Genomic DNA, 55,037 nt, shown 5'->3' on the forward strand with positions numbered 1-55,037 from the left:
CGGCTGAACTGCGGCAGCAACTGGCCAATGACGGGATCACCATCACCAATGCCGGTGACCGGCTGATCGTGACCGTACCCAATGACATTACATTTGCCACTGACAGTTCGACGGTCAATCCGGCCTTGCGCGCCGACCTTGTGCGCGTGGGGCAGAACCTGACCCGGTATCCCAATTCCAGTGTGCAGGTCATCGGGCATACCGACAGCGATGGTGAGGCATCCTACAATCAGGGCCTCTCGGAACGCCGCGCGCAATCGGTCGCTGATATTTTGCTGGCCAATGGCGTGAACAGCGGCCGTATCTCGACGATTGGTCTGGGCGAAAGCCGTCCTGCTGCCTCGAACTTGACGCCCGAGGGCAAGGCGCGCAACCGCCGGGTCGATATCGAGATCATCCCCAACGGCCGCGCTTGATCCTAACGGTCCTGCACACTGACTGCGCGTCAACCGGGCTTTGGCGCGCAGCATTCTCGGGCTAACTATGAGGAAACACCCCAACGGAGTTTCTTCATGTCCGAACCGATCCTGCTCAGCCTGTCCGGCTCATTGCGCCAAAGTGCCACCAACCGCAAATTGCTGCGCGAAGCGGCGCGGTTGTTCGATCCCGGCACACATATCGAGGCGGAACTGAACCTGCCCTTGTATGATGGCGATCTGGAAGAGGGCGAGGGCATACCCGAAGCAGTGCAGCTTTTGTCCGACCAGATTGCGCAGGCCCACGCGGTAATCATCTCGACCCCGGAGTACAACAAGGGCCCGTCCGGAGTGCTGAAGAACGCGCTGGACTGGGTTAGCCGCACCAGCGGTAGGCCTTGGGCTGACAAACCGGTGGCCGTAATGTCCGCCGCAGCGGGTCGCGCCGGGGGAGAGCGGGCGCAGATGGTGTTGCGCAGCTATATGGTCCCATTCCAACCACGCATTCTGCAAGGTCCCGAAGTGCATCTGGCCAGCAGTTCCAACGAGTTCGATGAACAAGGCAGGCTGGTGAGCGATCGCTATGAAAGCACCTTGCAGACCCTGATGCAAAAACTGCGGGCCGAGGCGGGGTTCTGACCCTGCACACGGCTTGTTCGCAGCGGATGTCTTACCTAGTCTGACCCTATGGCAGAAGACAATCAGACCGATGTTCTTGATCCGGCGCGGGCCTGTGCCTTGCAGGTGGCGTTGGGTCAAGAAGCATCGATCGCGGCCGGGTCACCTTTGCCGCCGTTCTTTCATCAACTCTATTTCTGGTCGCCGCAGCCACCCGCGCGTCTGGGCCGCGACGGACATCCAAAAGTTGGGGGTCTGATCCCCGATCTGGGCCTGCCCCGTCGGATGTGGGCCGGAGGGCGGTTGACTTTTCACGCGCCGCTGATCGCTGGCACACAGGCTGAACGCCGTTCGAGCTGCGAAAGCTCAGCGATGAAAACCGGGCGCAGCGGGCCGCTTGGCTTTGTCACCCTGCGGCACGAAATCTGGCAGGGCGACGCGCTGTGTCTGACCGAATGGCAGGATTTGGTTTATCGTTCAGACCCGTCTCCGTCCGAGGTTAAGCCCACGCCTCCGACAGCGCGGACAGATGAAACCGATGCAAAAGACGTGCCCTTCGATTCCACATTGCTGTTCCGCTACTCCGCGCTCACCTTCAACGGGCACCGAATCCACTACGATCTGGACTATGCGCGCGAGGTAGAAGGATATGGCGGGCTGGTCGTGCACGGCCCTTTGCTGGCGCAACTGCTGATGCTCTTTGCGCAAGACTTGCTAGGTCCGCTGGAGCAATTTGCGTTTCGGGCATCATCGCCCCTAATGCACTTTGAAGCGGCGACACTGTGCCGGAACGGGACATCCCTGTGGGTGCGCGGCCCGGATGGTCGCCAATGCATGAGCGCCGACGCGCTGCCCCGTTCAAAGTGAGGCCTCGGGTCGGAAATCCTCAGGGATCGTGTCGCGGTCGTCCAGCACCAGATCAGCCATGACCTCGGCCACTTTGGGGGCCATTCCAAAGCCGATCTTGAACCCTCCGTTCGCGATGAACTGACCCGTGTGAAGGGGGTGAGCGCCCAGCATCGGCGCGCGGCTCTTGCTGCGCGGGCGCACCCCGGCCCAACGCTCGATGACTTCGGCTCCGTGCAGCACTGGCACCGCCTGCATGGCGCGGTCCAGAAGGTCGTCCAGCGCGGTGTCGGTGCTGGTTGGGTCGTCATAGTCGCGTTCCGAGGTCGAGCCGATGGCCAGCGTGCCGTCTGCGTGCGGCACAAAATGGATCGCGTCCGCGAACAGTTGCGGAACCTCTCCGGCATCAAAACGCAGCAAGGCAGCCTGACCTTTGACACCGTTGCCAACCGTCTTGCCGAACGCGGCGCTGAGTTCTTGTAGCCCGGCCAATCCGGTCGCATGGATGACCTGCCCTCTGTCTGGTGCGTCGGTCACTACCTCGACGCCCATCACGGCCAGCGCAGACACCAATGCGGCGCAGGCGCGGCGGGGGTGCATCCGGGCGCTCAGCGTGTCGTGGATCACGAATCCAGTCGGGCTGGGCGGGGACCATGCGCCGAGGTCCGAAGTTTTAACCACACGCCAATCGGCTCGACCTTGCCAAAGCTCTGCAGCCGTGGTCGCGCGGGCATGGGCCAGGTCCAGCGTGCGGTCGTCTGCAATGGGCTGCAGGCGACCCAAACGGGCATAGCCCGGTGAGACGCCTCCGGTCGCCTCGACCTGGGTCCAGAACGGTTGTGCCATGATCAGACTGTCGAATTGAAAGGCTTTCTTGGCGTTCCAGTTCTCGGGCACATGCGGGGCGAGCGCGCCGACCAGGCCTCCGCTGGACCCGGAACCGGGGCCGAAGGGATCGACCACCTGCACCTTTGCCCCGCGTCGCGCGCAGGTCCAGGCGATGGACAGGCCAAAGATGCCCGCGCCGCGCACCGTCACATCGACCATTGCCAAACCCCTTTTCCTTGTTCAGTGTCGCGCCGCTTAGCTACAGGATTTCCCGATGGCAGACCAGCATGCCGAACTGACCTGGAGAGAGGGTCAGATCCCCGTCTCGGATCGCTTTGACGACCCCTATTTCTCGCTCCAGAACGGGCTGGAGGAGACGCGGCATGTGTTTCTTGCGGGTAACGACCTGCCCGCACGGTTCGAGCCGGGGTTTCGCATTGCCGAGCTGGGGTTCGGAACCGGCCTGAATATGCTGACCGTCTGGTCCGAATGGGAAAAGGCAGGGCTGACTGAACCACTGACCTTCACCAGTTTCGAAGCCTTTCCGATGGCGCGCGAGGATATGTCTCGCGCTTTGGCGGCATTTCCGGAACTGATGCCTTGGACGGAACGATTTCTGGCCGAATGGCAGGGTGGTGCCTGCGATCTGGGAACGCTGCGGCTGGAAGTGATCGAAGGCGATGCCCGGCACACGCTGCCTGCCTGGTGGGGCCAAGCAGATGCCTGGTTTCTGGACGGGTTCTCGCCCGCCAAAAACCCCGAGCTGTGGGGCGCGGACCTGATGCAGCATGTGGCTGATCACACCGCACCGGGCGGAACAGCGGCCACCTATACGGCCGCCGGGTTTGTGCGCCGTGGGCTGGAAGACGCCGGTTTCTCGGTCACCCGCGCACCGGGTTATGGCCGCAAGCGCCATATGACCCGGGCTGTCAAACTATGAGCCAGCAAAACAACAGCCGCGCCGGGATTGCGCTGATGATCGCGGCCACGGTGGTGTTCGCAATGCAAGACGGCATCTCGCGTCATCTTGCCGGAACCTACAACACTTACATGGTGGTGATGGTCCGCTACTGGTTTTTTGCGGCATTTGTGATTGCGCTAGCCCTACGCGCGCCCGGAGGCATTGCGGCGACGGCCAGTACCAGCCAGCTTGGCTTGCAAATCCTACGCGGCGTGCTGCTGGCCGGAGAGGTCTGCGTCGCCGTTTACGCCTTTACCATCCTCGGTCTGATCGAAAGCCAAGCCGTATTTATCTGTTACCCTCTATTGGTCGCCGCGCTCAGCGGTCCGGTTCTGGGCGAGCAGGTCGGTTGGCGGCGGTGGATGGCAATCGGAGTGGGCTGCGTCGGGGTTCTGATCATCCTTCAGCCGGGCATGGGCGTGTTCAACCCTTTGGCCGTGATCCCCTTGATTTCGGCCCTGATGTTCGCCGTTTACGCCCTGTTGACCCGCTATGCCGCCCACCGCGACAGCACGGCGACCAGCTTTTTCTGGACTGGCATCGCCGGGGCCGCCGCCATGACCGTTGTTGGCGTGTGGTTCTGGGAGCCGATGGTGGGCGGCGATTGGCTGTGGATGGGCCTGCTGTGCCTCAGCGGTGTTCTGGGGCATTGGCTGCTGATCAAATGCTATGAGATGGCCGAGGCGAGCGCCGTGCAACCCTTCGCCTATTTCCACTTGATGTGGAGCGCGATCCTGGGGATCTCGGTCTTTGGCGAAACGCTGCGGCCCGCAGTGGTGATCGGGGCCGCATTGGTCATCGCTGCAGGCTTGTTCACCCTATGGCGCGAACGCCGCCAGGGTTGAGCCCGTCAGCTCTTGCGAGAAGGGCACCGGCAAGGCGGGTTTACCCAGACGGGCGCGATAAACGGGCAGGCTTTCGGTCACGCGCATCACATAATTGCGGGTCTCGCTGAACGGAATGGTTTCGATCCAGTCGACCATGTCGATCTCACCCCGGCGCGGATCGCCATAGCGGTCCATCCACGAGATCGGCCTGCGCGGTCCGGCGTTGTAGCCTGCGGACATCATGACCACGTTGCCGTTGAAATCTGCCGCGAGGCTGGACAGGTAGTTTGCACCCAGCTTGGCGTTATACTGCCAGTCCGATGTCAGCTTGCCCGTCTTGTGGCCGCCGAGGATGCCCATGTTCCTGGCCACCAGCTTGGCCGTCGCGGGCATCACCTGCATCAGGCCACGGGCACCGGCCCCGCTGACCACAACAGGGTCAAACTCACTTTCACGACGGGCGATGGCCAATGTCATCTCTTGCGCCATTGGCAGGCCCAGGTCGGCCACCGGATGCACCGGGTAATAGGCCGCGGGAAGGACAACGCCGGTCTTTGCCGCCCGTTTGGCAATCATGACGGCCAGATGCGGCTCTTTCAATTCGATGACCAGATCGCCCAGCTGATTGGCTTGGGTTTCGTCCATGCCCTCGACCAGATGAGTCAGAAAGCGTTCGGACAGATTGTCTTCGCCCGCCCGCAGCAGCAACAGCCCGGCCTCAAGCACGCTCGAGTCCGCAAATCGGGCTTGTTTCCAATGCGGCGCGCGCCGGGGATTTGCCAGTTCGCTGTCGAAGGGCCGCCCGATCCGTTCGGCAGCCAAAAGCCCATAGAAAGAGGTCTGATAGTCGGCCCCGGCGGAATATGCCTCGTATGCTTTGTCCGCATCCCCTTTCGCGGCATAGGCCCGACCCAGCCAATATCCACCGCGTCCTTTCGAGATGGGCGATTGCACCGCGTCCGAGAAATTCTGAAAATGCCGCACTGCTGTCGCCGGATCGTTCATCTTTCGCAGTGCCAGAAACCCGGCCAGCCACTCCAGATCGGCATAACCATAGCCCATCTCGGGCGTCATATGATGGTTTGCGGCGATTCTGTAAGCCTTTGAGGCGCTGCCATTGCGCATCTCAAGCCGAGCTAGCCGACGCCGACCCTCGGCCCATTTGTCCGGCTCTCCCAAAGCGTCCGGCCCGGTCGAGCGCGCCAGCATCAGGTCAATCGCGCTGTCGTCCAGTTCCTTCTTGTCGCGCCAGACAAACCTGTCAAAGGCCAATCCCGGCGAATTCGCCAGCGATTTTGGCACCGCCGCGACTTTGCCATCTACACCGGGTTGGCGTTTTTGCAGCGCTATGCGTGCCTCGGCCAGTTTACGTTGATCCGTGCTAACCAGCGGCAACATCTGCCCCGCGCTGACCAGATGCCGATCCCACAGCATTCGATCCAGCCGCGCTGTGTGGTGAGGTTTCAGGACCTTGCCGAAGTTTTCCAAATAGGTCTTCTGCAGGCCCGACCCCATCGGCATCGTGCGCCAGGCAGTCACGATATCCGCCTCGGCATCGCCATGACGCCCCTGTGCCTTTAGAGCAACGGCGTAGTTGAGTGCCCCTTCGGCGGTTTGCGGCGGCACGTTCGCATAGAATTTCACCACCCGGTTGGGATCAGTGCCGGTGAAGGCGGGTTCGCTTTTGCGCCGCAACCATGCCAGTCCGGGCCAGTCAGGACGGCGGTCCAGAAAAACCAGCACATCGCCAGAGCTGCCGAACCCTTCGCGCAGCCAGTGCCAGACGATGATGTCCCGCGAAACCGAACCGCGCGCGCCCGATGTCCGCAGCGCCGCGTTCCAGTCGCCCTTGCGCATCTCATAAAGCCCCGCGCGCAGGTCGCCGACCGCATCGGCCTGTGCCGATCCGATCGATCCCAGAATCACTGCCGTCAAAAGCGCCAGAATGCGTGTCATGCCTTGCATTTCCCAACCAACCAAGGATAGAGCCATTCAGGATAAACCTTGCGCCGCCGGGATCAACTCGGATCGCCATGATTGTGATGGCCCGTGACGCAAAAACTGCAAACTGCACCTTAAGGAGCGTGTCATGTTCAAAGGCTCGATGCCCGCCCTCGTCACCCCGTTTTCAAACGGCGCGTTGGACCTGGTTACGCTCAAACAGTTGGTAGACTGGCAGATCAAGGAAGGTTCGACCGGGCTGGTGCCGGTGGGAACGACGGGCGAAAGCCCCACGCTCAGCCACGAGGAACATGAAACCGTTGTGGCCGAGGTCGTAAAAGCGGCGGCTGGCCGTGTGCCGGTGATCGCGGGTGCAGGCTCGAACAACACTGTCGAGGCAATTCGGTTTGTGCAATTCGCGCAAAAGGTTGGTGCGGATGCGGCGCTTGTCGTTACGCCATATTACAACAAGCCGACGCAAAAGGGCCTGATCGCGCATTTTCGCGCGCTGCACGACTGTGCTGAAATTCCAATCATAATCTACAACATCCCCGGTCGCTCGGTCATCGATATGACGCCCGAAACCATGGGGGAACTGGCCAAACTGCCGCGTATCGTTGGCGTCAAGGATGCCACCGGAGATTTGGCCCGCGTCAGCCAGCAGCGTGCAACCTGCGGGCCAGACTTCTGCCAGCTTTCGGGCGAGGACGGAACCGCGCTGGGTTTCAACGCCCATGGGGGTGTCGGCTGTATTTCGGTCACCGCCAACGTCGCGCCCAAACTCTGCGCTGAGTTCCAGCAGGCAACATTGGCCGGAGATTATGCCAAAGCGCTGGCCTACCAAGACCGCCTGATGCCGTTGCATGAGGCCATCTTCATCGAACCGGGCCTTGTTGGCGCAAAATACGCTCTTAGCAAATTGGACCTGTGCAGCGCCGAGGTGCGTTCGCCTCTGTCGCCGCTGGAGGACAGCACAAAATCGGCCATCGATGCGGCAATGGCGCATGCTGGCCTGATCTGAGTACGAACAAGGGCGGCCTCGATCCTTCGTCGTCGCCCTGGCCGCACCCGAATCTGACCTTCGTCCGGCCTGAGACGAATCGGCGAGGCACGCCTGGCCGCAACGCGGCAGAGCCCGATCAGCGCTTGCCGTAATACAATCCCACCACATGTTCCGCCTGCGCAAAGAACAGCCAGCGGGAAATGGCCACACCGGTCAGATGCGATAGTACCGCCAGCAACGCGAAGATGTGTTTGATCACCACACCCGAGACCGGAATCACGATCAGCAGGATCGGAAGCGCAAACGCCAAAGCAAAAGAAATTATCCTTAGCTTCTGCGCATGTTTTCGTCCGACCACATGGACAAACTCACGCAGCAGATAGTTGGTGCCCGTGTGTGGCGGCTCAAAGGCGCGCACTGCGCCCCTGCCTCCCAGCCCGGTCGCTGTGCCCAGTGTGGTACCCGAACGGGTCAGCGCGCCGTCGCCCTTGGCCCAATAGGCAAGTTGAACGGCCCCGGCGATTGCCAACAGCCAGGGGGCCAGTGCCTCGGCCCCAGCCAACAACGCGCCACCTGCCAGGCTGAAGGACAGAAACATCGCGGGGGTCAGGTTCATATTCCAGCGCGGGATCGTTTTTAACTGCGTGTAGATCATCGAAGTGGTGAAGACGGTCGCAAGGCTCAGGATCGCGCCCAGCCAACCCAGAAAGGTCCAATGACTATGCAGAAACACCGCGCCAAATGCGTAAATCCCCATGAGGACGAGCGCGGCAACCGCGCAGACGCCCTCGCGGCTCAGCCAGCTTGACCGCCATTGACTGAAAGCCTTCCAGGCGCGTTCTGGATGACCCAGATGGAAAGTTGAGGCCAACAACCCGCCCACGGCCAGACCAAAGGCGATGAAGTAGAAAACGAACGCAACAAATCCGATCACCGGCGGCTGGCCGAGGCCAAGAAAGAATAGCAGGCCGAATCCCAGACCGGATAGCGTGGTAAAGAGAATGACGGAAGGGGCTGGATGCATCAGAGTTTCTCCAGCGTCTTGTCGAGCCAGCCCAGGAACCCTTTGGGCTCGTCCGCGACCGGGGCCAGCAGCGGGGCGAGGATGTCGATCTGATCCTCGATCTGATCCTTGGGTCGGGGCGGCAGGTATTTGTTGACGGGCTTGGTGCCCATCTCGGGCATCAGGTCCATGCCGCCCCGTTCGGCGACCAGTTTGCTGACATCGCTGTCCGGATCACTGAAGTCTCCGAAATGGCGCGCGCCGGCGGGGCAGGTGCGAACGCAGGACGGCACCCGATCCACTTCGGGCAGGTTTTCGTTATAGATGCGATCGACGCAGAGGGTGCATTTCTTCATCACGCCTTCAGCCATATCCATCTCGCGTGCGCCATAGGGGCAGGACCAGGCGCAGAGTCCGCACCCGATGCAGTCGCTTTCATTGACCAGAACGATTCCGTCTTCGACGCGCTTGTAGCTGGCCCCGGTTGGACAGACAGTGACGCACGGGGCATCTTCGCAATGCAGGCAGGATTTGGGGAAGTGGATCAGCTGGGCCGGACCCTCGGCAGGCTGTACTTCGTAAGAATGCACACGGTTCAGGAAGGTGCCTGAAGGGTCGGCGCCGTATGCGTTCTGATCCGAGAGGGGCGCACCGTAGTTTTCGGTGTTCCAGCCTTTGCACGAGATCACGCAGGCGTGGCATCCGACGCAGGTATCGAGGTCGATGACAAGGCCCATTTTCCGTTCGGTTTGTTGGGGGAGCTGGGTCATGTGGGGCGGCCTCCGCGCGGGTGATGAGGGCGGGAGCGAGGGGCCAGCCCCTCGCGCTCCCCGGGATATTTTTGGCCAGATGAAGGGTGGATCCTGCTCATTTGCCGACCTTCCATGCCAGATCCTTGGGGCCGGTGCCCACGGGAGATTGGATTGGGGCGAATTCGGGTTGGCTTTGTGTGTCCGTTGGCGGGTCGGTTTTTTCCAGTTTGACCTTCAGGTCGAACCACGCGGCCTGACCAGTGATCGGGTCCGAGTTGGCCCAGCGCATACCGTCGCCCTTCGAGGGCAACAATTCGTGGATCAGGTGGTTCAGCAGGAAGCCCTTGGTGGCCTCGGGTGCGTCTTCCTGCAGCGCCCATGCGCCTTTGCGTTTGCCAATGGCATTCCAGGTCCAGACGGTGTTTTCGTTCAGCGCGGCCATCTCCATCACGGGCACGGTGATCTCGCCGTGAGGAGAGGTGACCTTGGCCCAGTCGCCGTCTTGCAACCCGCGTTCGCGCATCAGCTTGGTGGGGACGTAGAGCGGGTTGCGCCCGTGCAGTTGCCTCAGCCACGCGTTTTGGGTGCCCCATGAGTGGTACATGGCCATCGGGCGCTGGGTCAGGGCGTTGACGGTGAAGCCCTCGTTGCCTTGCTGGTCGGTCTCGTACCAAATGGGCAGAGGGTCCATGGCATCCTTGATGCGTTGTCGCAGGTGGTCGGGGGGCTGGTTCGGTCCGTGCCCTTCGGCGGCCAGTTGGAACTTGCGCATCGGCTCAGAGTACAGCTGAAACAGGTAGGGCTGCGGGCTGTCGTAAATGCCCATTCCAACGGCCCAGTCCTGATAGGCGGCGTTCCAGGGTTTGTAGTAGTCCGCGCCTTCGGGGATATGCGCGACGTAGAAGCCTCCGTTGTCGATATATCGGTTCAGTTGGTCTGGGTTGACCTCTCCGCGCCCTTCTTTGGAGCCGTCCTCGCCCCGGAACCCGGCCAGCGGGCCGATGCCGGGTTTGCGCTGGTGATTGACGATATAGTCGGCGTAGTCCTTCCACTTGGGCGTGCCATCGTCATTGGTGAAGCCCGGCAGGCTCATGCGGTTGGCGAGTTCGATCAGAACCGACTGGAAGCCGCGCACGTCGCGGTCGGGTTCGATGACGGGCCAGCGGACGGCATCTGCGGCGGCGTCGGCCTCGCAGATCGGGCGGTCCAGCAGCGAGATGCAGTCGTGCCGTTCCAGATAGGTGGTATCGGGCAGGATCAGGTCGGCATAGGCGACCATCTCGGATGAATACGCGTCCGAGTAGATGATCTTGGGGATGACATATTTGCCGTCTTCGGTCTTGGCGGACAGCATCTCCATCACGCCCTTGGTGTTCATGGAGGAGTTCCACGACATGTTCGCCATATACATGAACAGCGTGTCGATCTTGTAAGGATCTCCGGCGGCGGCGTTGGAGATCACCATATGCATCAGACCGTGGGCCGACATCGGGTTTTCCCATGTAAACGCTTTGTCGATGCGCTGGGCGTTGCCCTGATCGTCCAGCAGCAGGTCCTCGGGTCCGCGCGGGAAGCCGAGGTGAGGGCCTTCCAGCGGGCGGCCCGGGCGGCGGTCTCCGTGCGGTGTCGGGTGCGCCTCGACAGGTTTAGGGTATGGCGGTTTGAAGCGAAAGCCGCCGGGGACCTCGACCGTGCCCAGTAGGATCTGCAGCACATGCAGCGCGCGACAGGTCTGGAAGCCGTTGGCATGGGCCGAGATCCCCCGCATTGCGTGGAAGCTGACTGGGCGGCCTGTCATCTTGGAGTGCTTTTCGCCCCGGAAGTCGGTCCATTCCCGGTCAAGCTCGATGGCCTCATCAAAGGCGACGCGGGCGATTTCGGCGGCGATGGCGCGGATTTTCTGGGCCGGAATACCACAGCGCTCGGCCACGTTCTCAGGGGCGTGATCGTCCGAGAGGTATTTCTCGGCCATTTGATGGAAGACCGGGCGGTGGGTGACGCCATCCTTGTCGTAGGTGGCTGACAGATCCGGGCGCACGCCGGGTTTGTCAAAGGCGGTTGGCTCACCGGTCACACGGTCGATCACCAAAGGCTTTCCATCGGCATCGCGCAGGAACAGGCCCTTCTCGGGGCCGTCAGAGGCATTCACCAGAACCGGCGCGTTTGTGTAGCGGGCAAGGTAGTCGAGGTCGATCTTGCCAGCCTTAATCAGCACATGGATCAGCGACAGGATGAACAGCCCGTCGGTGCCCGGCGTAATCCCGACCCAATCGTCGGCCACCGCGTTGTAGCCTGACCGGATCGGGTTCACCCCGATCACGCGCGCGCCGCGCGCTTTGATTTTGCCGATGCCCATCTTGATTGGGTTGCTGTCATGATCCTCGGCCACGCCGAACAGCATGAACAGTTTTGTGTGGTCCCAATCGGGCTGGCCAAACTCCCAGAACGCACCGCCCATCGTGTAAATGCCGCCCGCAGCCATGTTGACCGAGCAGAACCCGCCATGGGCTGCATAATTCGGCGTGCCGAAATTCTGCGCCCAGAAGCTGGTGAAGGACTGCGACTGGTCGCGACCGGTGAAAAAGGCCAGTTTTTGCGGGGCGGTTTCATGCAATTCGTTCAACCAGCCAACGGCCGTGCTGATGGCTTCATCCCACTCGATTTCACGGAACTCGCCCGACCCGCGCGGTCCGACTCTGCGCAATGGTTTGCGCAGGCGCGAGGGCGCGTTGACCTGCATGATCCCGGCTGAACCCTTGGCGCAGAGCACACCTTTGTTGACGGGGTGGTCTCGATTGCCTTCGATATAGGCAACCTTGCCGTCTTTCATGTGCACATTGATCCCGCAGCGGCAGGCGCACATGTAGCACGTTGTTTTCCGAACCTCGTCCGAGACCTTGGGTGACAGGTCTAGCTTGGGCTGATGCGTCACGTTCACTCTCTCCCTGTGGCCGGTCGCTTATTACCTGAACGTGCTGGCCATTCTGAGAATTTTCGTGCCGGGCTCAAGCTTGGTTTTTTGTATTGCCGCATGGGGATGCGGAGGGGTGTGACCGGGCCTTTAAGGCCCGATCACGAAAGTTGGTTCATTGAACCTGCATATCGTCCGCTGCAATACCTGCCACGGCTACAGGCTTTTTCATCGCGTCACGGCGGAAGGGCTCGCCCAGCTCCTGATTGATCATCGCCTCGATCAGGGTGGTGATGCCGTTCTTTTGATCCTCGATGGCTTGGCTCAGGGCCGCTGTCAGCTCGTCCATCGTGCGGGCCACAACGCCTTTCAGACCACAGGCCTGCGCGATCCCCGCGTAAGAGACCTTGGTGTCCAGCTCGGTGCCCACGAAATTGTCGTCGAACCACAGGGTCGAGTTCCGCTTCTCGGCGCCCCACTGGTAGTTTCGGAACACGATCTGCGTGATCGCGGGCCATTCCTCGCGCCCGATGGCAGTCAATTCGTTGACCGCGATACCAAAGGCGCCGTCACCTGCGAAGCCTACAACCGGCACGTCCGGGCAGCCAATCTTGGCACCCATGATCGATGGCAGGCCATAGCCGCAGGGTCCAAAGAGGCCTGGGGCCAGATACTTGCGGCCTTCGTCAAAGGACGGATAGGCGTTGCCGATGGCGCAGTTATTGCCGATATCGGACGAGATGATCGCCTCTTTCGGCAGGGCGGACTGGATCGCGCGCCACGCCATGCGGGGGCTCATCCAATCGGGCTTGGCGGCGCGGGCGCGCTGGTTCCATGTGGTGCCCGGATCATCATCCTCGTGATCCATGCTGGACAGTTGCTGTGCCCATGTGGATTTCTTCTGCGCGATCTTCGCCTTCCGCTCGTCCCGGCCCGCATCGCCTGCGGTATCGCTGAGGTTAGCGAGAATGCCGTTTGCCACCTTGGCCGCATCGCCGATGATTCCGACCGAGACCGTCTTGGTCAAGCCGATCCGGTCCGGGTTGATGTCGACCTGAATGATCTTGGCATCTGCGGGCCAATATTCCATGCCATAGCCGGGCAGGGTTGAGAAAGGGTTCAGGCGAGTACCCAAGCACAGGACGACATCGGCCTCGTTGATCAGCTCCATCCCGGCTTTTGAGCCGTTATAACCCAGCGGGCCAGCAAACAGCGGGTGGCTGCCGGGGAATGCGTCATTGTGCTGGTAGCCGACGCAGACCGGCGCATCCAGACGCTCGGCCAGCGCCTTTGAGGCGTCGATACCGCCTTCGGACAGAACCACACCCGCGCCGTTGAGGATCACGGGGTTCTTGGCGTTCGACAACAAGTCAGCCGCTTGGGCCACGGCGCTTTCGCCACCCGAAGGACGCTCGAATTCCACAACCGCAGGCAGATCGACATCGATGACCTGAGTCCACATGTCGCGCGGGATGTTCAGCTGTGCGGGGGCGCTGGCACGTTTGGCCTGCATGATCACGCGGTTCAGAACCTCACATACGCGGGACGGGTCGCGGACCTCTTCCTGATAGGCGACCATGTCTTCGAACAGTTTCATCTGCTCGACTTCCTGAAAACCACCCTGACCGATGGTCTTGTTGGCCGCCTGCGGCGTGACCAGCAACAGAGGGGTGTGGTTCCAATAAGCGGTTTTGACGGCGGTGACAAAGTTGGTGATGCCGGGGCCGTTCTGCGCGATCATCATCGACATCTTGCCGGTAGCGCGGGTATAGCCATCGGCCATCATGCCGGCGCTCCCTTCGTGGGCGCAGTCCCAGAACATGATGCCTGCCTTGGGAAACAGGTCCGAGATCGGCATCATGGCCGAGCCGATGATCCCGAACGCATGTTCGATCCCGTGCATCTGCAGAACCTTAACAAAGGCCTCTTCGGTGGTCATTTTCATCTGAGTGATCTCCGCGCATGGTTGGAAAGACCGGACATTGGTGCCCTGCCGTTGCAATTGGTTTTGGCCCATGGGACCGGGCGGGGTTAGGGCCAGAAGTCACACCGGGATAGGTCCAGAAGATGTCAGTATTTTCGTATGGCCTCGGCAATCCGTTGGATTCCCGGCGCAATGCGATCCGGTGAAATCGAGGAGTAGCCAAGCCGGTAGTAATTCTTCGGCCGATTTGGGCCCGAAAAGAACGGCTCTCCCGGCTCAATATGCACGCTTTGGCCTTGCAGCGTGCGCGCCAATCGCGACGTGTCGACCCCTTCGGGCGCACGCATCCAGATCGACGACCCGCCCAACTTACCGCGCCCCGCTACGGTCAGGCCAAAGGCGGCGATGGCCTTATCCAGCGCTTCGCGCCGTTCCTGCAAGGCCTGCGACATCCGCCGAATCTGTGCATCATAGTGACCAAGCGATAGGAAATAGGCTGCCGTCCGCTGGACATGGCCGGGCGGGTGCCGCAGCACCAGCGACCGCAGCGCGCGCGCCTCGCGGATAAAGGGCTCGGACCCGACCATGTAGCCAAGGCGCAAGCCAGGAAACAGGGATTTCGAAAAGCTGCCCACATAGATCACCCGCCCGTCACGGTCCAAAGACCGCAACGCAGGCGAGGGGGCACCCAGAAACGACATCTCGAATTCATAGTCATCCTCGACGATCATCGCATCCAGTTCGCGCGCCCGTTTCAACAGGGCTTGCCTGCGGTCCATGGGCATCGTCGCGGTGGTCGGGCATTGATGGCTGGGCGTTGTGAAAATGACATCGGTGCCATCGGGAATTGCATCCGGTGGCAATCCTTCGCGATCCACCCGCAACGGGGCGACTTCACATTGGGAATGAATCAACAGGTCCCGCAACGCATAATAACATGGGTCTTCGATGGCGGCCTTGCGATCCTTGTTCAACAGAATGCGCGAGGCCAGCCACAATGCATTCTGCGCGCCCAGCGTGATCAGAATCTCTTCGGGTCGGGCGGCTATGCCGCGTCGGGGCAGGGTATGGCGAGCAATGAATTCGACCAGCAGCGGATCGTCCTGGTCCACGTAGTCACCGGTCAGCGAGTCATAGTCCTTCTGCCCCAAAGCCCGCACGGCGCACAGCCGCCAGTTGGCGTGATCGAACAGGTTGCTATCGGCCTGACCGTAGATGAACGGGTAACGGTAGCTACGCCAGTCGCTGGGCTTGGGTAAAACATCCCCGCCGGAAAACTGACGCGCCAGCGCCCGTGACCAGTCGACCGTTTCCGAACTACGCTGCATCGGCGTGTATTTTGGAGGCACCGGGGCGTTTTCCGACACGTAGTAGCCTGACCGTCCACGGGACATCAGGTAATCGTTGGCCAGCAATTCCGTATAAGCCAGCGTGACGGTGATCCGGCTGACCCCCAGATGCGTGGCAAGTTTGCGTGACGACGGGAGCTTTTCACCGACGTGAAAGCGCCCCGACAGGATGCCTTCGGCAATCATCTGTTGAATGCGCGCCTGCAACGTGCCCTGCCCGTCGCGTTCCAGAAAGAATGTATCAACTGCAATGCCCATACTCGCTTATAGGTTGGACCTAACGGATGGGCAATCTGGACTTAAGCAGCGGCGCAGTTGCCGATTGACAGGCAGACAAGAGAAAACTAAATAACTATAAATCTAGTTTAATGGAGAAGAATCATGTGGGAAACAGCGGCGGCAGGTTTCTCGGCCATGGGATCCGAGGCTCGGTTGCAAGTTCTGAAAACGCTGGTCCGGGCCGGGCAGACCGGTCTGACCGTGGGTGAGATTCAAACCCGCACCGGCATCGCGCCGTCGACGCTGGCCCATCACCTGCGGTTTCTGGCCGCCGGAGGCGTGGTCGAGCAGGAAAAGATTGGGCGCACAACGATCAATCGGGCGCGTTTCGATGAGTTGAACAGACTTGCGCAGTTTATTCTCAGCGAATGCTGCGCCGATGAAGTGGGAAAGGCCGCAAACGATGGCTGAACTGTCTCAAAACCTGCGACCGATCTCGGCAGGTGTGACCCGGTGGATCAAGACGCCCTGGGCTTTGATCGTTGCGATCCTGATTGCGGTTGCTCTTCTGGACCCCGGCAACTGGACCGACGTGGTGACCTTTGCTGGCAAAGCACTGGCCCATACGGGACAGTATATCCTGTTTGCGGTGCTGCTGCTGTCCTACCTCAAGGCGACGGGCGCCGAAGTGATGGTCGCCCGCGCCTTTGAAGGGCGGGAGACGCGGATGATCTTTCTGGCTGCGCTTTTTGGTGGACTAGCCCCATTCTGTTCCTGCGAGGTGATTCCGTTCATCGCGGGCCTGCTTGCCCTTGGCGCGCCTTTGTCGGCGGTCATGGCCTTCTGGCTCAGTTCACCGCTAATTGACCCGCCGACGCTGCTGATCACGGCGGGTGCGTTGGGATGGCCGTTTGCCATAGGTAAAGCGGTTGCCGCCGTGGCACTGGGCTTGTTTGGGGGCTTCGCGGTTCGTGGTCTGATGAAAAGCGGAGCCTTTGCGCAGCCGCTGCGGGTATACAAACCTGCCGGGTGCTGCGGCTGTGGTCCAAAGATGGATGACAAGCCGGTTTGGGCCTTCTGGCAGGAGCCCGAACGCCGCGTACGGTTCCGTTTAGAGTTTGTGCACAACGGCCTGTTCCTGCTGAAATGGCTGGCGCTGGCCTATGTGCTCGAGGCTCTGCTTGTCAGCTATGTGCCCGCCGATCTCATCGCCACGGTTGTTGGTGGAGATGGTGTGCTGCCCATCGTCATTGCCGCGTTGGTCGGGATGCCCGCTTACCTGAACTCCTACGTCGCGCCGCCATTGCTGGCAGGGCTCATGGAGCAGGGCATGACTGCGGGCGCCGCGATGTCGTTCATGGTGGCAGGTGCCGTAAGTTCGATCCCTGCGATGGCGGCGGTGTGGTCGTTGGTCAAACCAAAGGTCTTTGCGACCTATCTGGGGCTGGGTATCAGCGGAGCCATTGTCGCTGGTGTGCTGTTCCAGATGATCTGAATGAAAAACCGCCCGGTGATGCCACCGGGCGGTTTTGCTCTTTAGCTTGCTTCGCAATAGCGCGGGAGTTTGAAGCGATACCTTGCTTCACCGCTTTCAACAAAGACACGCTTTTCGACACAGGCGCTGGTGCCTACCGTCTGCGAGACCGGAGCCTCGGTCGATGTGATCGACGTCGCCGACCCATCCGGCAAACGTACCGAAGCGATCACGCCGTTGCGCAAATCGCCATTGATTGGCGTTGCTGTCAACACAGCCACAGTCATGAACGAGTCATGTTCGTGCTCGCCGCTGTCATTGAGCAGCAGCAGGGCCGCGGCCACCACGACCACTCCGCCACCGCCGATCAGAGGCAAGCCCCAGGTTTTCACGAAAGCATAGATTGAAACGGCGCGATGCGGGCCAAAAATGGCGGACAATATACTCAGCATGACGGTCTCTAAGCAAAATGCCCTGACCACTGAGGATCAGGGCAATTGGGTGATCAGGGACGTTGATCGTCTTCGTCTTCGTCGCCACCGCCTTTGGGCAGGTTGAAGAAGCTGTCCGCATCGATCATCGGCTCTTCGTCTTCCTTGTCCTCTGGGTCATCAGACAACGAGAAGGTCTCGAGCCCCTCGATGGCGGTCGGGATCTTCGGCGCGGCGTCCATTTCGAGCGACTGCTCTGTCGAGACCAGCTTGCGGCGCTCGTCATCGGACATCACACCACCTTCGGCGGCTTTCTTGGCGGCGGCTTTTTGCACGATCGCGTCCAACTCGGACTGTTTGCACAGGCCCAGAGCAACCGGATCGATCGGCTGCATGTTGGAAATGTTCCAGTGTGTCCGCTCGCGGATCGACTGGATCGTCGGTTTTGTGGTGCCCACCAGCTTGGCGATCTGGCCATCGCTGAGTTCCGGGTGGAACTTGACCAGCCACAGGATCGAGTTCGGACGGTCCTGACGCTTGGACAGCGGCGTATAGCGCGGACCACGGCGTTTTTCCTCGCCGGTTGCGGCGGGGTTGAACTTGAGCTTCAGTTTGTGCAGCGGATTGTTTTGCGCCGTGTCGATCTCGTCTTGGGTCAACTGGTTGTTGGCAATCGGGTCGAACCCTTTGACGCCAGCCGCAACATCGCCATCCGCGATCCCTTGCACTTCCAGCTCGTGCATGCCTACGAAATCCGCGATCTGCTTGAAGCTGATCGTGGTGTTGTCCACCAGCCATACGGCGGTTGCCTTGGCCATCAGGGGTTTTGCCATCAGCCCGTCTCCTTTGAATACATCTGTCCCGTCGCCGGAATTCGGCGGCCCCGTGGTCTTGGGGCAGGTTTCCGTTGTCGGGGAACTTGGCCCGTATATAGTCGCGTCAGGCAAAGAAGGGAAGAGGCGAATGCGCCAAGGGATTCTAGGGCTGGTTTGCTGGGTTCTGGGCACCGTGACCGCGCTGGCCGAAGGTGAAAGGGCGGGTGAGTTCGACTATTACGTCCTTGCGCTCAGCTGGTCTCCGAACTGGTGCGCGCGCGAAGGTGATGCGCGCGGATCAGACCAGTGCGACGTAAGGCATGATTATGGGTGGATCCTGCACGGGCTGTGGCCCCAGTTTCACCAGGGCTGGCCGTCTTATTGCCCCACGTCCAAGGCCCCACCTTCGCGCGCTATGACGCGGGAAATGGAGGATATTCAGGGCTCATCTGGGCTGGCTTGGCACCAATGGAAGAAACATGGGACCTGTTCAGGGCTTTCTGCGCCTGACTATTTTGCCCTGTCGCGTCAGGCCTATGGTGGCGTCGTTCGGCCTGAAGTGTTTCGCAAGCTGGACGGGTCGGTCAAACTGCCCGCGTCTGTCGTGGAAGAGGCGTTTTTGAAAGCGAACCCCGCGCTGGAACCCGATATGATCACTATCACCTGCAAACAAGGTTATATCGAAGAGGTCCGCTTGTGCCTGTCCCGTGACCTTGAACCCGTGCCATGCGGGCGAGACGTCATCCGCGACTGCACCGCCTCGGATGCCCTGTTCGATCCGATTCGTTAGAAACTGCCATCCTGGCATTTTTGCGCGTATTCCAGCGCTTTGGCGGTGCCTTTCAGATCAATCGCCATGACCTGCTGCCCCTCGGGATTGAAAACGGTCAACGTCTTGTTCTGGGCAATCCCGGTGACGAAACTGCGGTCCGTGAAGAACACCGTTGCGCCCGGAACGCGGTCCAGTTTGAAGCCGATTGCGGTGGCGTCAAAGCTTTTGCCGTCGAGTTCAAACCGGATCGGATAACTCTGCCCCGGCTCAATGCCGCCCCACGCCTTGTTGAAAACCGTGAAATAGCCGCGATTGTCGAGCGCGTCATACCCCAGCCGCACAACTGAGAGATCCTGATACACCGTTTGAATCAGGCAGCCGTTGCCGAGATTGGGGTCCTCCATAACGTTCCAGCCATCGACAAAGCCCTTGTCGATGAGGGCTTGGGAAAGGGCAGCGGTTGCGGTGAAGGTGGTGAGGATTAGGGCGAGGATACGGGTCATTCAGATACTCTGCACGGAGTGTGGCTCTCTTGACGATAATGACCTTTTGTCGGATTATAAAGGTCCAATTTATTTAAGAAAAATCGGTTTCTTGGCCCCCAATGAAACTATCTTCAATCATCCTGTACAGTTTTCTCGCGTATGTCATAACTGCGATTTTCCTATTCGGAGGCATCTTGCAGCCAATTGCTTTCCTCACGTTTTGGAACGATCGATTGGGTGCCCCATTCTGGCCAGCTCTGGCGTTGGCTGGCGGATTTTTGAGCTTCTTAATCTGTGTGTTGCTAAGAACACGTGGCTTCAAGACCCAGCTGACGCTGCCAGTTTTCATCGTCTTGGCTATGGCCTTCGCGACCTTTTTCGTTGGGGTTTATGCAAGCCATCTTCGCGCCCGAGAAATCAACGCCTTTGGTGCCGATTTGGAATTTAGAAACTCATTTGCGCAGACACTACGAAATGCCCCAAGAGAGTTTCAGTTTTTCTTGCACGCTGCGGCTTTGAAAGACTGTGTCCCCTATGCTTGGAGCTATCGAACAATGTCATTTTATCAACTGCCGAACAACGTTGCTATTAACGTGTTGCCGTTCGATTGGTTGGAACACTGCAATATCACCAGAAATTAGCTCGCGAATCCGTAGACTAAAATAAGTGACGCGATCAAAGCTCCTTGCGCGCCCTCAAAGCCGCCGTGATCGTCCCGTCATCCAGATAGTCCAGCTCTCCGCCAATCGGCACGCCTTGCGCCAGTGAGGTCAGGCGAACCTGTCCATCCAGTTGGTCTGCGATATAGTGGGCGGTTGTCTGGCCGTCGACGGTGGCGTTCAGGGCCAGGATCACTTCGGTGATGCTTTCTGCGACCACCCGGTCCTTGAGGCGCGGAATGCGCAGTTCGTCCGGGCCGATGCCGTCCAGCGCCGAGAGCGTACCGCCCAGAACGTGATAGCGGCCTTTGAACACGCCTGCGCGCTCCATCGCCCAGAGGTCGGCCACGTCTTCGACGACGCACAACTCTCCGGTCGCGCGGGCCTCGGCATCGCAGATGTCACAGATGTCGGTGGTGCCGACGTTGCCGCAATTCAGGCATTCTCGGGCGGTGATGGCGACCTGCTGCATGGCGTCCGACAGAGGCGTCAGCAGCAAGGCGCGTTTACGGATCAGGTGTAATACCGCGCGGCGGGCCGAGCGGGGGCCAAGGCCGGGCAGTTTGGCCATCAGGTCGATCAGGTTGTCGATGTCGCTGTTCGAACTCACGGCCTGTCCTGTTTGGTGCCCGAGGGAGCCTCCGGCGGGAGTATTTTTCAAAAAGATGAAGATTAGAACGGAAGTTTGATATCCGCCGGAAGACCCATGCTTTCGGTCAGTTTGGCCATTTCCGTCTGCGCTCGTTCCGCTGCTTTAGTTTGGGCGTCTTTGATGGCGGCGAGGATCAGGTCTTCGACAACTTCCTTGTCGTCGCCGTTGAAGATCGACGGGTCGATGTCCAGGCCCTTCAGTTCGCCTTTTGCCGTCGCGGTGGCTTTGACAAGACCGGCACCGGATTCGCCGACAACCATCAGATTGTTCAGACCTTCCTGCATTTCGGTCATCTTGGTCTGCAAATCCTGTGCGGATTTCATCATTTTGGCCATGTCGCCCAGACCGCCTAAACCCTTGAGCATTGGTATTCTCCTGCAATTCAGTTTGACGCCTAAATACGGGGGGTGCCGGTTCTGTACAAGAGGCGAGCTGCTCCTGCCGATGGTCGTGTTCCTTGTTGGGGGTTCAATCCTCCTCGAACGGGTCCCATTCTTCCTCGACCTCGGGCAGGGCTTCGGTTTCGACCTGCGCCGCGCGTTGTTCGGGGGTTTCGATCTTGGTGATCTTTGCCTTTGGGAATTGCGCAAGAACGGCCTGAACCAGCGGATGTTCGGCGGCTTCGTTCTTCAAGGCAAGCGCTGCGGCATCTTTGACCTCGGCAATCGTCGGCGCATCGCCTTCGGACACAATGGATACGGCCCAGCGGTTTCCCGTCCAGCGTTGCAGAGATGAGCCCAACCGGGCGGCCAAATCCTGAGGCGCGTGACTCGAAGGGGTGAACTCAATCCGGCCGGGTTGGTACGAGACCAACCGAACGCCACTTTCCACCTCCACCAACAGCTTAACGTCGCGATTGGCGCGGATCAGTTCGATGACGTGTTCGAATGTCGGATAGCGCGCGAGCGCGGCTTGGGTCTCCTGCGCCAGCGCGGCCGTTGGGGCACCGGCGGTGCCTCGGGGGGCCGCGCTGTAGGCCGGTTGCGGCGCGGCTGCGGTCGCGGGTGCCGCGCTGTGGACCGGCAGACCTCCTCCCGGCCCGCCGTTCGGCGGCGGAGGCGGGGCATCCTGCAACCGTTTGACCAGTTCTTCCGGGCTGGGCAGATCGGCCACATGGGTCAGGCGGATCACCGCCATTTCAGCGGCCATCATCGCGTTTGGCGCAGCCGAGACCTCTTCAAGCGCTTTCAACAGCATCTGCCACATGCGGGTCAGAACACGCATCGGAAGGGCTTCGGCCATCTGCTGACCGCGCGCCCGTTCGTCGGGGGAGACTGTGGGGTCTTCTGCGGCGTCGGGCGTGATTTTGACGACAGACACCCAATGGGTGATTTCAGCCAGATCGCGCAGGACAGACAGAGGGTCGGCCCCTTCGGCATATTGGGCGCTCAACTCAGTGAGAGCTCCTGCCGCGTCGCCACGCAGGATCATATCGATCAGGTCAAGAACCCTGCCCCGGTCGGCCAGGCCCAGCATGGCGCGCACTTGATCGGCACTGGTTTCTCCGGCACCGTGGCTGATCGCCTGATCCAGCAGCGAGGTCGCGTCCCGCGCCGAGCCTTCGGCGGCGCGCGTGATCAGTGCCAGCGCATCTTCGGCAATCTCCGCCCCTTCGGCGCCTGCGATCTTGCGCAACAGACCAATCATGTCTTCGGGCTCGATCCGCCGCAGGTCGAAACGCTGGCAGCGCGACAGGACTGTCACCGGAACCTTGCGAATCTCGGTGGTGGCGAAGATGAACTTCACATGTTCGGGCGGTTCCTCAAGCGTTTTGAGCAGCGCGTTAAAGGCGCTGGTCGAGAGCATGTGGACCTCGTCGATGATGTAGATCTTGTAGCGGGCTGAGGCGGCGCGATAGCGGACGCTATCGATGATCTCGCGGATATCGTTGACACCGGTTCGGCTGGCGGCGTCCATCTCCATCACGTCAACATGACGGCCTTCCATGATGGCGACGCAATGTTCGCATTGGCCGCAGGGCTCGGTGGTTGGCTTGCCTTCGCCATCGGGGCCGATGCAGTTCATGCCTTTGGCGATGATCCGGGCCGTGGTGGTTTTACCGGTGCCACGGATGCCGGTCATGATGAAAGCTTGCGCGATCCGGTCCGCCTCGAACGCGTTTTTCAGGGTGCGTACCATCGCGTCCTGACCGACCAGATCGGCAAAGGTTTCCGGGCGGTATTTGCGGGCAAGCACCTGATAGGCGGGACTGGATGAGTCGGTCATGTCTGCTCTGATGGATTCGTATCAGATTCGCAGCGTAGTGACCGCCGTCGTCCACGTCCACCGGGCGCGCATAGGATTTTGCTTTGGATTGTGAACTGTCGAGGCTAAAATCTGCGAATGCATTTCAGATACTGATTTTTAGTTATGTGTTTCGGGGGTGTTTCATGACTCAGCTTGTGATCTACGCTGTTCAGGTTGGCGGAGGCACTCTTGCTTTGACCTCGATGCCGGGACGTGGCGGGGATTACGCGGGCGATCTGGACTTAATTGCTGACTGGAAGCCGGGGCTTGTCATCTCGATGACCACCGAGGTCGAAATGCTGCAGGATGGGGCACCGGATTTCGGAAGCGACATTCAGGGTCGCGCCAGCCGTTGGGCGCATTTGCCGATCGAAGACTTTGGTGCCCCTTCAGCCGAAATCGACGAGCTTTGGCCCGAGATCAGTGCGGCCGTTCGCCATTCCCTGTCTGGTGGAGGTCGGGTTCTGGTGCATTGTCGCGGCGGGTGCGGGCGATCGGGCATGGTCGTGCTGAGGGTCATGGTCGAATGCGGTGAGCAACCGGACGCGGCACTGGCGCGACTGCGCAAATTGCGGCCATGCGCCGTCGAGACCGATGCCCAAATGGCATGGGCGGTCTCAACGGCCCGGGTTCCTATTCAGCCTTAACGTCAGGCGTGTGCCGGTTCTTGTGCGACCAGCGCTTTTTCCTGCTCAAGCAAGAGGACCTCGATCATCGCGCATGGCGGTGTGAGGCCCTTTGACGGGCGTGCAGTGCGTTCAGTTCCGAACATCATGTCGGCGAAGATATCCAGCGCGTCGATCTCCGCCTCAGCGTCGGTTCCGCAGAACACGCGCACCTGATCCAAATTTGCTCGGAAGCGCGCGATGCAGCCATCCGAGCAATGGGTCAGTTCAGCACTGCCGTCCAACTGAAACGCGTCATCGGTCACAGGCTTTGTCATAGCCATTCCCTGCGCCAGACCGCGGGCCATGCGGGCTAGTGCGGGGCAGGGTTGGCCTGTTCGTTGACACAGCGTTGCCGCGTAAGTGTGGGTTTTGGTCTTCCAGATCATAATGCGCCCTCCGCGCGACGGACAAAAGGCGAAAGACCGGTGTGACAGCAAGCTGACGACCTGCCCGGACACCCCGCCCGAGTTTCGGTTTTGGTTCGGATGGCAGGTCTCCTGACTTGCGGTTCAGTGCTTTGCCGACCTTCCCAACCCTACGGTCAGTGGCATTCCGGCATCGCTCTCCGCTTACAGTTGCGGGGGCAGTCGCGGCCTTGGTCCGTTTCCAGCATTGCCGGGCAGGACCGCACCGTGTTCCCTTTTCATTTCGACCTCAAACTGAGGTGCGAAAACCATCGAGTTATGGCTAGCGGCGGCACGGCATTCGAGTCAAGCGGATTGAAACACAGGACCCGAGAAAGGGGGTGTTCAGCCGAATCATGTGTTGGTTACGTTGGGTCTGCCTTGACTCACGGCGGTCGCGCATTGCGGAATAGTTGGTGAACTGATCAGTTCAGATGAGCCAGGAGGCTAGAATGTTGGACGACCAGCAAGCCGTTTTGACCCAAGACCTGCAGTTTCCATCCGGTACGGGGATGTTGTCGGGTCGGCTTTATCTGCCGATCACAGAACCGCAAACCGTCGTAGTCTTGAACAGCGCAACCGGGGTTCCGCGGGATTATTACCAGCATTTTGCCCACTGGTTGGCAGCGGAAAGAGGCATGGCCTGCCTGACCTATGATTACCGGGATTTCGGCCACTCTCTGACCGGTCGGTTAAAGGATTCACAGGTGACCATGGCCGACTGGGCGCTGGTGGATATGCCAGCCGCGCGGGCTGAGATGCGCCGCCGGTTCCCTAAAGCAGAATTGTGGAATATCGGGCATTCGGTGGGCGGAATGCTGGGTCCTGTTCAGCCGGACATCGAACAAATCGACCGGATGATTTGCGTGTGTTCAGGTATGGTCACCGTAAAGGATCACCCGTGGCCCTATCGCGCCCTTGCTGGCTTGTTTTGGTACGGCCACGCACCGTTGACCGTCCGTGCGTTAGGCTATCTGCCGGGCAAGGCGCTGGGGTTCGGCTCGGACTTGCCCGCGCGGGTTTATTGGCAATGGCGCAAATGGTGCACCTCGCCCACCAGCTATCACCCGGATATCGGTCGTACATTGCCCAAGGCTGAATGGGCGCAACGAGGCGGTCGGGTCGATTTGTTTGCCTGCGAAGATGACCAGATGGTGCCGCCCGAAGCTGTCTGGCGGCTGGCAAACCTTTACGGTCCGGATGCAAAACGCCACTTGCTAAAACCGACCGATTTCGGGCTGTCGGAAATCGGCCATATCGGCGTTTTCGCTCGCCGAAATGCGGCCGTGTGGCCCCGGCTGCTGGACCGGGACCATTGATCTTCAGTTTCGCCGTTGCGATTTCTTGTCCTGCATGACGGAACGCACCATTTTGCCAAACGCCTTGTCACGGGCGCGCGATTGCGCCACGGTTTCTGAATTGCGCTGATCTTCACGCAGCAACTTGCGCCAACGCGCAACCCGGTCGGGGTCCAACGTGCCGGACTCGATGGCGGCTAGCACCGCGCAGCCGGGTTCGGTGACGTGTTGGCAATCAGAAAACCGGCACGCTTCCGCCAGGTCCGAAATGTCCGAGAACACTTCGTCCACCCCGTCACGCGCATCCAGTAGTCGCAATGCCCGCATACCCGGCGTGTCGATCAGCCACCCGCCGTTGATCATACGGTGCAAGGACCGCGCTGTTGTTGTGTGCCGGCCTCGTGCGTCATCCTCACGAATACCGGCGGTGTCTGCGGTCTGCCCGGTCATACCGTTCGCGAGCGTTGTTTTGCCAACACCAGATGATCCGACCAGCGCTGCCGTCTGCCCGCTGGGGCACCATGCCAGAACCTGTTGGATCTCTGTGTGATCCAGCGCGTTGATGGTGAGGACCGTCACAAATTGCCCCAAGTGTTGCGCGCGTGAGGCATAGCCTCGGGGGTCAGCGCATTCGTCCGCCTTGGTCAAAACAATCACCGGATAACAGCCAGCCTGATGTGCCAACGCAAGATAGCGTTCCAGCCGGGCCAGATTGAAATCGGCATTGCACGATGAGACGATGAACAGCACATCGACATTGGCCGCAATCAACTGCTGCCCGGCACCTGTACCAGCCGCGCGGCGTTGTAGCAGACTGCGCCGGTCGAGCACGCTTTGAACGCGGGCTTGCGAGTCCGCCAGAACCCAGTCGCCAACCGCAAGAGCTCCGATTGGGTGTGACGGCGTCAGCAGAGGTGTTTCACCGTCCGGGTTTAGCCCGATCAGCCGATCTCGGTGAACGGCCGAGATACGGAATGGAATCAGCGAAGTATCCGCGACATGCTGCGCGGCAAAGAAAGTGGACCATCCAAGGTCCGTAAGCGTTTTTGACATTGTTTTGCCTGTCTTCAAATACAGCAAACCCGACAGATGGCGCGCGCGTCCGTTGGGGATGTGTTCAGGCAGTCAGTGCATTCAGAAATTCAGAACCGATCCGCCCGAAGGGGTTTTGCGACAATCATAAAAGCCCTCCTGCGGCTGGTGGTTGCAAGTGAGAGGTTGGACATCGACCCAAGCGGGGCTCGTTGTGGCTGCTTCCTTCCGGACCTGACCAGGTTGGCGAGGCGCTCGCCCGCGCCAACCTCTCAGGGGTCGATATAAGCGCCGTCTGCGAAAATGGCAACCCGTCAGAGCGTCAGTTGAATCTGCAAAAACCCGTCGGGATCTAGGCCCAGAACGTTTGGATCGTATTCCTTCAACTCGTCCAGACAGTTGCGCGCGTCAGGGCTGGTGAGCAAGGTTGCACATGCGCCGCCTAAAGGCGCGAAAGTGAAGGGTCTGGGGGCCAGCGCCAAGGGATCGCGGGGCAGGTGCCCAGTCACATAGTCGCACAAGAGGCCGTGGATCGGCAGCGACGGCAACGGGATGAGGCTGGCATCTTGGGCAATTGGGAAATGACCACCGCCATTTGCGCGAAAGTCATTCAAAGCCACAATGAAATCCTGATCAGGCGCAACCGGTTTCCCGTCAAAACAAAGCGTGCGGATGCGGGAATAACTGGGGTCTATCAGATGCCCGTCGGCATCGAACCGGGCCGGAACGGACAGGTCGATTTCGTAGCTCAAGCCATGAATGACGTCGAAATTATGCCCCGTGCGCTGCGGGTCGACCAGCGAGGTCGGGACTTCTTCTGGCAACGTGTTGAACAGCCCGGCGGACATGTCCAGCCAGTCCCGGATCTGCGCGCCCGAGGCCCGAACCGCGCGCAGTTCATTGGGAAAGACATGCAGGTCGAAAATGTGCCGAACCGAAATATCGCCGGGTGGGACATTGGTAAAATACGCAGGGCCCGCCCGTCCGCCAAACTTAGCCGGTGCTGCGGCGGACAGGACCGGCAAGCCTTCAAGCTCGGTGCCGGCCAGAAATGGACGTAGGGCGGCGGCTTGCGCTTGTGCAAGCAGGAATAGCCCGCGATCTTGGACACAAAAGCTGAAAAAGCTGTGCAGACTATGGGGAATGCGCCCGACCGGCCTTGCCACAAAGGCCCGTGTTTCGCGATGGCTGGGGGCAAACAATTCTACCATTTCAGGATCTTCTGTTATTGGTCCATTGTCTGTTGTGACCGAACGAAGCTCGGACTTGCTGCTATCGACGGTCCAGACACCCGTGCTGTCGCGCCCCAAATTTAAGTCGATGACGCCCAGATGGGACCCCGCCCAGCCTTGCATGACAACCGGTTTGCCGTGGACGCGACCCTGAACCGCGTCCACGCCAGACAGTCCTTGATGCGCCTTCCCGGGCAGGGTCAGATGAGTATGCCCTGCGATGATCGCATCAATCCCGTCGATCTCGGCCAGTGGAATGACCGCGTTTTCCAACCCGGCTTTGGGCTGATCCGGTCCCAGCCCCGAATGAGCCAGTGCTATCACCAGATCGCATCCCTTTTGCCTCAGATCCGCCGTCACTTCGTGCGCCGTAGACAAGATATCCGAAACCGTGACGCGGCCTTGCAGCCTGTGTGCCTCCCACAGGGCGGTCTGAGGCGGCAGAATGGAAAAGACGCCGATCTTTATCGGTAAAACCGCACCGTTGAACGGCAGTTCGCGGTTCAAAATGGCCTGTCGGTGCCAGAACGAGTTGCCATCGCAAAGATCCACGTTGCTGCCAATAACCGGACAGGGAATTTGGCCGACCACTTGTCCGAGGATATCCAGTCCAAAGCCAAAGTCATGATTCCCCAAACCAACCGCGTCGTAAGACAGCGCGGAAAACGCGCGGGTTATCGGATGCTGTTCGGCAGGTTGGCCCGAAGCCCACTCGCCCAGCGGATTGCCTTGCAAAAAGTCGCCATTGTCGAACAACAGCGCCAGCGCGTTGTCCCGCCGGGCCTCCTGACGCGCGTTGCGGATCAGGCTGGCCGTGCGGGTCAGGCCAATCCGAGGGTTTGGCCGATCTGCGAAATAGTCGAACCCCGTGAGGTTCATATGAAGATCAGATGTTGCCAATATACGAACGCACGCCCGGGCAACTGGCTTCTGATCATCCGAATAAATTTCTTTTTGTTTCAAATCTTCTACTTTTGGCTGTCAATGCAACTGCATCTTCACTGATAAGTGGTTCTAGTGCAATTCTGGCGATTGCGAATTTGTCTTTCACAAACAGCGCCGAAGCTCTCAATTTGGCGAATTGCCGTTGCACCAAAGACGCAGACATGGCAGCCCTTGGCGGGCAGTCAGGGAAAGCAGGTATGAAGCGCGCGGAAGAGGTCACATTTGGTGGATCCGGATTGAACCGGGCAGCGCATTTGCGCACGGATGCGAATAGACTGCGCACAGCCTGGGCTGACCCCACGGCGCGATGCGTGATGTTATGGCGCGGCAAAGTCCTTGTTCAGGGTGAGGGCCTGGATCAGCTGGCCTTGCTGCCATCGACCCAGGACGTTGTGCGGGACGGACCAAGCGGTGCGATGAATGCGCCGCTGTTTCTGGGCCTTTCAGAAGACGCCGCACCGGTCTTTGCCGTCGATATCTCGAACTGGGCGGCAGAGGGGTTGGACCTGTCGGGTGTTGGCGACTTTGTAGATCGCAGCGTCCAGCAGCATCCTGAATTGCCGAATGGGTACGTTTTTGCAGAATTGCGCCGCATCATGACCCGGTTGTCAGCGCGCGACGCTGAATTGGCGGCAACGGCCAAGGCTGTTATCGGCTGGCACGAAACGCATGGCTTCTGCGCGCGGTGCGGCTCGGCCAGCGACATCGCGCAAGGGGGGTGGCAACGTGTTTGCTCCGCATGTGGTGGCCAACATTTTCCAAGAACGGACCCGGTTGTGATCATGTTGATTACGCATGGAGATTCCGTGCTGATGGGCCGATCTCCGGGATGGCCCGAAGGGATGTTCTCACTTCTTGCGGGCTTTGTCGAGCCCGGCGAGACGATTGAGGCCGCAGTGCGGCGCGAGGTGATGGAAGAGGCGGGCGTGCCGGTAGGCGCGGTGAATTATCTGGCCAGCCAACCCTGGCCGTTCCCTGCGTCGCTGATGATCGGATGCGCGGGCGAGGCCCTGTCGCGTGACATCAAGATTGATCCGGTTGAAATAGAAGACGCGATTTGGGTGGGAAAGTCCGAGATGATGCAGGCCTTTGCCGGAGAACATCCAGGGATTTTGCCCGCAAGACCGGGTGCCATTGCGCATTTTTTGCTGCGCCATTGGCTTGCTGATACGCTGGACTGAGGAACAGAGGCCCAAACGGGGCGACGAAAAGAAGAGCATGCAATTTGTAGCCCGCGAAGATATCGAAGCACCAGTCGACACTGTCTTTGGCATGGTCGCCGATTTTGAACGTTTTGAACGAATGGCGATGCGGCGCGGCATCGATGTGCGGCGACTGGATGGGCCGGCATCTCCGGGGCCCGGTACCACCTGGGAAACCGAACTTAAGATCCGCGGCAAACCCCGTCAGATATCGATTGTCATGACGGATTTTGAACACCCGACCATCTTGCGCTTTCAATCCAGCAGCAAGGGTATGAACGGGGATACAGCGATTGAGCTTCTGGCGCTGTCCCAGCGCCGCACCCGCCTGAGCGTTCAGATGTCACTGGCGGCCAAGACACTTCCCGCCAGACTGTTGCTTCAGTCACTCAAACTGGGCCAAGCTCGCTTTCGTCGCCAGTTTCAAGTCCGCCTGAGCGACTTTGCGCGAGAACTGGAAGACCGCCATTTGCATGGGTTTTGAAAGAGGGTTCTGATGACATCCATCCTGCACCGTGTCGCGACAGCGTCGGACGCCGATGGCATAGCTTCGGTTCTAGCGGCCTTGATCGCCGCCGGAAAGCGCACCAAACCCAGCGACGAGAGTTTTGCGTTGTCGCACTACATTCAAGCTCCGCACCGTATTCGCTGTACGGTTGCGGTAGGCCCTGATCGCGAGGTTTTGGGATTTCAGTCCCTCAAGCATGCAACGCCCGGCAACCCATACGGAGTTGCGGTTGATTGGGGGATTATCGGAACACACATTAAACCGACGGCGGCGCGGTGTGGAGTAGGGCGGGAATTGTTCAGGCATTCTTTGACTGCCGCCAAACAGGCCGGATTATTGGCCATCGATGCAACGATCGGCGTTAACAATTGCGAGGGCCTTGCCTACTACGAGGCTATTGGGTTCCGGGAATACCGCAGAATGGATGGAAGCATTTGCAAGGCGTACAGATTGTGCAACTAGACTCTATGATGGTTGCCCATTTTGCGCACAAATCGGCAGTGCATTTGGTATGTCAGAAATCCTAACCCCTTGAATGCGCCGCTGGATACACTCCCAAGATTTCCACATTCGTTGTGAAATGCTCCAGTTCGTCCAAAGCCAGTTTCACGTTCTGATCCTCAGGATGGCCGACGATATCGGCGTAAAACTGGGTTGCGGTAAAGGACCCGTCGACCATGTAACTTTCCAGCTTGGTCATATTGACGCCATTGGTGGCAAACCCGCCCATGGCTTTGTAAAGCGCGGCCGGAATGTTGCGGACCTGGAAAACAAAGCTGGTGATCATGCCATGTGCGCCACGGCGCGACATGTCGGCGTCACGTGACATCACCAGGAAGCGGGTGGTGTTGTCGTCCTGATCCTCGATATGGCGGGCCAGTACGTTCAGGTTGTAGATCTCGGCAGCAAGTTCGCTGGCCAAAGCCGCCGAATGCAGATCGCCCTGTTCCGCCACCTCGCGTGCGGCGCGGGCATTGTCGGGGCTGACGCGTCCGCGAATGCCGTGCTGTTTCAGAAAACCTGCACATTGCGGCAACAGAACCAGATGAGAATGCGCCTCGGTCACGTCGTCCAGCGTGGCACCGGGAACGCCCAGCAAGTTGATGTGAACGCGCACAAAAGCCTCGTCAATGATGTGCAGGCCGCTGTGGGGCAGCAGACGGTGGATGTCGGCAACGCGGCCATAGGTCGTGTTTTCGACCGGCAGCATCGCCAGATCAGCCGCGCCAGAGCGCACCGATTCGATCACGTCTTCGAATGTGCGGCAGGCCAACGCCTCCATATCGGGGCGCGCATTCCGACAAGCCTCGTGGCTATAGGCGCCGGGTTCTCCCTGAAATGCGATACGTTGGGTCATTTGGTCGATTCCATGCAACAAGTTCTAAGATTGGGCGTTTAGTCGCGGTGTCTATACCTTGCCTCTTGTCAGGGGAAGCCTTAGACACCCCGCAGACAGCTGAAATGGACTCGCGATCAATGTTCGACACGATGACAGTTACCAAGGCCGCAGCAGGCCTGTTTGGCACCTTCCTGGTGCTGCTTCTGGCCAAATGGGGTGCCGAGGCGCTTTATCACGCCGATGGCCATGGCGAGACCGCCTCGTACATCATCGAAACCGATAGCGCAGGCGAAAGCGCAGACGGCGAAGAGGTGGTTTTCGAAGACATGTTGGCCGCTGCGGACCCTGAAAAGGGCGCGCGCGTGTTCCGTAAATGCACCGCATGTCACAAGCTGGAAGACGGCGCGAACGGCACTGGCCCGTATCTTTACGCGATTGTCGACCGCCCGGTCGCTTCGGCCAAGGGGTTCACCGGATATTCTGCAGCGATGCAGGCCCATGGCGGCAACTGGACACCCGAAGCGCTGGATGCGTTCCTGACACGCCCAAGCGCCTATATCTCGGGTACCTCGATGAGCTTCGCCGGTCTGAAAAAACCGCAGGAACGGGCCGACCTGATCGCCTATCTTCAGACCATCGGCAACTGATCTGCCGGTCAGAACTGAAATTTTCGGGTCGCTGCTATGTGCAGCGGCCCTTTTTTTGTCTAAGCAGAACTTCACAAACCGTTCACGCATTCTAAACTTGCACCTGACAGTGCTGGCCTTTTAGCAGGCGCGCACGAGATACAGGGTAACGCAAACCGCAGGAGAGGCAGCAATGGCGAAAAAAGGTTCACCAAACTTTAGGTTTGACGTAGACCGCAGAACCACGCTGCAATTGCTGGGGGCGAGCGCTGTGACGGCCTCAATGCCTGCGGCCGCAAGTTTTGCCGCAGGTGTCGAAGAAGAAGAGATCATTCGCGCCCATGGCTACTCGTTCTTTGGCGATCTGAAATATCCTGCTGACTACACACATTTCGACTATGTGAACCCCGACGCCCCGGTCGGTGGCGAGATTTCTGTAAGCACGCGCGGCACGTTTGACGGGATGAACCGTTGGAACTGGCAAGGCAAATCCGGGCTGTATTCCGGGCTGGTCGCAGAAGGCATGTTCGGGGATGGCCCGTTTGGTACTGCGACTCCGGCGGACTCAATCACCGAACAATACGGGTTGATTGCTGAAGCGGTCGAGTATCCGGTCTCAAAACGCTGGTGTATCTTCCACATGCGCCCCGAGGCGCGGTTTGCGGATGGCACCCCGCTGACTGCGCATGATGCAGCGTTTACCCATGACCTGTTTCTTGAACAGGCGATCCGTAGCTATTCGCGCGCCGTCAAGCAGCGCATTGAAGGCTATGAGATCATTGACGACCACACGATCAAGTACAACTTTGTCGATGGGATTTCGCGTCGTTCATTGATTTCTCAGGTCGGCAACACGCCGGTGTTCTCGAAAGACTGGTACGAAAGAACCGGAGAGCGCCTGGACAAGCAAAGCTGGAACACACCGATGGGTAGCGGACCTTATGTCGTCGACAGCTATGAGGCCAACCGGTTTGTTTTGTACAAGCGCAATCCCGATTACTGGGGCTGGCACCTACCGATCAACAAGGGCCGTCACAATTTTGACCGGGTGAAAGTCGAGTATTTCGCCGATGATGCGGCTGAGTTCGAGGCGTTCAAAGCGGGGCTTTACACCTTCCGCGCGGAAGGCAGCACCAAGAAATGGGCCACGGGCTATGATTTTCCGGCGGTGCAAAAGGGCTATGTCAAGCTTGAGACCATTGCGGACTATACGCCCCCGTCGCCGTCGGGGTTCGTGTTCAACCTGCTGCGTGATCCTTTCACAGATGTCAAAGTGCGCGAGGCGCTGGGACTGGCGTTCAATTTCGAATGGACTTCGGCATCATTGCAGTTCGGTCTGACGACACAGCGCCACTCGTTCTCGGAAAACTCCGATGTTCAGGCCAGCGGCGTGCCAGAAGGGGCTGAAAAGGCGTTTTTGGAAAGCCTCGGCGATGTTGTCCCTGCCGAACTCATGACGCAAGAAGCTGTCATGGCCCACAGTTCCAATCCGGATCGTCCGGTGGATCGGCGAAACAAGCGCAGGGCACTTAAACTGTTTGAAGAGGCCGGCTGGACCGTCGACAGCGCGGGCAAGCTGCGCAATGCGGACGGCGAGTTGATGCAATTCAAGATCATGCTATCCGGCGCGTCGTCTGACACGGTGGAAGCGATCATCACGACTTATGTCGAGACATTGAAGAATTTCGGTGTCACGGCTGACTCGGAAAAGGTCGACACCGCGCAATACACTCAGCGGTACTACGACAAAGACTGGGACATGATGTTCTTCCGCAACCAGCCGTTTGAGGTGGCCAGTACCGGGTTGAAACAGTCCTATGGGTCGGAAACGGCCGTTGTCTCGTCTTACAACCCGCAATCGCTTCAGGATCCGCTGATCGACGCGATCATCGAGGCATCTTTGAACACGACATCGCGCGAAGAAGAAATCGCGGCACTCAAGGCGCTTGACCGGGCCTTGCGCTTCCGCCGCATCCAGATTCCGGCGGGTTACGTGGCCGAGAACTGGGTTGCCTATTACGATATGTTCGAACACCCGCCGGAATTGCCGCCACGGGGGCTTGGCTATCTGGACTTTTGGTGGTTCAACGAAGAAAAGTACGAAGCCCTGAAAGCCGCCGGCGCGTTGAGGTAAAACACCCTTGGGAGCATATATTCTAAGACGCCTGTTGTTGGTGATCCCAACACTGCTGGGCATCATGATCGTCAACTTCACGCTGGTGCAGTTCGTACCGGGTGGGCCAATCGAACAGATACTGGCGCAGATGCAGGGCGAGGGCGACGTATTCGCCGGGTTCGCGGGCGGCGAGGGGTCCACCAACGAAGAGACCTTTGGTTCGGACAGTGAGTACATTGGCGCGCGTGGCCTGCCGAAGGAATTTATCGAGGATCTGGAAAAGGAATTCGGCTTTGACAAGCCGCCGGTCGAGCGGTTTTTGACCATGATGGGAAACTATCTGACGCTGGATTTCGGTCAGAGCTATTTCCGGTCAATCAGCGTAATCGATCTGGTGCTGGAAAAGATGCCGGTTTCGATTTCGCTGGGCCTGTGGTCGACGCTTATCGCCTATCTGGTGTCGATCCCGTTGGGTATTCGTAAGGCGATCCGCGACGGGTCGACCTTTGATACTTGGACCAGCGGCACGATCATCGTGGCCTATGCCATCCCCGGCTTTCTGTTTGCGATCCTGTTGCTGGTGCTGTTTGCGGGCGGGTCATACTGGCAGGTATTCCCTCTGCGGGGACTTACCTCGGACAATTGGGAAAACTTCAGCCTGCTGGGCAAGATTGCCGACTATTTCTGGCACATCGCCTTGCCGATTACGGCGCTGACAATCTCGGCTTTCGCAACGCTGACGTTGCTGACAAAGAACTCGTTTCTGGATGAGATCAAGAAGCAATACGTCATGACCGCCCGAGCAAAGGGTTTGGGTGAGCGCAAGGTTCTTTACGGCCATGTCTTCCGCAACGCGATGCTGATCGTGATCGCGGGCTTTCCGGCGGTGTTCATCGGCGTGTTCTTCGGTGGTTCGATCATCATCGAAACCATCTTCTCACTGGACGGTCTGGGCCGTTTGGGGTTCGAGGCTGCCGTGGCGCGTGACTATCCGGTGATCTTCGGGACGCTGTTCATCTTTGGTCTGATGGGGCTGGTCGTCGGCATCATCAGCGATCTGATGTATGTGCTGGTCGACCCGCGCATCGACTTCGAAAAGCGGGAGGGGTAAATGGCGCTTTCCCCTCTTAACCAGCGCCGCTGGCGCAATTTTCGCCGCAATGGTCGTGCGTATTGGTCGCTGCTGATCTTCTCGGTCTTGTTCGGCTTGTCCCTGTTTGCCGAGTTCATCGCCAATGACAAACCCATACTTGTGAAATACCGGGGTGAGTTCTATACGCCGATTTTCAACTTTTATGCTGAAACGCAGTTTGGCGGTGATTTCCAAACCGAGGCGATTTACCGCGACCCCGAGGTGCGTTGCCTGATCGACAGCGGCGGGCTGGATCAGTGTTTCGACGACCCTGACGGTATCCTCGACGAGATCAAGGCCGGAACGTTTGAGGCAGACGGGTTCGAACGCGGCTGGTCGATCTGGCCCCTGATCCCGTATTCCTACAACACCAGTGTTGACCGGCCAGGCGCGGCGCCGTTGCCGCCGAACAGCCAGAACCTGCTGGGCACTGATGACACCAAACGCGATGTTTTGGCCCGCGTGATCTATGGGTTCCGGCTTTCGATCCTGTTCACTCTGGTCGTGACGGGGGCGGCAAGTCTGATCGGCATTTTTGCCGGTGCCATTCAAGGCTTTTTCGGCGGCTGGCTCGATCTGATCTTCCAACGGATTATCGAGATTTGGTCCTCAACGCCGTCGCTTTACGTGATCATCATCATGTTCGCGATCCTTGGTCGAAGTTTCTGGTTGCTGGTCGCGTTGATGATCCTGTTTGGCTGGACCGGGCTGGTCGGCGTGGTTCGGGCCGAGTTTCTGCGGGCCCGAAACCTGGAATATGTGCGCGCCGCCCGGGCATTGGGCGTGGGCAACATGACGATCATGTTCCGGCACATGCTGCCGAATGCGATGGTGGCGACTCTGACATTTATGCCGTTCATCGTAACCGGAACGATCGGTGGCCTGGCCTCACTGGACTTTCTGGGCTTCGGCCTGCCATCCTCGGCACCCTCGCTGGGTGAGCTTACACTGCAGGCGAAACAGAACCTGCAAGCCCCTTGGCTGGCCTTCACGGCGTTTTTCACCTTTGCCATCATGCTGTCGCTTCTGGTCTTCATCTTCGAAGGCGTGCGCGATGCGTTTGATCCCAGAAAGACCTTCTCATGAGCCTTTTGGATGTGAACAACCTCAAGGTCTCGTTTCGGCAAGACGGTCAGATCAGCGCGGCGGTCAAGGGTGTCTCCTTCACCGTGGATCGGGGTGAGACGGTGGCGCTTGTGGGCGAATCCGGGTCGGGAAAATCTGTCACGGCGCTCAGCACTGTGTCGCTTCTGGGCGACAGTGCGATGGTCGAAGGCTCGGTGCAATATGACGGTCAGGAGATGATCGGCGCTGCTGAAAGCAAGCTGATGGATGTGCGTGGCAACGATATCAGTTTCATCTTTCAGGAACCGATGACCTCGCTCAACCCTCTGCACACGATCCAAAAGCAGATGGCCGAGTCTCTGTCGCTACATCAGGGCCTCTCTGGCAACGCGGCGCGGGATCGGATTCTGGAACTGTTGAACAAGGTCGGCATTCGCGACCCTGAAGAGCGGCTGGACAGCTATCCGCATCAGCTTTCGGGCGGGCAGCGACAGCGTGTGATGATCGCGATGGCGTTGGCGAACAAACCGGATATCCTGATCGCGGATGAGCCGACCACGGCGCTGGACGTGACCATTCAGGCGCAGATTCTGGAGCTGCTGGCCGAGTTGCAGAAATCCGAGAACATGGGAATGCTGTTCATCACCCATGACCTTGGCATTGTGCGTCGGATTGCCGACCGGGTTTGCGTGATGAAAGATGGCGAAATTGTCGAAGCCGGCATCACAGCCGAAATCTTTGACAACCCGCAGCATCCATATACGCGCAAACTGCTGGCTGCCGAGCCGTCGGGCCATCCCGACCCAGTGGCCAGAGACGCGGAAGAGGTCGCGCGTACCGATCACCTGAAGGTCTGGTTTCCCATCCAACGTGGCCTGCTAAAGCGCACGGTGGGCCATGTGAAGGCCGTGAACGACGCGACGCTTAGCGTGCGCGCCGGTGAAACGCTGGGGATCGTGGGCGAAAGCGGCTCGGGCAAGACCACGCTGGCGCTGGCAATCATGCGTTTGATCGCGTCCGAGGGTGGTATCACTTTCCGTGATCAGGACGTGCGCCGCTGGTCCACGCGAGAACTGCGGCGGCTGCGCAAGGACATGCAGATCGTGTTTCAGGATCCGTTCGGCAGCCTCAGCCCGCGCATGACATGCATGCAGATCATCGCCGAGGGTCTGGCGATCCACAATGTGGACGCCCACCGCGCTCCGCGTGAGTTGGTGGCCGAAGTTATGACCGAGGTCGGGCTCGACCCGGATGCGATGGACCGCTACCCGCATGAGTTTTCGGGTGGTCAACGACAGCGGATCGCGATTGCCCGCGCGATGGTCCTGCGGCCCAAGTTGCTGGTTTTGGACGAACCGACCAGCGCGTTGGACATGACTGTGCAGGTGCAGATCGTGGACCTTTTGCGCGACCTGCAACGGAAATATGGGTTGGCCTATCTGTTCATCAGTCACGACCTCAAAGTCGTGCGCGCCATGTCCCACAACGTTATCGTCATGCGGAATGGGGACGTGATCGAGATGGGCGCAGCCGAAGACCTGTTCGAAAACGCCCAAACAGATTACACCCGCGAACTGATTGCTGCGGCGGGCTGAGCGACAGCCCGCCACGATTGTTCAGGCGCTGGCAGTTTCGCGTGCCGCCCGGGTTGGCACCGGTCCGCGCAACTCTTCATAGTGATCGAAGCTCAGTTTGACCCAGCCGGTGCCGCGCGTGGCGCTGGCAAGCGTGCGATGCAGCTCGTCCTCGGCCACGGCGGGCAGGGTTGCATTGAAAATCTCCCAACCTGACGCGTTGGGATTGCCTTCAAAGCCCAGAACCTGCCCTTGCAAAGAGCTGATCGTCGGCACCAGATCGCCCACGAAATCCGATGGCAGATGGATTTCTGCATTCAGGATCGGCTGTAGCACCACGGGCTTGGCCTCGGGCAGCGCTTCGCGCACGGCGTTCTTTCCGGCCGTTCGGAACGCATAATCCGAACTGTCCACGTTATGGTGTTTACCATCGCTGAGCGTGACCTTGACATCGACCACCGGAAAGCCTTCCGGCCCCTGCTCCAACGCGTCCTTGGCCCCGTGTTCGACCGAAGGGATGTAGTTGCGAGGGACCGCACCGCCTTTGACGATTTCCTCGAACTGAAAACCGGACCCGCGGGGCATGGGCGCGATCGTGATCACCACATCGGCGAACTGCCCTGCACCGCCAGACTGTTTGCGGTGCCGGTGCCGGTGTTCGATGCGCGAGCGGATGGTTTCGCGATAGGCGGTCTCAACCACTTCGGTTTCGATCTCGATCCCAAAATCTTCGGCCAGTTTCGCCGAGACCCGCCGCATGTGCTGCGGACCTTGTGATCCCAGCACGGCGTGGCCGCTGAGTTCGTCCTGCTCCATATGCAATCCGGGGTCGATCTCGACCAGACGGGACAGCGCGTTGGACAGGCGCACATCGTCGCGTTCATGTGCGGGTGAAACCACCTGTCGATGGGCCGCCGGGTGCGACGCAGCCCATTCGGGTAAGGGTGTCGCTGTCTTGCTATCGTACAGATTGCCCGGGTTGAGGTGGTCGGATTTCACCGCCAAGCCGATCTGACCCGCCTCGAGCTGTGAAATCTGCGTCTTGGCGTCCAGCGTGGTCAGATTTCCGACCGTCTCGCCGCCCAGGTCTTCGTGGGCTTTGACGCCGTCGCCCAATCCACGCAGTACGATGATCTTGCCGATATGCTTCTTCACATCCGCAAATCCGGCAATGGCGCGGGCGTTTTCTGCAGCCTCGTCGCGATCCGCCGCTATGTTGAACTCGGGTGCTTCGTGGCGCAGAGCCTTCATCAGACGGGTCAGCCCGTTGCCATGGCTGGCCGCGCCCAGACAGGCGGGGATCAGTTGGTGGTTCTGTAGAACCTGCGCTGCCAGTTCATAGACTTCCGCGCTGGGCGGTTGCTTGTCTTCAATCAATTGTTCCAGCAGGTTGTCATCGAAATCTGACAGGGTCTCCAGCAACTCGGTCCGTGCTTCCTGTTCCCGGTCTTCGACCGATTGCGGCAGTTCGATCAGGGCCGAGGGCTGACCCTCCTGATATTTCCACGCCCGCTCCGAGATCAGATCAACCGCTCCGATGATCGTCTCGCCTTCGCGGATGGGAACCTGCCGCAACGCGATGTGATTGGTGCAATAGGTTTGCAAGGCCGAGATGATGTCGCGGATGCGCCCGTTGGGGTTGTCCATCCGGTTGATGAACAGGAAACAGGGAATCCCCGCTTCTTCGACCAGACGCAGATATGGGGCGCATAAAACGGCGGCGTCCGGGTCTGGCGGGACGACGACCACCGCCGCGTCTGAAATTGCCATGGCGGGGCCGACATAGGCGAGGTTATCGCCGCCCCCATCCACATCAATGGCGCACCAGGGTTCGTCCAAATAAGAAAAACCGTGCAGATGCACGGTTCCGGATACGTCGAAAGTGGTCGGCCGCCCGTCGAGGCGGCTGATCGCTTCGACCAAGGTGGTTTTGCCCGATTGGCTGGGGCCGAGGACGGTGAAAACGCGCATGAGTGCTGTCCCTCTTTCAGTTGCAAATTGGCTGCACGAATGGGTCTGTCGAACGCGGATGCGTCGGCGCGGGTTTGTCTGGTACTCGGCCTGCCTCGGGCGGTGGAAAGATGCGGCTTTCCACGCCTCAAGTGTGGAGAAAACCAGTGGCGGGCGTCAAGCCCTTCGTGCTGCGTTGGCGGAAACCGGGCGAAATATCGTCCGGTTCGCCGCCGTCAGATCGCCGAACTGTGGCCTGCCTTGCTCAGGTCATAGGCGTCAAAACTGCGCGCGATCATGCGGGTTAGCGCGCGGGCCTCGGGCGGGACGAACAGGCCCTTGTCCGTAATCTGCAGCAGGTTTTCGAACGTCGCATTTGCGCTTTGATACATTTGTTGCAGTTCCGACGCCGAAATATCGTGATCTCTGAGAATTTCGGCGGAATCGATCCGGAAATCGCACATCAAAGCCTCGATCAAGCGTGAGCGCAGCACATCCTGACCTTTGAACAGGTGTCCCCGAGCCGTGGAAAACTGCCCGTCGCGGATGGCTTTCGTGTGGACAGACGTGGCCGAGGCATTCTGTGCATAGCCCTGCGGAAAACGCGAGATCGAGCTTGCGCCCAAACCGACCAGAACGTCGGCCTGATCGTCGGTATAGCCCTGAAAGTTCCGTTTCAACCGACCCGCGTTCAGGGCCTTGGTCAGCCCGTCATCCTGAGTGGCGAAATGGTCGATCCCGATTTCGGCGTAATTGTCCCACAGGAACAGGCGTCGGGCCGTTTCAAACAGTTCCAGGCGCTGCTCGGGCGTCGGCAGTGCGTCGGACGGGATCATTTGCTGACGCTTGGCCATCCACGGAACGTGGGCATAGCCATAAAGCGCAACGCGATCCGGAGACAGGGACAGCAGCTTTTGCACGCTTTCCGTCATCCGCGCCTTGGTCTGGTGCGGCAGACCGTACAGAATGTCGGCGTTCAGGCTGGTGATGCCGCGCGCGCGGATCATGTCGACCGCGTTGCGGGTAACGTCATAGCCTTGAATGCGGCCGATGGTCTGCTGGATTTCATCATCGAAGTCCTGCACGCCGATCGAGGCGCGGTTCATGCCTGCCTCGGCCAGCGCATCCAGTCGGGCCTCATCGATTTCATTTGGATCGATCTCGACCGAGAATTCGGCGTCTGGCCCCAAAGGTACTACCTCAAGTATCCGCCCAGCCAGATCGCGCATCAGGTCCGGGTTCAGCAGCGTCGGCGTTCCGCCGCCCCAATGCAGGCGGGATAATGTCACGCCTTCGGGCAGGCGCGCCGCGAGCAAGTCGATCTCGGCCTTCAGCACATCCACATAGGCGATGACAGGGTTGTCGGTTTGGGTGCCCTGCGTGCGACAGGCGCAAAACCAGCACAGCCTGCGGCAGAACGGCACGTGGATATAGAGCGAGATGGAACTGCCGGGTTTGATCCCGGAAATCCACTCGCCGAACAAGCCAGACCCCACATCATTGTTGAAATGTGGGGCGGTCGGGTAACTTGTATAGCGCGGTACCTTAGCGTCAAAAAGTCCAAGCCGCGCCAATTGATGTTTCTTTGTCATGGCGCTAGGGCTATAACAGGGAGGGCTCAGGTACATTGACCGAGATCAAGTGGAAGCGCGAATGACACTCAAGGCCCTGTATGAGCATTCGAACTGTGACGATTGCCCGATCCGGCATCGCGCGGTCTGTGCGCATTGCGAGAAAGACGAGCTCGATGAGCTTGAAAGCATCAAGTATTACAGAAGCTTCGAGGCTGGTCAGACGTTAATCTGGTCCGGAGATCCGATGAACTTTGTCGGTTCGGTCGTGTCTGGAATCGCCTCATTGACCCAGACCATGGAAGATGGCCGCACCCAAATGGTAGGCCTGTTGTTGCCCAGCGATTTCGTTGGCCGCCCCGGGCGCGATTCTGCCCCTTATGATGTGGTTGCGACAACAGATCTGGTTATGTGTTGTTTTCGCAAGAAACCTTTCGAAGAACTGATGGTGACAACTCCGCACATCGCGCAGCGGCTGTTGCAGATGACTTTGGATGAGTTGGATGCAGCGCGCGAATGGATGCTGGTTCTGGGCCGTAAAACGGCGCGCGAGAAAATTGCCAGCCTGCTGTCGATCATCGCCCGGCGGGATGCCTCGATCAACAAATCGGGCATGTCCGGCCCGATCGTGTTCGATCTGCCGCTGACGCGCGAAGCGATGGCCGACTATCTGGGATTGACGCTGGAAACGGTGAGCCGTCAGATCTCGGCCCTGAAGAAAGACCAGGTCATCTTTCTAGAAGGCAAGCGCCACGTGACCATTCCGGACGTGGGCCGCTTGATGGAAGAGGCTGGCGACGACACCGATGGTGGATTTCTGGTCTGAGACCTGATCTGATCGGTCCCAGGACCAAAAAAGGATCAGGAGACAGACATGGAATTCAGTAGTGTTTTGGCAATGCTTTTCATTGGCGCGATTGCCGGTTGGCTGTCGGGCAAGATCATGGAAGGGCGTGGCTTTGGCCTGATCGGAAACGTCATCGTCGGGGTCGTGGGCGCGTTTTTGGCGGGCACCATCTTTCCGGCGCTTGGTTTCGCAGTCGGAGGTGGCCTGTTTTCGTCCATTCTGTTTGCAACGATCGGGGCCGTGATCCTGTTGTTCCTGATCGGGTTGGTGCGAAAAGCGTAAACAGAGAAAAGGCCGCCGTGCATCAGGGGGCCGGCTCGCAAGCGCCCTTGATCAGTGCGCCAGAAAAACCGGCACCGAGGATTGTTCCAGCATATTGCGGGTTGCACCGCCTAAGATGGCTTCGCGGAAACGCGAATGCCCATAGGCCCCCATAACGATCAGGTCGGCCTGAGTATCTGCCGCATGCCGGTTCAGAACATCCGAGATGCGAGTCATGGTCTTGCTCAGCACATCAATCTCGCATTTGACACCGTGGCGGGCCAGCATCTGCGACAGAAGGCCACCGGGGTCCGAACGGTCCGGTCCGTGGCGCGGCGGATCGATCACAACGATCCGCGCCAGTTCGGCCTGTTTCAGGAAGGGCAGAGCGCAGCGGACGGCACGCATCGCCTCGATGCTCTCATTCCAGCCGATCATGACCGTGCGCGGAGTTGGCGAGACCGGTTGCGCATTATCCGGGACCAGCAACACCGGTGCATGTCCTTCGAACATGGCGGCCTCGACAATCGGCTCGGCCTCGGCGTCGCGATCCTTGCCGTAGGGCAGCGGCAAAACGACCAGATCCGAAAACCGCGCCCTTCGCGCTACGTGACGTCCGATATCGGCGATCTGCGCCACGCCATTTTCAGCGGACCAACGCACACCTGATTTGCCCAGGTACTCTTTTGCAAAGGCCAACACTTGGTCGGCTTCGGCATTTGCGCGCGTCAACGTTTCCTGCAGAACCAGTGCGTTTGCACCGGCGTAATAATACCCGGTCTGGCTGCGGTCGACACCCAGGCACAGGGCCTCTGCATGGGCATCCTGTCCGTTTGCCAAAGTGACCATCTGCGCCAGCGCGGCTTTGGACAAATTCGTTTCCGTCATGACGGTGAGGAGTGATTTATACGCCATGTGGCCCTCTTGATTGTGACGCTTTTCGTCTGGTGCAGCGCGTATTCCCGAAAGGATACCTGTCACAGAAATTGTCGGCTTGTCTTGATGCAGATCAAAGCGGCAAATCGGCAGTTTCTGCATTACAGCATCCAGTCAAAAAGGGTTCCGCGCGGCTGAAGAATCGCGTGGGGCATGGCAAAGGGACGCAATATGTCAAATTACATCAAGCTGATCTTGCTTGGTCTGATCGCGATTTTCGCCGCGATCGGAACCAATTATGCACGCGATTTGGCGTATCAGGTGCATGCAATTCTGGTGATGCTGATCGCCATCGGATTATTCATCTGGACGCTGAGAAACACGGATGAGCCAGATACGTTCGTAGATCGCTCGGGCGAGTACATGGACGGCGTGATCCGTTACGGGGTGATTGCAACCGCCTTTTGGGGGGTGGTCGGGTTTCTGGCGGGGACCTTTATTGCGTTCCAGCTGGCCTTTCCGGTGCTCAACTTCGAATGGGCGCAGGGATATCTGAATTTTGGCCGTTTGCGTCCGCTGCACACTTCGGCCGTGATTTTTGCCTTTGGGGGTAACGCATTAATCGCAACCTCGTTCTATGTTGTGCAGCGCACCAGCGCCGCGCGCCTATGGGGCGGCAACCTCGCGTGGTTCGTGTTCTGGGGCTATCAGCTTTTCATCGTTCTGGCCGCGACCGGCTATGTTCTGGGCGGTACGCAGTCCAAGGAATACGCGGAACCGGAATGGTATGTTGACTTGTGGCTGACCATCGTTTGGGTCGCCTATCTGGCAGTGTTCCTGGGCACCGTGGTCAAACGGAAAGAGCCGCATATCTACGTGGCGAACTGGTTTTACCTTGCCTTTATCGTGACCGTTGCAATGTTGCATGTGGTCAACAACCTGACCATCCCCGTCAGCATCTGGGGCTCGAAATCAGTCATCGTCTGGTCGGGCGTACAAGACGCCATGATCCAGTGGTGGTACGGCCACAACGCCGTGGGCTTCTTCCTGACCGCAGGCTTCCTGGGCATGATGTATTACTTCATCCCGAAACAGGCCGAGCGTCCGGTCTTCAGCTACAAACTGTCGATCATCCACTTCTGGGCGCTGATCTTCCTTTATATCTGGGCTGGTCCGCACCACCTTCACTATACCGCACTGCCTGACTGGGCTTCGACGCTGGGTATGGTGTTCTCGGTCGTGCTGTGGATGCCTTCGTGGGGCGGTATGATCAACGGTCTGATGACCTTGTCGGGCGCATGGGACAAGCTGCGCACCGACCCTGTGATCCGCATGATGGTGATCTCGGTCGGCTTTTACGGCATGTCCACCTTTGAAGGTCCGATGATGTCGATCCGCGCTGTGAACTCTCTCAGCCACTACACCGACTGGACCATTGGTCACGTGCATTCCGGTGCGCTGGGCTGGAACGGTATGATCACCTTTGGTGCGCTGTACTTCCTGGTGCCCGTGCTGTGGAAGCGCGAGCGTCTGTACTCGCTGCAAATGGTCAGCTGGCATTTCTGGCTCGCCACCATCGGCATCGTGCTTTACGCCGCGTCGATGTGGGTCACCGGTATCATGGAAGGCCTGATGTGGCGCGAAGTGGATGCCAACGGCTTCCTGGTGAACTCGTTCGCCGACACCGTGGCGGCCAAGTTCCCGATGTATGTGGTGCGTGCTTTGGGTGGCGTGATGTTCGTCGCTGGCTCGGTCATCATGTGCTACAACCTGTGGATGACTGTGCGGAAAGCGCCGGCCAAAGAGGCCAGCCTGACCGTCGCGGTCCCGGCTGAATAGAGGGAGGGCCGGAGCAATGGCAATTCTCGACAAACATAAGATCCTCGAGACCAACGCGACCCTCCTGCTGGTATTCAGCTTTTTGGTCGTGACCATCGGTGGCATCGTGCAGATCACCCCGCTGTTCTATCTTGAGAACACCATCGAGAAGGTGGAGGGCATGCGCCCCTACACCCCCTTGGAGATGGCGGGGCGTGAAATCTACATTCGCGAAGGCTGCTATGTCTGCCACAGCCAGATGATCCGCCCCATGCGGGACGAGGTCGAACGCTATGGCCACTACTCGCTGGCGGCCGAGTCGATGTATGACCACCCGTTCCAGTGGGGCTCCAAGCGGACCGGTCCTGATCTGGCCCGCGTGGGTGGCCGTTATTCGGACCAGTGGCATGTGGACCACCTGCGTGACCCGCAGTCGGTTGTGCCGGAATCGGTGATGCCGAAATACGGCTTCCTCGAACACCGCAAGCTGGACGGCAAGTATATCGGTGACATCATGCAGGCGAACGCCGTTGTCGGCACGCCTTACACCGAGGACATGCTGGCCAATGCCGAGGCCGACTTCCGCGCGCAGGCTGATCCCGACAGCGACTATGACGGGCTGCTTGAGCGCTATGGCGACAAGGTCAGCGTGCGCAACTTTGACGGTCAGTCTGACCTGACCGAAGCGGACGCGCTGGTGGCTTATCTGCAAATGCTGGGCACGTTGGTCGATTTCTCGACCTTCACGCCGGACGCAAGCCGCTAAGGAGGGGGTGATGGAAGAATATACTCTCTTACGGCAATTCGCGGATAGCTGGATGTTGCTGCTGTTGTTTGGCTTCTTTGTCGGCATCGTGGTCTGGGTTTTCCGCCCCGGTGCCAGCATGGAATACAAGGACACTGCCAACATCCCGTTCCGGCACGCTGACGCACCAGCGCCCCTTCGGGGCGACGATAAACCCGCCGAATCCAAGGAGGCGCGGCCATGAGCAAGACACCTGAAAAACTGCCGGGTGATCCCAAGACAACCGGCCACAGCTGGGACGGTCTGGAAGAGTTCGACAATCCGATGCCACGGTGGTGGTTGTGGACATTCTACGCCACGATTTTCTGGGCTGTGATCTACACGATCATGTATCCGGCCTGGCCATTGGTTCAATCTGCGACGGCTGGTGTCACCGGCTGGTCCTCACGCGCGGAAGTGCAACAGGAGCTGGTGGCCTTCCAGGAGGCCAACGCCCCCTGGAGCGCAAAGCTTGTTGAAACACCGCTGGAAGAGGTCTCGGCTGATCCCGAGTTGCAGCAATACGCTGTAAACGCAGGCAGCGCCGTGTTCCGGACCTGGTGCGCCCAGTGCCACGGATCAGGGGCCCAAGGCGCGATGGGCTTCCCGAACCTGTTGGATGACGCGTGGCTGTGGGGCGGATCGCTTGAGGATATCGAGTTCACCATTGCCCACGGTATTCGCAACGAAGAAAGCGACGACGCGCGCTATTCCGAGATGCCGGCCTTTGGAGAAATTCTCGAACATGACGAGATCACGCAAGTGGTTCAGTATGTCATGTCGCTGACCAGTGCGCAGACCGACGATGCAGCGGCGCAGGCAGGCAAGGTTGTGTTCGAAGACAATTGTGCGGCCTGCCACGGCGAGGATGGCAAAGGTGACGTCACACAAGGCGCGCCGAACCTGACGGATGCCATCTGGCTCTATGGTGGCAGCCAAGAGGCCCTGACCGAAACGGTCACATACAGCCGCTTTGGCGTTATGCCTGCATGGAAAAACCGTCTGACCGACGCGCAAATCCGCGCTGTCACGGCATACGTCCACCAGTTGGGTGGCGGTCAGTAAGGCACAAAGAACACCTCCGGGCGGTCTCCCGCCCGAAGGCTGAGGCACCGGCTGTTCGATCTGTTCGCGCGTTTCCAGAACAGCCGGTGCCGACTTTCTACACTAAATTCCCGACCTTTTCAGGTCCAAAGCGCACTTGCACCGGATCACAGATCGTTCAGATCGACATCGCGGCGTGTTTCGGTCCACCAGTGACCTTCCGGCAGCCAACGCGATTTCCGTTGTTTCGATTTGGGTGCGTCCCGAATGGTCGGGGCATTGATCCGGGTTGCGGTCATGAAGGATCGTGCAAAAACGGTCAGCATTGTCAGCCTCCTATACGCTGTATTCAGTGACATCAGGATTGACCTTTGGCGCGTAGAATGCGACTCAATTGGAATTCAGACATGTAATCTAGGGTTACATATGGATTGGCTTGACTTGCCCCCTCTGGCGTCGCTCAGAGCATTTGCAGCCTTTGCAGAACGCCGAAATGTTGTTGACGCCGGAGCCGCGCTGAATGTCAGCCACGCTGCCATCAGCCAGCAGTTGCGCGCGTTGGAAAAACACCTTGGTGTGGCTCTTTTGGATCGGTCCGGAAAAACGCTGACGATGACAGCGGATGGTGAGCATCTGGCCCGCGCCCTGCACCTGGGTTTTGGAGCTATCGAATCTGCGGTCAGAGACATTGCGCGGTCAGGGGCAGAACGTCCCGTCCATGTCTCACTGACTCCGTCCTTTGCCGCGTCATGGCTGATGCCGCGTTTGCCGATGTTCCGCGAAGCCCATCCCGAAATAGATCTTGTGTTGGACCCAACACCGGACTTGGTTGAACTCCGCCCCGGCGGGGTCGATGTGGCAATACGCTATGGCTCGGGCGGTTGGTCCGGCGTTGAGGCGGACATGCTGCTGCAGACGCCGATGGTGATCGTCGCAGCCCCGCAGCTATTGGGGGACAAGACGAATTGGACCCCATCCGAGCTGGCGCAACTGCCCTGGCTTGAGGAGATTGGCACCACCGAGGGCACCACCTGGCTCGCACAACACCATGCCGGTCCTGCGCGCGGGGCGGGCCGGACCGAGCTACCGGGCAATCTGGTTCTGGACGGTCTGAGGGCCGGGCAGGGTGTCACCGTCACCGTGCGACATTTCGTCGAGGCCGACATAAAAGCCGGTCGCATAGTCGAGCTTTATGCCGAGCCAGACACGCGCGGGTACCATATTGTAACGCCGAAAACCCCAAAAAGACCGGCGGTTAAGGCATTTGTCGGTTGGTTGAAAAGGTTGGCGCGTGACGGATAAAGATGTTTGTACGATGCGCGTTTTGACCCATGTCAAAGTCTATTGTGCCGTGATCTGGAAGAAGACACTCAGAAGAGCCAGATCTGGAGCCAGCCCGTGAGCGATTCCGACCCCGCCCCCAGCTTATACGTAGCGAGGGAGCCAATTTTTCCAAGACGCGTATCCGGTCCATTCCGCAATTTGAAATGGATCATCATGGCGGTCACGTTGGGCATCTATTATGTGACACCGTGGATCAGATGGGACCGTGGCCCCAGCCTGCCGGACCAGGCCGTTTTGCTGGATCTGGCGAACCGCCGGTTTTACTTTTTCTGGATCGAGATTTGGCCGCACGAGTTCTACTTTGTGGCCGGTCTGCTGATCATGGCTGGTTTGGGTTTGTTCCTTTTCACTTCCGCTTTGGGGCGCGTCTGGTGCGGTTATGCTTGCCCGCAGACCGTGTGGACGGACCTTTACATTCTGGTCGAACGCTGGATCGAAGGGGACCGCAACGCTCGTTTGCGCCTACATCGTCAGCAAAAACTGGATTTCCGCAAGGCGCGCCTGCGGGTCACGAAATGGGCCGTGTGGTTGTTGATCGGCCTGGCCACCGGTGGTGCCTGGGTGTTCTACTTTGCCGACGCGCCGACGCTGGCGCGCGATCTGGTTACCGGCAACGCGCATCCCGTCGCTTATACGACGATCCTGATCCTGACCGGTACCACATTCCTGTTCGGTGGCTTTGCGCGTGAACAGATCTGTATCTATGCCTGCCCCTGGCCCCGCATTCAGGCCGCAATGATGGACGAGGATACTCTGGTCGTCGGTTACCGCGAGTGGCGCGGCGAACCTCGGGGAAAGGGTAAACGTACCGCAGACTCCGAGCTGGGCGATTGCATCGACTGCATGGCTTGCGTGAATGTCTGCCCTGTGGGCATCGATATTCGCGACGGGCAGCAGCTGGAATGCATCACCTGCGCGCTGTGCATAGACGCCTGTGACGACATGATGGCCAAGATCGGCAAGCCGCGTGGCTTGATCGACTACATGGCGCTGAGCGACGAGACTCGTGAGCGCGCGGGGCAGCCGCCCAAGAATATCTGGAAGCACATCCTGCGGCCCCGCACGATCCTGTATACGTCTCTTTGGTCGCTGGTCGGTTTCGCGCTGCTGTTTGCGCTGTTTATCCGGTCGGATATTGATCTGACCGTTGCTCCGGTACGGAACCCGACCTTTGTGACACTGTCCGACGGCACCATCCGCAATACCTATGATGTCCGCCTGCGCAACAAGCATGGCGAGGAACGGCCGTTCAAACTCACGCTCGCGGGTGATCCCGCCTTGCAGGTCGAAATCGAGGGGATCGAAGGTGATACTGTCATTGTGGCCCCGGATACGGCACAATTGACCCGCGTGTACATTTTTGCATCTGGTCAGACCGGCCCGGCCAGTGCCGAAGTGACTCCGGTGCGCATCTGGGTTGAAGACCTGAACAACGGCGAGCGCGCCCATAAGGACACCACGTTTAACGGACGGGGAAACTGACCATGGCCGAACGGAAATTCACAGGCAAACACGCCTTGGCGGTGTTCGTTGCGGCGTTTGGCGTGATCATCACCGTAAACCTGCTGTTGGCGTACAATGCGGTCAAAACCTTCCCCGGGCTTGAAGTAAAAAACTCTTACGTGGCCAGCCAGGAGTTCAATGAGCGTTTGCAGGAACAACAGGCGCTGGGTTGGGACATCCGTGCCGAAGTTTCTGGTGGCTTGTTGATATTGCACATCACCGACCAAACTGGTTCCCCGGTTCAAGTGGCCGAACTGCAGGCCATTGTCGGGCGCGCGACTCATGTGAAAGACGACTTCTCGCCCGACTTCACCTTTGACGGTCTGGCCTATGCCGCGCCTGCCGCGCTGGGCGAGGGCAACTGGAATATCCGACTGCTGGCCAAAGATCGCGATGGCACCGAGTTTGCGCAGCGCATCCCGCTCTATGTGAGGGGCTAGGACGTGAGCGCGCAGATGACATCCGGCACGGCGGCCTGTCCGGGCTGCATCGCCTCTCCGGCAGAACCGGCGCGGCCAATCCCGCAGGATGTGCAAATCGCGCTGTCGTTGCCGGGCATTCACTGCTCGGGCTGCATCGCGAATGTTGAACGCGCGCTGAATGCCGTTGCGGGGGTTGATGACGCGCGGGTCAACCTGACGCTCAAACGCGCTATGGTCAAAGCCGCGCCTGATCTGCGTGCCGCCGATCTGATCCCCGTACTGGAAGCGGCGGGTTACGAGGCGCATGAATTGGATCCCGGAGCTTTGTCCGCAACACAAGCGGACAAGGCAGGGCGTGACCTGCTCATGCGGCTGGCCGTGGCCGGGTTCGCCTCGATGAACGTGATGCTTTTGTCGGTCTCGGTCTGGTCCGGTGCGTCTGATGCGACACGCGACATGTTCCACTGGATTTCCGCGGCCATCGCCCTGCCCGCGATTGCCTTTTCCGCGCAGCCCTTTTTTGCAAACGCCTGGAGCGCCCTTCGTGTCCGTCGGCTGAACATGGACGTGCCGATTGTTCTGGCGATCCTTTTGGCACTGATGACGTCGCTTTGGGAAACAGCGTTAAGTGGTGAGCATGCCTATTTTGATGCAGCGCTGACGCTGACCTTCTTTCTGCTGGCCGGGCGCTATCTCGACTATCGCACCCGTGCGGCTGCCCGGTCTGCCGCCGAGGAACTCACCGCGCTTGAGGTGCCCCGCGCCGTTCGCGTTGTGGACGGCGTTGAACACGAGGTCGCAGTGTCTGATCTGAACGTCGGCGACCTGATCCTTGTGCGCCCCGGTGGTCGGATGCCCGTGGATGGCGAGATTGTCTCAGGTCAGTCAGAACTCGACCGATCCCTACTGACCGGGGAAACCCTGCCCGTCTTTGCCGAAACCGGCCTGACGGTCAGCGCAGGTGAGGTCAACCTGACCGGCCCCCTGACCATTCGCGCGACGGCTGTGGGTGAAGACACCTCATTGCATCGCATGGCTGATCTGGTGGCCATCGCGGAATCGGGTCGGTCACGGTATACCTCGCTGGCGGATAAGGCCGCCAAGCTATATGCGCCGGGAGTACACATTTTGTCGGCGCTGAGTTTCGTTGGCTGGTACATCTATTCCGGCGATATCCGCACCGCGCTGAATATCGCGGCTGCGGTGCTGATCATCACCTGTCCCTGTGCGCTGGGGTTGGCGGTGCCCGCGGTGACGACAGCCGCCTCGGGGCGGTTGTTCCGCAAGGGGATGCTGATCAAACATTCCACCGCTCTGGAACGTTTGGCCGAGGTGGATACGGTCGTTTTTGACAAGACCGGTACGCTGACGTCTGGGACGCCTGAACTGACCAATCTGGGGGATCACTCCCGCGCTGATCTTGAGATCGCACTGGCGCTGGCCGTGGCGTCGTCGCACCCGCTGTCGGTTGCCCTGACACAGGCTGCGCGCGAGGCCGGGATCAAACCGGCCACGCTGAAAGACGTCATCGAGGTTCCTGGCTATGGCACCGATGGCACCTATCGCGGCCAACGGGTCCGTCTGGGTCGCGCGGCCTGGACCGGCGCAGACGAAGGCGACCAGACCGCCGCGTGGCTATCCGTCGCGGGGCAGGCGCCTACGGCATTCCTGTTCTCGGACAGTTTGCGCCCCGGCGCAGCCGAGGCCGTCGCGGCGTTCCGCGATGCGGGTAAAGAAGTCATTCTGATCTCGGGCGACACGCAGGGCGCGGTTCAGGCGCTGGCGGGCAAGCTAGGCATCCAAACTTGGATCGCGCAAGCCCTGCCGCAGGACAAGGCCAGCCATGTGCAAAAACTCAGCGAGCAGGGACGGCATGTTCTGATGGTCGGGGACGGCCTCAACGATACCGCCGCGCTGGCGGCGGCACATGTGTCAATTTCACCGGCCTCGGCGCTGGATGCGGCGCGGGTGGCCTCGGATATCGTGCTGCTGGGCAACGATCTGTCGCCCATTGCCGACGCCTGCGATACGGCGGTGAAGGCGACGAAACGGATTCGCGAGAACTTTCGCATCGCGACCGTCTATAATATCATTGCGGTGCCGCTGGCCGTGGTGGGATTGGCCACGCCCCTGATCGCGGCGCTGGCGATGTCGACCTCGTCGATCACCGTGTCCCTGAATGCCCTGCGCGTGAGATAACACATGGAAGTTCTGGCCTATCTGATCCCGATTTCCCTGCTTTTGGGCGGGGTTGGCCTGGTGGGGTTTGTCTACACGGTCCGCTCGAACCAATATGACGACCCGGAAGGCGACGCACGCCGTATCCTCAGCGATGAATGGGACGACAAACCCAAGCCCTGAGTGCCCTTGAAATTGCCGCAATGCCCGGTTATGTCCGGCCCATCCGCTAGCAGAGAGAATCCCGCCAAATGGCTACCATGAACCCGATCCAGTTTATTCAGCAAGTCCGTGCCGAAGTCGCAAAGGTCGTCTGGCCCACCCGGCGCGAAGTTCTGCTGACCACGGTCATGGTGTTCATCATGGCAGCCCTGACGGCTGTGTTCTTTGCTCTGGTCGATCTGGGTATTCGCGGTGGCCTTCAACTGATCCTGGGCGCTTTTGGCTAAGCCAGTTCCGGGCCAGCCGTGCGCCACTGCCCCCTTGCACCCTACGCGATGTCGGAGTAGGTGACGCGGGACTATTCGGAATGGGCGTGCGGCGATTCGGACCGCGCGCCGCTTTTTATTCCGGGCGACGTGATGGAATTTCAATATTGGGCGCAGTCGCGTCCCAAAGACAGACAAGGACGACAGGTTCATGGCGAAACGGTGGTACTCGGTCAGCGTTCTTTCGAATTTCGAAAAGAAGATCGCAGAGCAGATCCGCACGTCGGTGGCCGAACAGGGCCTTGAGGACGACATCGACGAAGTTCTGGTGCCCACCGAAGAGGTGATCGAAGTGCGCCGGGGCAAGAAGGTCACAACCGAACGCCGTTTTATGCCCGGCTATGTACTGGTGCATATGGAGATGTCGGATCAGGGCTATCACCTTGTGAACTCGATCAACCGCGTCACCGGTTTCCTGGGCCCTCAGGGGCGCCCGATGCCGATGCGCGACGCCGAGGTGAACCAGATCCTGAACCGCGTTCAGGAAGGCGAAGAAGCGCCGAAGCTGATGATCAGCTTCGAGGTTGGCGAGAAGGTCAAGGTCAACGACGGCCCGTTCGAGGATTTCGACGGCATGGTCGAAGGCGTAGACGACGAGGCCCAAAAGCTCAAGGTTTCGGTCTCGATCTTTGGTCGGGAAACGCCGGTCGAACTGGACTTTACGCAGGTGACCAAGCAGGGCTGAGCTTGGCCAAAAATCTTTTGAAAAGCCGTGGTGCCTGATCGCACGCGGCTTTTTTGACGCCTGGTTTTCTGTTCATTTTGGAATTTATGTTTTGAATGGACAAGTTGGCATTCTGTCGGGCTAGTTTTCTGACCTCAGTTACAAACTAGTGCCCCGGAAAATTCCTTTCCTAATTTTCTTTGATCCCGGAAAGATAAAGCACAACTGGCGGTGCGCTGTTTCTTGGCTTTTTCCTGTAAAGTCCCAATGCAACCTTTCCGACGGTTCCAGTACCCAAAGTGCGCCCCTTCCACTGATAAACAGGAGCGTCATTGACCCAAACTAGAAAGTGACCATCGTCTCCAGTGGTCCATTTCGCATCTACATTCAACTTGTGCCACCGACCGGTCAGATTTGATGCTGGTATTATAGTCCGGACAAGACTCTCATAATTCCAATCTGTGCTCTCAACGCGTTTCAATGCAATGAGTTTGTTGCTACGAACTGCGAACTGGAAAGGGTGTGAATTTGCGCCCATCATAGAAAATTGAGTGACTACAATCTGTTCGGCACCTTTGTCAGTGAACCCCGGCGCAAAATAAACATACCATTGGTACTTTTTACGCTGTCCATTCTTAAACGCGTTGTACCTTGCAAACTCTACTCTTTCGTTGCCCTGCGCGCAGTCATCCCATTTCCTTTCACGCCCGCAATCGCCATACCGCAGTTCCATGCGAAGAGCCTTACCGTCGAGCCCACCCGGCGGATCGGAAACAATTTGTGCGCCGTAAGGTTTTGCGGGTTGCCAAGTTCCTCGTTCTAAATCCCGGAACCCGCGACCAACGACCTCGCGCGGCGATTTTCCACTCTTAACTTCGCGTGTTACTGTCTCGGCCCTCAAGGGGCCTACACTACCAACCGTGAGTAAAGCCATCAAAATGGAGGCCGCAAATTTCTTAAACACTACGTTCCCCTGCTATCGAATTATGCAGTTACCTTAGGTGTATTCTCAA

The 55,037-nt window shown here is 59.3% G+C and carries 55 protein-coding genes, 1 other RNA gene and 1 riboswitch (1 of these 57 only partly in view); of the genes, 33 read left to right on the plus strand and 23 right to left on the minus strand.

Annotation, left to right across the window (positions count from 1 at the left end; genetic code table 11):
• The 3 genes from ACR0CR_RS11180 to ACR0CR_RS11190 all read left to right on the plus strand — a co-directional run.
• Positions 1-416 carry the 3' portion of a YiaD family glycine zipper/OmpA-like lipoprotein gene (locus tag ACR0CR_RS11180; protein ID WP_480598997.1) on the plus strand. Its footprint begins 256 nt before the window's first position, so the window shows 416 of its 672 coding nt (coding positions 257-672); the start codon falls outside the window, past its left edge; its stop codon occupies positions 414-416.
• 96 nt (positions 417-512) lie between these two features.
• A complete protein-coding gene (locus ACR0CR_RS11185) occupies positions 513-1,055 on the plus strand; it encodes an NADPH-dependent FMN reductase (RefSeq protein WP_480598998.1) in 543 nt (180 codons plus the stop codon).
• A 48-nt stretch (positions 1,056-1,103) separates the two neighbouring features.
• Complete coding sequence (locus tag ACR0CR_RS11190; RefSeq protein ID WP_480598999.1) at positions 1,104-1,901, plus strand: HTD2 family dehydratase; 798 nt, start codon at positions 1,104-1,106, stop codon at positions 1,899-1,901.
• On the opposite strand, the gene ACR0CR_RS11195 is transcribed toward ACR0CR_RS11190, so the two are convergent.
• Positions 1,893-2,927 (minus strand): NAD(P)/FAD-dependent oxidoreductase, encoded by a 1,035-nt coding sequence (locus ACR0CR_RS11195; RefSeq protein ID WP_480599000.1) that lies wholly within the window; start codon positions 2,925-2,927, stop codon positions 1,893-1,895. The two genes, ACR0CR_RS11190 and ACR0CR_RS11195, sit on opposite strands and share 9 nt — an antisense overlap.
• Before the next feature lie 55 nt (positions 2,928-2,982).
• Between ACR0CR_RS11195 and mnmC2 the strand changes: the two genes are divergently transcribed.
• Both mnmC2 and ACR0CR_RS11205 read left to right on the plus strand, forming a co-directional pair.
• A complete protein-coding gene (gene mnmC2, locus ACR0CR_RS11200) occupies positions 2,983-3,648 on the plus strand; it encodes a tRNA (5-methylaminomethyl-2-thiouridine)(34)-methyltransferase MnmC2 (protein WP_480599002.1) in 666 nt (221 codons plus the stop codon).
• Complete coding sequence (locus ACR0CR_RS11205) at positions 3,645-4,514, plus strand: DMT family transporter (protein ID WP_480599004.1); 870 nt, start codon at positions 3,645-3,647, stop codon at positions 4,512-4,514. Before mnmC2 ends, ACR0CR_RS11205 begins: the two co-directional genes overlap by 4 nt.
• Here ACR0CR_RS11205 and ACR0CR_RS11210 read toward each other — a convergent pair.
• The gene (locus ACR0CR_RS11210; protein WP_480599006.1) at positions 4,488-6,452 is read right to left on the minus strand and encodes a lytic transglycosylase domain-containing protein; all 1,965 of its coding nucleotides are present in this window, start codon (positions 6,450-6,452) and stop codon (positions 4,488-4,490) included. The two genes, ACR0CR_RS11205 and ACR0CR_RS11210, sit on opposite strands and share 27 nt — an antisense overlap.
• Positions 6,453-6,585: 133 nt before the next feature.
• Here ACR0CR_RS11210 and dapA point away from each other — a divergent pair, with 133 nt between their 5' ends.
• Complete coding sequence (gene dapA, locus ACR0CR_RS11215; protein ID WP_480599008.1) at positions 6,586-7,458, plus strand: 4-hydroxy-tetrahydrodipicolinate synthase; 873 nt, start codon at positions 6,586-6,588, stop codon at positions 7,456-7,458.
• Positions 7,459-7,576: 118 nt separating this feature from the next.
• On the opposite strand, the gene ACR0CR_RS11220 is transcribed toward dapA, so the two are convergent.
• The 5 genes from ACR0CR_RS11220 to pdxR all read right to left on the minus strand — a co-directional run bounded on the left by ACR0CR_RS11220 (position 7,577) and on the right by pdxR (position 15,637).
• Positions 7,577-8,464, minus strand: a complete 888-nt coding sequence (locus ACR0CR_RS11220; protein WP_480599010.1) for a dimethyl sulfoxide reductase anchor subunit family protein — start codon at positions 8,462-8,464, stop codon at positions 7,577-7,579.
• The gene (locus ACR0CR_RS11225) at positions 8,464-9,213 is read right to left on the minus strand and encodes a 4Fe-4S dicluster domain-containing protein (RefSeq protein WP_480599012.1); all 750 of its coding nucleotides are present in this window, start codon (positions 9,211-9,213) and stop codon (positions 8,464-8,466) included. The genes ACR0CR_RS11220 and ACR0CR_RS11225 overlap by 1 nt, the downstream gene beginning before the upstream one ends.
• Positions 9,214-9,310: 97 nt before the next feature.
• Positions 9,311-12,127, minus strand: coding sequence for a molybdopterin oxidoreductase family protein (locus ACR0CR_RS11230; protein WP_480599014.1), 2,817 nt, complete (start codon positions 12,125-12,127; stop codon positions 9,311-9,313).
• Between the two features lie 154 nt (positions 12,128-12,281).
• Positions 12,282-14,051, minus strand: a complete 1,770-nt coding sequence (xsc, locus tag ACR0CR_RS11235; RefSeq protein WP_480599016.1) for a sulfoacetaldehyde acetyltransferase — start codon at positions 14,049-14,051, stop codon at positions 12,282-12,284.
• A gap of 125 nt (positions 14,052-14,176) precedes the next feature.
• On the minus strand, positions 14,177-15,637 hold the full coding sequence (pdxR, locus tag ACR0CR_RS11240) for a MocR-like pyridoxine biosynthesis transcription factor PdxR (protein WP_480599018.1): 1,461 nt from the start codon (positions 15,635-15,637) through the stop codon (positions 14,177-14,179).
• Between the two features lie 123 nt (positions 15,638-15,760).
• Here pdxR and ACR0CR_RS11245 point away from each other — a divergent pair, with 123 nt between their 5' ends.
• Together ACR0CR_RS11245 and ACR0CR_RS11250 are read left to right on the plus strand one after the other, a co-directional pair.
• A complete protein-coding gene (locus tag ACR0CR_RS11245) occupies positions 15,761-16,069 on the plus strand; it encodes an ArsR/SmtB family transcription factor (protein WP_480599020.1) in 309 nt (102 codons plus the stop codon).
• Entirely contained in the window at positions 16,062-17,093 is a 1,032-nt protein-coding gene (locus tag ACR0CR_RS11250) for a permease (protein ID WP_480599022.1), read from the plus strand. Before ACR0CR_RS11245 ends, ACR0CR_RS11250 begins: the two co-directional genes overlap by 8 nt.
• 41 nt (positions 17,094-17,134) lie before the next feature.
• Here the strand turns inward: ACR0CR_RS11250 and ACR0CR_RS11255 are convergent, their stop codons facing one another.
• A complete protein-coding gene (locus ACR0CR_RS11255; protein ID WP_480599024.1) occupies positions 17,135-17,524 on the minus strand; it encodes a hypothetical protein in 390 nt (129 codons plus the stop codon).
• 53 nt (positions 17,525-17,577) lie between these two features.
• Positions 17,578-18,336, minus strand: a complete 759-nt coding sequence (locus tag ACR0CR_RS11260) for a DUF1013 domain-containing protein (RefSeq protein WP_480599026.1) — start codon at positions 18,334-18,336, stop codon at positions 17,578-17,580.
• 130 nt (positions 18,337-18,466) lie between these two features.
• On the opposite strand from ACR0CR_RS11260, the gene ACR0CR_RS11265 reads away from it, so the two are divergent.
• Positions 18,467-19,108, plus strand: a complete 642-nt coding sequence (locus ACR0CR_RS11265; RefSeq protein WP_480599028.1) for a ribonuclease T2 family protein — start codon at positions 18,467-18,469, stop codon at positions 19,106-19,108.
• Here ACR0CR_RS11265 and ACR0CR_RS11270 read toward each other — a convergent pair.
• A complete protein-coding gene (locus ACR0CR_RS11270) occupies positions 19,105-19,593 on the minus strand; it encodes a hypothetical protein (protein WP_480599030.1) in 489 nt (162 codons plus the stop codon). The genes ACR0CR_RS11265 and ACR0CR_RS11270 overlap by 4 nt on opposite strands.
• Positions 19,594-19,769: 176 nt before the next feature.
• Here ACR0CR_RS11270 and ACR0CR_RS11275 point away from each other — a divergent pair, with 176 nt between their 5' ends.
• Entirely contained in the window at positions 19,770-20,216 is a 447-nt protein-coding gene (locus tag ACR0CR_RS11275) for a hypothetical protein (protein WP_480599032.1), read from the plus strand.
• A gap of 34 nt (positions 20,217-20,250) precedes the next feature.
• Here ACR0CR_RS11275 and recR read toward each other — a convergent pair whose 3' ends face one another.
• From recR to ACR0CR_RS11290, 3 genes are all read right to left on the minus strand, one after another.
• Positions 20,251-20,844 (minus strand): recombination mediator RecR, encoded by a 594-nt coding sequence (gene recR, locus ACR0CR_RS11280; protein ID WP_480599034.1) that lies wholly within the window; start codon positions 20,842-20,844, stop codon positions 20,251-20,253.
• Positions 20,845-20,906: 62 nt separating this feature from the next.
• Positions 20,907-21,251 (minus strand): YbaB/EbfC family nucleoid-associated protein, encoded by a 345-nt coding sequence (locus tag ACR0CR_RS11285; RefSeq protein ID WP_480599036.1) that lies wholly within the window; start codon positions 21,249-21,251, stop codon positions 20,907-20,909.
• Positions 21,252-21,354: 103 nt separating this feature from the next.
• Positions 21,355-23,112, minus strand: a complete 1,758-nt coding sequence (locus ACR0CR_RS11290; RefSeq protein ID WP_480599038.1) for a DNA polymerase III subunit gamma/tau — start codon at positions 23,110-23,112, stop codon at positions 21,355-21,357.
• Positions 23,113-23,276: 164 nt separating this feature from the next.
• Here ACR0CR_RS11290 and ACR0CR_RS11295 point away from each other — a divergent pair, with 164 nt between their 5' ends.
• Positions 23,277-23,780 carry a protein-tyrosine phosphatase family protein gene (locus ACR0CR_RS11295; RefSeq protein ID WP_480599040.1) on the plus strand — a complete coding sequence of 168 codons (504 nt, stop codon included), beginning with the start codon at positions 23,277-23,279 and terminating at the stop codon, positions 23,778-23,780.
• A gap of 2 nt (positions 23,781-23,782) precedes the next feature.
• Here ACR0CR_RS11295 and ACR0CR_RS11300 read toward each other — a convergent pair whose 3' ends face one another.
• Complete coding sequence (locus tag ACR0CR_RS11300; protein ID WP_480599042.1) at positions 23,783-24,187, minus strand: hypothetical protein; 405 nt, start codon at positions 24,185-24,187, stop codon at positions 23,783-23,785.
• Between the two features lie 84 nt (positions 24,188-24,271).
• Positions 24,272-24,494: riboswitch (cobalamin riboswitch) on the minus strand.
• A 163-nt stretch (positions 24,495-24,657) separates the two neighbouring features.
• Between ACR0CR_RS11300 and ACR0CR_RS11305 the strand changes: the two genes are divergently transcribed.
• A complete protein-coding gene (locus tag ACR0CR_RS11305; protein WP_480599043.1) occupies positions 24,658-25,524 on the plus strand; it encodes an alpha/beta hydrolase family protein in 867 nt (288 codons plus the stop codon).
• Between the two features lie 3 nt (positions 25,525-25,527).
• Here the strand turns inward: ACR0CR_RS11305 and rsgA are convergent, their stop codons facing one another.
• From rsgA to ACR0CR_RS11320, 3 genes are all read right to left on the minus strand, one after another.
• Positions 25,528-26,556: a ribosome small subunit-dependent GTPase A gene (gene rsgA, locus ACR0CR_RS11310; RefSeq protein WP_480599045.1), complete on the minus strand. Its 1,029-nt coding sequence runs from the start codon at positions 26,554-26,556 to the stop codon at positions 25,528-25,530.
• Between the two features lie 155 nt (positions 26,557-26,711).
• An RNA gene (gene ffs / locus ACR0CR_RS11315) (signal recognition particle sRNA small type) lies at positions 26,712-26,810 on the minus strand.
• A 39-nt stretch (positions 26,811-26,849) separates the two neighbouring features.
• Positions 26,850-28,730 carry a bifunctional 2',3'-cyclic-nucleotide 2'-phosphodiesterase/3'-nucleotidase gene (locus ACR0CR_RS11320; RefSeq protein ID WP_480599047.1) on the minus strand — a complete coding sequence of 627 codons (1,881 nt, stop codon included), beginning with the start codon at positions 28,728-28,730 and terminating at the stop codon, positions 26,850-26,852.
• A gap of 179 nt (positions 28,731-28,909) precedes the next feature.
• On the opposite strand from ACR0CR_RS11320, the gene nudC reads away from it, so the two are divergent.
• Genes nudC through ACR0CR_RS11335 form a run of 3 tightly spaced genes read left to right on the plus strand, consistent with a single transcriptional unit; the run spans position 28,910 to position 30,884 of the window.
• Complete coding sequence (nudC, locus tag ACR0CR_RS11325) at positions 28,910-29,893, plus strand: NAD(+) diphosphatase (RefSeq protein ID WP_480599049.1); 984 nt, start codon at positions 28,910-28,912, stop codon at positions 29,891-29,893.
• A gap of 37 nt (positions 29,894-29,930) precedes the next feature.
• A complete protein-coding gene (locus ACR0CR_RS11330; protein ID WP_480599051.1) occupies positions 29,931-30,398 on the plus strand; it encodes an SRPBCC family protein in 468 nt (155 codons plus the stop codon).
• A gap of 12 nt (positions 30,399-30,410) precedes the next feature.
• Positions 30,411-30,884 carry an N-acetyltransferase family protein gene (locus tag ACR0CR_RS11335; protein WP_480599053.1) on the plus strand — a complete coding sequence of 158 codons (474 nt, stop codon included), beginning with the start codon at positions 30,411-30,413 and terminating at the stop codon, positions 30,882-30,884.
• 61 nt (positions 30,885-30,945) lie between these two features.
• On the opposite strand, the gene ACR0CR_RS11340 is transcribed toward ACR0CR_RS11335, so the two are convergent.
• A complete protein-coding gene (locus tag ACR0CR_RS11340) occupies positions 30,946-31,779 on the minus strand; it encodes a prephenate dehydratase (protein ID WP_480599055.1) in 834 nt (277 codons plus the stop codon).
• Positions 31,780-31,898: 119 nt separating this feature from the next.
• Here ACR0CR_RS11340 and ACR0CR_RS11345 point away from each other — a divergent pair, with 119 nt between their 5' ends.
• From ACR0CR_RS11345 to ACR0CR_RS11365, 5 genes are all read left to right on the plus strand, one after another.
• A complete protein-coding gene (locus ACR0CR_RS11345) occupies positions 31,899-32,408 on the plus strand; it encodes a c-type cytochrome (RefSeq protein ID WP_480599126.1) in 510 nt (169 codons plus the stop codon).
• Positions 32,409-32,580: 172 nt separating this feature from the next.
• Positions 32,581-34,521, plus strand: a complete 1,941-nt coding sequence (locus ACR0CR_RS11350; protein ID WP_480599057.1) for an extracellular solute-binding protein — start codon at positions 32,581-32,583, stop codon at positions 34,519-34,521.
• A gap of 7 nt (positions 34,522-34,528) precedes the next feature.
• The gene (locus ACR0CR_RS11355) at positions 34,529-35,614 is read left to right on the plus strand and encodes a microcin C ABC transporter permease YejB (RefSeq protein WP_480599059.1); all 1,086 of its coding nucleotides are present in this window, start codon (positions 34,529-34,531) and stop codon (positions 35,612-35,614) included.
• Positions 35,615-36,721: an ABC transporter permease gene (locus ACR0CR_RS11360; RefSeq protein ID WP_480599061.1), complete on the plus strand. Its 1,107-nt coding sequence runs from the start codon at positions 35,615-35,617 to the stop codon at positions 36,719-36,721. It abuts the gene before it with no gap.
• Positions 36,718-38,295: an ABC transporter ATP-binding protein gene (locus ACR0CR_RS11365; RefSeq protein ID WP_480599062.1), complete on the plus strand. Its 1,578-nt coding sequence runs from the start codon at positions 36,718-36,720 to the stop codon at positions 38,293-38,295. The genes ACR0CR_RS11360 and ACR0CR_RS11365 overlap by 4 nt, the downstream gene beginning before the upstream one ends.
• A 21-nt stretch (positions 38,296-38,316) precedes the next feature.
• Here the strand turns inward: ACR0CR_RS11365 and ACR0CR_RS11370 are convergent, their stop codons facing one another.
• A complete protein-coding gene (locus ACR0CR_RS11370) occupies positions 38,317-40,245 on the minus strand; it encodes an elongation factor G (protein WP_480599064.1) in 1,929 nt (642 codons plus the stop codon).
• Between the two features lie 215 nt (positions 40,246-40,460).
• Positions 40,461-41,816, minus strand: coding sequence for an oxygen-independent coproporphyrinogen III oxidase (gene hemN, locus ACR0CR_RS11375; protein WP_480599066.1), 1,356 nt, complete (start codon positions 41,814-41,816; stop codon positions 40,461-40,463).
• Between the two features lie 61 nt (positions 41,817-41,877).
• Here hemN and fnrL point away from each other — a divergent pair, with 61 nt between their 5' ends.
• Entirely contained in the window at positions 41,878-42,621 is a 744-nt protein-coding gene (gene fnrL, locus ACR0CR_RS11380; protein ID WP_480599067.1) for a transcriptional regulator FnrL, read from the plus strand.
• A gap of 48 nt (positions 42,622-42,669) precedes the next feature.
• On the plus strand, positions 42,670-42,924 hold the full coding sequence (locus ACR0CR_RS11385; RefSeq protein WP_480599069.1) for a GlsB/YeaQ/YmgE family stress response membrane protein: 255 nt from the start codon (positions 42,670-42,672) through the stop codon (positions 42,922-42,924).
• Between the two features lie 51 nt (positions 42,925-42,975).
• Here ACR0CR_RS11385 and ACR0CR_RS11390 read toward each other — a convergent pair whose 3' ends face one another.
• Positions 42,976-43,818 (minus strand): universal stress protein, encoded by an 843-nt coding sequence (locus ACR0CR_RS11390; RefSeq protein ID WP_480599070.1) that lies wholly within the window; start codon positions 43,816-43,818, stop codon positions 42,976-42,978.
• 192 nt (positions 43,819-44,010) lie between these two features.
• Between ACR0CR_RS11390 and ccoN the strand changes: the two genes are divergently transcribed.
• The 4 genes from ccoN to ccoP are packed head-to-tail and all read left to right on the plus strand — an operon-like array spanning position 44,011 to position 47,446.
• Positions 44,011-45,618 carry a cytochrome-c oxidase, cbb3-type subunit I gene (gene ccoN / locus ACR0CR_RS11395; RefSeq protein WP_480599072.1) on the plus strand — a complete coding sequence of 536 codons (1,608 nt, stop codon included), beginning with the start codon at positions 44,011-44,013 and terminating at the stop codon, positions 45,616-45,618.
• Positions 45,619-45,634: 16 nt separating this feature from the next.
• Entirely contained in the window at positions 45,635-46,363 is a 729-nt protein-coding gene (ccoO, locus tag ACR0CR_RS11400) for a cytochrome-c oxidase, cbb3-type subunit II (protein ID WP_480599073.1), read from the plus strand.
• Positions 46,364-46,373: 10 nt separating this feature from the next.
• Positions 46,374-46,586: a cbb3-type cytochrome c oxidase subunit 3 gene (locus tag ACR0CR_RS11405; RefSeq protein ID WP_480599075.1), complete on the plus strand. Its 213-nt coding sequence runs from the start codon at positions 46,374-46,376 to the stop codon at positions 46,584-46,586.
• A complete protein-coding gene (ccoP, locus tag ACR0CR_RS11410; RefSeq protein WP_480599077.1) occupies positions 46,583-47,446 on the plus strand; it encodes a cytochrome-c oxidase, cbb3-type subunit III in 864 nt (287 codons plus the stop codon). The genes ACR0CR_RS11405 and ccoP overlap by 4 nt, the downstream gene beginning before the upstream one ends.
• Before the next feature lie 146 nt (positions 47,447-47,592).
• On the opposite strand, the gene ACR0CR_RS11415 is transcribed toward ccoP, so the two are convergent.
• Positions 47,593-47,751, minus strand: a complete 159-nt coding sequence (locus ACR0CR_RS11415; RefSeq protein ID WP_480599078.1) for a hypothetical protein — start codon at positions 47,749-47,751, stop codon at positions 47,593-47,595.
• 100 nt (positions 47,752-47,851) lie between these two features.
• On the opposite strand from ACR0CR_RS11415, the gene ACR0CR_RS11420 reads away from it, so the two are divergent.
• From ACR0CR_RS11420 to nusG, 7 genes are all read left to right on the plus strand, one after another.
• A complete protein-coding gene (locus ACR0CR_RS11420; protein ID WP_480599079.1) occupies positions 47,852-48,727 on the plus strand; it encodes a LysR family transcriptional regulator in 876 nt (291 codons plus the stop codon).
• A gap of 96 nt (positions 48,728-48,823) precedes the next feature.
• Entirely contained in the window at positions 48,824-50,251 is a 1,428-nt protein-coding gene (ccoG, locus tag ACR0CR_RS11425; RefSeq protein ID WP_480599081.1) for a cytochrome c oxidase accessory protein CcoG, read from the plus strand.
• A 2-nt stretch (positions 50,252-50,253) separates the two neighbouring features.
• Positions 50,254-50,712, plus strand: a complete 459-nt coding sequence (locus tag ACR0CR_RS11430) for a FixH family protein (RefSeq protein WP_480599082.1) — start codon at positions 50,254-50,256, stop codon at positions 50,710-50,712.
• 3 nt (positions 50,713-50,715) lie between these two features.
• Entirely contained in the window at positions 50,716-52,893 is a 2,178-nt protein-coding gene (locus ACR0CR_RS11435; protein WP_480599084.1) for a heavy metal translocating P-type ATPase, read from the plus strand.
• A 3-nt stretch (positions 52,894-52,896) separates the two neighbouring features.
• Entirely contained in the window at positions 52,897-53,055 is a 159-nt protein-coding gene (ccoS, locus tag ACR0CR_RS11440; protein WP_480599086.1) for a cbb3-type cytochrome oxidase assembly protein CcoS, read from the plus strand.
• A gap of 68 nt (positions 53,056-53,123) precedes the next feature.
• Positions 53,124-53,321: a preprotein translocase subunit SecE gene (gene secE, locus ACR0CR_RS11445; RefSeq protein WP_058272489.1), complete on the plus strand. Its 198-nt coding sequence runs from the start codon at positions 53,124-53,126 to the stop codon at positions 53,319-53,321.
• A 190-nt stretch (positions 53,322-53,511) separates the two neighbouring features.
• On the plus strand, positions 53,512-54,045 hold the full coding sequence (nusG, locus tag ACR0CR_RS11450) for a transcription termination/antitermination protein NusG (protein ID WP_170745220.1): 534 nt from the start codon (positions 53,512-53,514) through the stop codon (positions 54,043-54,045).
• 169 nt (positions 54,046-54,214) lie between these two features.
• Here the strand turns inward: nusG and ACR0CR_RS11455 are convergent, their stop codons facing one another.
• Positions 54,215-54,988 (minus strand): heparin lyase I family protein, encoded by a 774-nt coding sequence (locus ACR0CR_RS11455; protein ID WP_480599088.1) that lies wholly within the window; start codon positions 54,986-54,988, stop codon positions 54,215-54,217.
• Positions 54,989-55,037 lie beyond the last annotated feature (49 nt).

Source organism: Ruegeria sp. AM2 (assembly GCF_056540685.1).

What these genes read in the sequence shown, in the direction of transcription:
- ACR0CR_RS11225 (WP_480599012.1), bottom strand. Translation starts at nt 9,213, where the DNA reads ATGACCCAGCTCCCCCAACAAACCGAACGGAAAATGGGCCTTGTCATC.
- ACR0CR_RS11345 (WP_480599126.1), top strand. Translation starts at nt 31,899, where the DNA reads ATGTTCGACACGATGACAGTTACCAAGGCCGCAGCAGGCCTGTTTGGC.
- ACR0CR_RS11350 (WP_480599057.1), top strand. Translation starts at nt 32,581, where the DNA reads ATGGCGAAAAAAGGTTCACCAAACTTTAGGTTTGACGTAGACCGCAGA.
- nusG (WP_170745220.1), top strand. Translation starts at nt 53,512, where the DNA reads ATGGCGAAACGGTGGTACTCGGTCAGCGTTCTTTCGAATTTCGAAAAG.
- ACR0CR_RS11370 (WP_480599064.1), bottom strand. Translation starts at nt 40,245, where the DNA reads ATGCGCGTTTTCACCGTCCTCGGCCCCAGCCAATCGGGCAAAACCACC.
- ACR0CR_RS11210 (WP_480599006.1), bottom strand. Translation starts at nt 6,452, where the DNA reads ATGACACGCATTCTGGCGCTTTTGACGGCAGTGATTCTGGGATCGATC.
- ACR0CR_RS11190 (WP_480598999.1), top strand. Translation starts at nt 1,104, where the DNA reads ATGGCAGAAGACAATCAGACCGATGTTCTTGATCCGGCGCGGGCCTGT.
- hemN (WP_480599066.1), bottom strand. Translation starts at nt 41,816, where the DNA reads ATGACAAAGAAACATCAATTGGCGCGGCTTGGACTTTTTGACGCTAAG.
- mnmC2 (WP_480599002.1), top strand. Translation starts at nt 2,983, where the DNA reads ATGGCAGACCAGCATGCCGAACTGACCTGGAGAGAGGGTCAGATCCCC.
- ACR0CR_RS11340 (WP_480599055.1), bottom strand. Translation starts at nt 31,779, where the DNA reads ATGACCCAACGTATCGCATTTCAGGGAGAACCCGGCGCCTATAGCCAC.
- ACR0CR_RS11270 (WP_480599030.1), bottom strand. Translation starts at nt 19,593, where the DNA reads ATGACCCGTATCCTCGCCCTAATCCTCACCACCTTCACCGCAACCGCT.
- ACR0CR_RS11430 (WP_480599082.1), top strand. Translation starts at nt 50,254, where the DNA reads ATGGCCGAACGGAAATTCACAGGCAAACACGCCTTGGCGGTGTTCGTT.
- ACR0CR_RS11220 (WP_480599010.1), bottom strand. Translation starts at nt 8,464, where the DNA reads ATGCATCCAGCCCCTTCCGTCATTCTCTTTACCACGCTATCCGGTCTG.
- ACR0CR_RS11205 (WP_480599004.1), top strand. Translation starts at nt 3,645, where the DNA reads ATGAGCCAGCAAAACAACAGCCGCGCCGGGATTGCGCTGATGATCGCG.
- ACR0CR_RS11285 (WP_480599036.1), bottom strand. Translation starts at nt 21,251, where the DNA reads ATGCTCAAGGGTTTAGGCGGTCTGGGCGACATGGCCAAAATGATGAAA.
- ACR0CR_RS11245 (WP_480599020.1), top strand. Translation starts at nt 15,761, where the DNA reads ATGTGGGAAACAGCGGCGGCAGGTTTCTCGGCCATGGGATCCGAGGCT.
- ACR0CR_RS11385 (WP_480599069.1), top strand. Translation starts at nt 42,670, where the DNA reads ATGGAATTCAGTAGTGTTTTGGCAATGCTTTTCATTGGCGCGATTGCC.
- pdxR (WP_480599018.1), bottom strand. Translation starts at nt 15,637, where the DNA reads ATGGGCATTGCAGTTGATACATTCTTTCTGGAACGCGACGGGCAGGGC.
- ACR0CR_RS11390 (WP_480599070.1), bottom strand. Translation starts at nt 43,818, where the DNA reads ATGGCGTATAAATCACTCCTCACCGTCATGACGGAAACGAATTTGTCC.
- nudC (WP_480599049.1), top strand. Translation starts at nt 28,910, where the DNA reads ATGAAGCGCGCGGAAGAGGTCACATTTGGTGGATCCGGATTGAACCGG.
- ACR0CR_RS11260 (WP_480599026.1), bottom strand. Translation starts at nt 18,336, where the DNA reads ATGGCAAAACCCCTGATGGCCAAGGCAACCGCCGTATGGCTGGTGGAC.
- ACR0CR_RS11295 (WP_480599040.1), top strand. Translation starts at nt 23,277, where the DNA reads ATGACTCAGCTTGTGATCTACGCTGTTCAGGTTGGCGGAGGCACTCTT.
- ACR0CR_RS11365 (WP_480599062.1), top strand. Translation starts at nt 36,718, where the DNA reads ATGAGCCTTTTGGATGTGAACAACCTCAAGGTCTCGTTTCGGCAAGAC.
- rsgA (WP_480599045.1), bottom strand. Translation starts at nt 26,556, where the DNA reads ATGTCAAAAACGCTTACGGACCTTGGATGGTCCACTTTCTTTGCCGCG.
- ACR0CR_RS11300 (WP_480599042.1), bottom strand. Translation starts at nt 24,187, where the DNA reads ATGATCTGGAAGACCAAAACCCACACTTACGCGGCAACGCTGTGTCAA.
- fnrL (WP_480599067.1), top strand. Translation starts at nt 41,878, where the DNA reads ATGACACTCAAGGCCCTGTATGAGCATTCGAACTGTGACGATTGCCCG.
- dapA (WP_480599008.1), top strand. Translation starts at nt 6,586, where the DNA reads ATGTTCAAAGGCTCGATGCCCGCCCTCGTCACCCCGTTTTCAAACGGC.
- ACR0CR_RS11360 (WP_480599061.1), top strand. Translation starts at nt 35,615, where the DNA reads ATGGCGCTTTCCCCTCTTAACCAGCGCCGCTGGCGCAATTTTCGCCGC.
- ACR0CR_RS11335 (WP_480599053.1), top strand. Translation starts at nt 30,411, where the DNA reads ATGACATCCATCCTGCACCGTGTCGCGACAGCGTCGGACGCCGATGGC.
- ACR0CR_RS11255 (WP_480599024.1), bottom strand. Translation starts at nt 17,524, where the DNA reads ATGCTGAGTATATTGTCCGCCATTTTTGGCCCGCATCGCGCCGTTTCA.
- secE (WP_058272489.1), top strand. Translation starts at nt 53,124, where the DNA reads ATGGCTACCATGAACCCGATCCAGTTTATTCAGCAAGTCCGTGCCGAA.
- ACR0CR_RS11305 (WP_480599043.1), top strand. Translation starts at nt 24,658, where the DNA reads ATGTTGGACGACCAGCAAGCCGTTTTGACCCAAGACCTGCAGTTTCCA.
- ACR0CR_RS11420 (WP_480599079.1), top strand. Translation starts at nt 47,852, where the DNA reads ATGGATTGGCTTGACTTGCCCCCTCTGGCGTCGCTCAGAGCATTTGCA.
- ACR0CR_RS11185 (WP_480598998.1), top strand. Translation starts at nt 513, where the DNA reads ATGTCCGAACCGATCCTGCTCAGCCTGTCCGGCTCATTGCGCCAAAGT.
- ACR0CR_RS11405 (WP_480599075.1), top strand. Translation starts at nt 46,374, where the DNA reads ATGGAAGAATATACTCTCTTACGGCAATTCGCGGATAGCTGGATGTTG.
- xsc (WP_480599016.1), bottom strand. Translation starts at nt 14,051, where the DNA reads ATGAAAATGACCACCGAAGAGGCCTTTGTTAAGGTTCTGCAGATGCAC.
- ACR0CR_RS11290 (WP_480599038.1), bottom strand. Translation starts at nt 23,112, where the DNA reads ATGACCGACTCATCCAGTCCCGCCTATCAGGTGCTTGCCCGCAAATAC.
- ACR0CR_RS11330 (WP_480599051.1), top strand. Translation starts at nt 29,931, where the DNA reads ATGCAATTTGTAGCCCGCGAAGATATCGAAGCACCAGTCGACACTGTC.
- ccoO (WP_480599073.1), top strand. Translation starts at nt 45,635, where the DNA reads ATGGCAATTCTCGACAAACATAAGATCCTCGAGACCAACGCGACCCTC.
- ACR0CR_RS11415 (WP_480599078.1), bottom strand. Translation starts at nt 47,751, where the DNA reads ATGCTGACCGTTTTTGCACGATCCTTCATGACCGCAACCCGGATCAAT.
- ACR0CR_RS11250 (WP_480599022.1), top strand. Translation starts at nt 16,062, where the DNA reads ATGGCTGAACTGTCTCAAAACCTGCGACCGATCTCGGCAGGTGTGACC.
- ccoS (WP_480599086.1), top strand. Translation starts at nt 52,897, where the DNA reads ATGGAAGTTCTGGCCTATCTGATCCCGATTTCCCTGCTTTTGGGCGGG.
- ccoP (WP_480599077.1), top strand. Translation starts at nt 46,583, where the DNA reads ATGAGCAAGACACCTGAAAAACTGCCGGGTGATCCCAAGACAACCGGC.
- ACR0CR_RS11265 (WP_480599028.1), top strand. Translation starts at nt 18,467, where the DNA reads ATGCGCCAAGGGATTCTAGGGCTGGTTTGCTGGGTTCTGGGCACCGTG.
- ccoN (WP_480599072.1), top strand. Translation starts at nt 44,011, where the DNA reads ATGTCAAATTACATCAAGCTGATCTTGCTTGGTCTGATCGCGATTTTC.
- ACR0CR_RS11195 (WP_480599000.1), bottom strand. Translation starts at nt 2,927, where the DNA reads ATGGTCGATGTGACGGTGCGCGGCGCGGGCATCTTTGGCCTGTCCATC.